Consider the following 56,252-nt stretch of genomic DNA (forward strand, 5'->3'; position numbering starts at 1 on the left):
CGTCGCAAACGATTTGTGCAAGCACCAATCGCTTCCTGCGGGAAATAGAGCGTGTCCTGAGACCCCGCAGAGAAGGTTTGACCGAACTGCATTCGGTCGAACCTTTGCGACGAAGCGTGTAACGCTGCAGGAGCATCGGTTTTCGAAGCGATCGAGGAGGCTCAGGCCGCTCCCCGCGGAAAGCGTCCACCAGGAGCGAATTCATCTGCTTATAAAAATTTCAAAAATATTTCAGATGGATATAAAAATAGCCTCCATCCCTTGCGTAAACGCAAGGGACGAAGGCTATTGATTCGCGGTACCACCCTAATTACACGGAAATGTTCTTCCGTGTCTCTCATTGGTGCCTTAACGCGGCTTTACGGCAGGGATTAGCTGCACTCAGGAGTAGCTTTCTAAAATATCATCGCGAAGATCCTTTCAGCCGGGGGATCTATTTCTGGACGCTTGCTATTTTATACTTTCTCCATCAACGTTTTGAATATTGTATAGCTTGAATTATAGAAAAGTTATTTGGTCCTGTCAACAACAGCCGTCAGGATTCGATAAAATCACGCGGTGTGATGCCTTTCATGCCAATCAATGGATGAATTGCGTGCACATTGTCATTTGTCAGAGAAACTGGTCCATCCGCTTCTGCGACAGCAGTTTGTTGCGCAGATTCAGATTGTACAGCCGTTTGTGAAGATGCAGCCGAGTTAGCAGCAACAGCTTTCTGCTGCGCCGGCTCACTTACGGTTTTATTGTCATCCGCTTCAGGGTCTGACAGCGACAGCCGGTCTTTTAAAGTGGTCATGCGCTTCGTATCGTCCGTGCGTTCGACTCCGTAGCGGAAGACGCCGGGGTCGCCGCAGAGAATCAGGAAATCCTTGCTGCGGGTGATGCCGGTGTAAAGCAGATTGCGGCGCAGCATTTTCATATAGCCGCGCACCACCGGCATGATGACGGTCGGAAACTCGGAGCCCTGCGATTTATGGATCGAACAGCAGTAGGCCAATGTCAGCTGATTCAAATCGCTGCGCTGATAGGTGACTTCAATGCCGTCGAACGACACGACCAGGACGTCCTGCTTTTCGACCGTTTCGCTCGCTTTCATGATGGCGACCACTTCACCCATGTCACCGTTGAAGACATTGCTCTCCGGCTGATTGACAAGCTGCAGCACTTTATCTTTTACGCGGTAGGTAATGTCACCGAAAACAAGTTCTTTCCGTTTGCCGTCCGTATTCGGATTGACCATCTGCTGGATCATTTTGTTCAATGCGTCTATGCCGGCAGGTCCTTTGTACATCGGGGCAAGAACCTGGATATCTTTGATGTGATGGCCTTTTGCAAGCGCGCTTTTCACCACTTTTTCGACAACTTCCGGTATTTGTTCGGCACCGGCTTTGATGAATGAACGGTCAGAAGTCTTAGCGGTGATATCCGCCGGCAGCTGTCCGTTTTTCATCTGATGGGCCAGTTCAATTATGGAAGAACCGGATGTCTGCCTATAAATATGGGTCAATTCAACTGTCGGAATCCGTTTCGAATCGAGAAGGTCACGCAGCACCTGGCCCGGTCCCACCGGCGGCAGCTGATCCTGGTCACCGACGAAAATGATCTGCGCATCATCAGGTACGGCCTTCAGCAATTGATGTGCAAGCCACGTATCGACCATCGACATCTCATCGATGATGATCAATTTGCCTTCGATTTCTTTTTCTGTCTCTTCTTCTTTTTCCTGGCCGTTAAAGCCCAGCAAACGGTGGATCGTCATCGCCGGAAGTTCCGTCGATTCACTCAGGCGTTTTGCTGCACGGCCAGTCGGCGCCGCAAGGATAATCGGAAAAGGTTCTTTTTTCTTGGCATAGTCTTTAGGGTCCAACGACAAGCCATGAAGTTCGGCGTAAACTTCCACGAGTCCACGAACTACTGTCGTCTTCCCGGTTCCGGGTCCGCCTGTTAAAATCATGACCGAGGAATTCAGGCTCGATTCGATTGCCTGGACCTGCGTTTCCGCGTAATTGACGCCAAGCCGTTCTTCCGCTTCACCGAGCGCTTTGCGCACTTCAGACGATGGGAAGCCGTCACGGTTTTCCTGCGAAGCGAGCAAGGTTTCGAGTTTAGTCGCAATGCCCACTTCAGAATAATAGAGAGACGGCAAATAAAGGCGCGTTTCTTCCCCCGCGACTTTGCTTTCTTCGTTCAACTCGATGGCCGCTTGGGAAATCGCTTCAATCGAAATTTCTTCACGCTGCCTCGCTTCAAGCATTTCCTTAACCTGCGGGATAAGGGTTTTGGCATCGATATAGACATGACCTTCTGACAGGGAGGCCTGATTCAATAAATGCAGGATCGACGCTTTGATGCGGTCGGGGTGGCTGCCGGTCAAGCCCAGCTTCGCGCCGAGTTCATCAGCCCGCTGAAAACCGATCCCTTCAATTTCCTCGATCAGGCGGAACGGATTTTTCGTCAGGATGTCGATCGTTTCTTCGCGGTAGGCCTGGAAAATGCGCATGCCGACCTGCGGACCGAATCCCCAGTCATTCAGCTGGATCATGACCCGCTCCAGCCCTAGGTTCATCTGGAGCGTCGAGCGGATGGTGTCCTTTTTCTCATCTGACAAACGCGGGACAACATCCAGTGCTTCCGGATCTTCCAGAATTTTTTTGATGGCATCTTTGCCTAATTTTTTGACGATCGTTTCCGCTGTCTTCCGGCCGATGCCGTTGAACATATCACTCGACAGATAATGGACGATGCCTTGCTCGGTCTCGGGCACTTCTTTCGTGAATGTCTCCACTTGGAACTGGATGCCGTAACGAGGGTGATTTTTCACCGCTCCTGTAAAACGGTATTCTTCTTCCATGGAAAGTTCAGGGAAATATCCTGACACGATGATTTCTTTTTCTGCATAAGAGGTGTTGGTCTGATGGATTTTCACTTTTGCGATGGTGAAAAGATTCTGGGGGTTATGAAAAATTGAAACGACCGGCCGACCAAGCACAAATTGCGTTTCTTCCTGAAATAAATCAATTTGTCCTGTCATGCCGATCGTTCCCCTTTCAAATTCCTATTGAAGATTTGTTTTAATCATATCATACGCGTAGCGCGCCATTTCATTTTCTTCGTCCAGCGTGAATGCCTGCTCGAGATGGTGCATGGCATCTTCTGTGCGGTTGGTTGAAACGGCATATAAAACACCCAGATTATAATGGGCATCCGAATGGTCAGGCTGCAGTTCCAGCACTTTTATGAACTGCGGCTCCGCCAATTCGAATAATTCCATTGATGCCAGCGTCACGCCGTAGCTCATCCGTGCCGCCACATCGTTTTCATCCAGTTCCACTGCACGCTGCAGATAAGGCAGTGCCAATTTTGTCTGGCCCAGCCGCTCCAGGCATTTGCCGATCATGAAATGCGCATCCGCGCCTTCCAATTGATACTGCACCGCTTTTTCATACAGCTTCAATGCTTCATCATAGCGTTCAGCATTGAAATACAGATTAGCCAATCCGTAATAAGCGGTTGCCGATGTTTCATCGAGTGTGATCGCTTTTTGGAAAAAGCGTTCGGCACGCTCAGTTTCTTCCATCGAAGTCAGTACATGACCGAAATTGATATAACCAAGCGGATTTTCCGGTTCTTCTTCAATGGCTTTCGTGAATGCCTGCACCGCTTCCTCGGTTTTGCCATCCTGGATGGCCTGTATGCCGATTTCATTGTAATTCATATGTCTCTCTCCCATTAGCCTACATAGTCAAGGCGTGCGCCTTTTTTAAACACTTTATCAATTGTTCCGCCGCCCAGGCATACATCGCCGTCATAGAAGACGACTGCTTGTCCCGGAGTGATTGCACGGACCGGCTCATCAAAAGTCACGATCGCTTCGCCGTCTTTCAATTGGACTATTACGCCTGTATCTTCCTGGCGGTAGCGGAATTTAGCCGTGCAATGGAAGTTGTCCGCAGGCACCGTGTCAGATGTGAAGCTCAGATTCACCGCGCTCAAGCTGTCGGAATACAAAGCATCATGATGGAAATTCTGTCCGACGTAAAGAATGTTGCGGTCAAGATCCTTGCCGATGACGAACCACGGATCCCCAGCTCCACCGATGCCAAGTCCCTGGCGCTGACCGATTGTGTAATACATCAAACCGTCATGGCTGCCCATTTTGACGCCTTCAAGTGTTTCCATTGAACCTGGCTGTGCAGGCAGATATTGGCCAAGGAATTCTTTAAAATTACGTTCGCCAATAAAGCAGATGCCTGTTGAATCTTTTTTCGTTGCAGTTGCAAGACCCGCTTCCAATGCGATTTCACGCACTTTTTTCTTTTCCATATGGCCGATCGGGAACATCACTTTTGATAATTGCTCCTGATCCAATTGGTTAAGGAAATAAGTCTGGTCTTTATTATTATCCTTGCCGCGCAGCATTTTTGTTTCACCATTCGCAGCGTGTTCCACCTGCGCGTAATGGCCGGTCGCCAAATAATCGGCTCCAAGGCTCAGAGCATGCTCCAAAAACGCCTTGAATTTGATTTCTTTATTGCACATGACGTCCGGGTTCGGCGTGCGTCCTGCTTTGTATTCATCCAGGAAGTACGTGAAAACCTTATCCCAGTATTGTTTTTCAAAGTTGACGGCATAATACGGAATGCCGATCTGGTTGCACACGCGAATAACGTCTTCATAATCTTCTGTCGCTGTGCAGACGCCGTTTTCGTCCGTATCATCCCAGTTTTTCATGAAGATGCCTATGACGTCGTACCCTTGTTCCTTCAATAAATAAGCGGCAACCGAAGAGTCCACCCCTCCGGACATGCCGACAACAACCCGCGTATCTTGCGGTGCTTTTTCTGTCATTTCAATCACCTTTTCACTTTAGCGCCAAGCGCTTGCTGATTTGGGCTGTTTTTTCAGCCGCTTGCCGGACCTGTTCAATGGTCAGTCCGTAACCGAAACTGAAGCGGATGGAATTGCGGATCTCTTCCGCTTCTTCACCATACATCGCCACGAGAACATGTGACGGATCGATCGAACCGGCCGTGCAGGCAGAACCGCTTGATGCGGAAATACCCGACAGATCCAAGTTTACAAGAAAGGATTCGATTTCGATTCCTTCGATGCTCAAATTGAGGATATGCGGCATTTGCTGACTGCCGTTCTCTTTATATGCAACACCCGCATTATCGAGTGCTTTTTTAAATTCATCTTTGTATTGCTCGTACTGCGCTGCTTTTTCTTCTCTTGATTCCATAGAAATGGAAACAGCTTTTGCAAAAGCGCTGATTGCCGGAACATTTTCAGTTCCTGCGCGGCGCTTGCGTTCCTGTTCGCCGCCGTAACTCAGCTGCGCCAGGCTCGTGCCTTTGCGCTGATAAAGGAAACCAACGCCTTTGGGTCCGTTCAGCTTATGGGCCGAAACGGACAATAAATCCACTTTCAGTCTATCGACATCTATCGGCAGAACGCCATATGCCTGGACAGCATCCGTATGGAACACTGTCTCCGTGCCTTCCAGCAATGCACCGATTTCCGCAATCGGCTGCATGCTTCCGACTTCGTTGTTGCCAAGCATCACCGTCACAAGAATTGTATCGTCCCGGAGCGCTTTTTTCACGTCATCTGCTTTTACTAGCCCATTGCTGTCCACCGGCAGATACGTCACTTCATAGCCATCCCGTTCAAGTTTCTGGCAGGCATGGAGTACAGCATGGTGTTCAATCTGCGAAGTGATGATATGTTTGCCTTCATTTTTTAACGCGGTGCCGAAGATCGCCAAATTATCCGCTTCTGTTCCCCCGCTGGTAAAAATGATTTCCGGATCGTCCGCACCTATGCTTTTCGCAAGGACATTGCGGGCTTCGTCCAGTATCTTTCTCGCTTCACGGCCAGTGCCGTGAATGCTTGAAGGGTTGCCGTATACTTCCGCCAGTCTGTTTGAAAATAATTCGACCACTTCCGGATGCATCGGAGAAGTGGCCGCATGGTCAAGATAAATTCGATTCATCGTTTAAACTCCTCTATATATAAAACATATAATTTTCTGTTGTTGATTCCTGCTGGTTAGCCAGGTCTTCGATAGTTGTGGTATCCAGGACATTTTTGACGGCATCCCGGATGCGGATCCATAGTTCACGCTGCGGCTGGGCCTCGTCTTCGATTCCTTCGACGGGCTGTATCGGTCCTTCCAGAACACGGATGACGTCTCCAGCTGATATTTCTTTCGGATGGCGCGACAGCATGTATCCGCCGTAGGCTCCTCTCACACTTTTCACCAAGCCGGCATTGCGGAGCGGTGCAACCAATTGCTCCAAATAGGCTTCGGACAAATCGTGCTCAGCCGCAATTTTACGCAGCGGCAGCGGCCCTTCGCCATATTCTTTGCCAAGTGCGATGATTATCGTCAAGCCGTAGCGGCCTTTTGTTGAAATTTTCATAAATACACCTCTGAGTCAGATTCCATTATTCTTCAAAATAGTATAGCATAAATCACGCATATGGACTTGCAATGACTTTTGAAAGCTGTCGCGATATACTAATGGAACAGATGTACGGAAGGAGTTTTTTCATTGCAGAACGAACCATTGGCTTTTCGCATGCGGCCGCGCACCATCGACGAAGTGGTGGGACAGCAGGATGTCATCGGACCGCATACGGCTCTATACAAAATGATCCAGAACGGCCACGTGCCGTCCATGCTGCTGTACGGCGAACCGGGAATCGGCAAGACGTCGATCGCACATGCCATCGCAGGCACTTCGAATCTGCCGTTCATCGCGTTGAACGCCACAACCTCCGGCAAGAAAGATGTCGAAGACGTTGTCCGTGAAGCCCGTGTTACCGGCAAAGTCCTCCTATTCCTTGATGAAATCCATCGATTCAATAAACTCCAGCAGGATGCCTTATTGCCGCATGTGGAAAGCGGCTCGATCGTCCTGATCGGCGCCACGACGGAAAACCCGTTTCACGACGTCAATCCGGCAATCCGTTCACGCTGCGGCGAAATAAAGCAATTGAAGCGGCTGACCCATGAAGACATCGTCCATTTGCTTGATACGGCACTGAAGGATCCGAAACGGGGACTCGGACGTGAAGAAATTGAGATTTCTCCGGCGCAGGTCGAACGCATTGCCGAAGGAACCAATGGTGATGCCCGCAAAGCGTTGACTATGCTCGAGTCGATTGTCATCGCGTCCGATGAAGTTGACGGGAAATATATCGTCGAGGATCAGATGATCGAACAGATGATCAAGCGTGTCGGAGTATTTGGGGATAAAAAAGGCTCGCATTTCTTCAATCTCCTGTCGGCTCTTCAGAAATCCGTTCGTGGCAGTGATATCAACGCAGCCATGTATTATCTGGCACATCTTCTGGAAAACGGCGATTTGACCGCTGTCACCCGTCGTTTGCTGGTCATGGCCTATGAAGATATCGGACTCGCGAATCCTTCTGTCGGGCCGCATGTGCTTGCCGCCTGCCAGGCAGCTGACCGCTTGGGATTGCCGGAAGCGCGCATCCCGCTGGCACAGGCTGTTGCGGAAATGTGCCTGTCGGAAAAATCCAATTCCGCTTATAAAGCAATCGACGCAGCCACAGCCGCAATCAATAAAGGATTGACCGGCGATATTCCGACGCATCTCCGTGATACTCATTACGCTGGAAGTGCCGAACTCGGCCACGGCGGCTATATCTATCCGCATGACACCCCGATCGGCTCGTTCGGCGGCTGGGCCGATCAGGATTACCTGCCGAAAGAAGTGCAGAAAACGGAATTCTATAAACCGGTCATCGCCGGCGAGGAGAAAAAATTTGCCGGAATTTATGAAAAATTGAAATCGTTCCGAAAGAATAAAAAATAAGAGGATTTTGTATGGCCATTCCTTCGGGAGTGGCCTCTTTATTTGGAATTTCGTATTTTTGTGGGGATTGTCTTTCATTTTGTTAATTACATTGCGTTTTTGAAGGAAGTTTCCAGCTGAATAGCTTTTCGAGAACCGGTTTTACTTGGTTATGCGCGGTTAATTTTTTTTTGCGCGCGGTTAGAATTTTTTACGCACGATTAAAAAATTATATGCGCGTTCCTGAAGACTTATGCGCGTTTAGCGTTTTATTTAATTCTATCAACCTTAAATGTCCATAAAAAAACCGGCTCGTCCGAAATGAGCCGGTTCATCTTAATTATTTCTTACACGGTTGATTGGAATCGATGAAGTAATGTCGTTCACAACCCAGCTCGCGCAAATCAAGCCGACAGTGGATGGCGTGAATGCGTTCGATGAAGGCGGCATCTTGGCTTTGCGGATAGCCGCTTCCGGTTTGCCTACACTTCCTACGATATCCTCCCGCACAATTATCGGACTTTCATCCGAGAATACCACCGGAATCCCTTTACGGATGCCTGCTTCACGCAATTTCTTGCGTATGATTTTCGCCAATGGGTCGGTATGCGTTTTCGAGATATCCGCAATCTTGAAGCGGGTTGGATCGGTTTTATTGGCAGCACCCATACTTGAAATGATTTTAACGCCTCGTTTATAGCATTCCTGCATCAGATGTACTTTATAGATCATCGTATCCGAAGCATCGATGACATAATCCGGGTTATAGCTGAAAAATTCTTCATATGTATCTTCTGTATAGAACATATGCAGATCGATGACTTCGCAGTCTTCGTTGATGTCAGCAATGCGATTCTTCATGACGCCACTCTTCGATTGACCCACTGTAGAAAGGTTGGCGACCAATTGCCGATTTACATTGGTGATGTCGACGTTGTCCTTATCGACCAGGATGATACGGCCAACACCGCTTCTTGCACAGGCTTCAGCTGCGAATGAACCGACTCCGCCGACTCCTAGAATTGCTACAGTCGAATTCTTCAGCATTTCGATCCCTTCTTTGCCGACTGCCAGTTCGTTTCGTGAAAATTGATGTAACATAGTTTTCCTGCCTTTCAATGTTGATGGACTTAGTTGGAATTAACCTAGTAGGAATTATACACAAATAAAAACCCTCCAGCAAATTGCTGAAGGGATGAATAACATTTTTAAGTGAGAATCCCGATCGTGCCGTCCTTGACTTGCATATCGTTTTTGAACCCGCTTCTAGCAGGTGGGTGACCTCTTCACCGCTTATAACTTCCGGTTAAGGCATGTTAGCCACGTTGAAATTCGGTCTCCCGACGACAAAATGTTGGGTCAAAACTGAATTGCCTGTAACGAACACATCAGGATTCTCTACTAAGGTTATATTAGCACACGCTGCAAATTTCTACAACCGTTTTACTCTAGCCCTTTTGAATTATTCTGAACATTCAGTAATAGGCTTAATTCTTCAAGTTGATCTTTTGAAACCGGGCTTGGCGCATTCGTCAACAGATCGCTTGCGCTGGCTGTCTTCGGAAATGCAATGGTGTCGCGAAGGTTCGTACGGCCTGCAAGCAGCATCACCAAACGGTCCAAACCAAAGGCAATCCCGCCATGTGGAGGCGTTCCATACTCAAATGCTTCCATCAGGAATCCGAATTGAGCGCGCGCTTCCTCTTCAGAGAAGCCAAGCACTTCAAACATTTTCTCCTGAATGTCGCGGCGGTAAATACGTGCCGAACCTCCTCCAAGCTCAAAGCCGTTCAATACAAGGTCATATGCTTGGGCACGGACATTTTGCGGCTCAGTGGATAATTTATCGATATCTTCTTCATATGGCATAGTGAACGGATGATGCGCTGCATAATAGCGCCCTTCTTTTTCGTCATACTCGAATAATGGCCAGTCAGTGATCCATAGGAATTTATAGACCGACTCATCGATAAGCCCGAGTTCTTTGCCGAATTTCATTCGCAGAGCGCCAAGTGCGTCAGCTACCACAGCTTTTTTATCAGCTACGAATAAAAGAAGGTCTCCTGCCTCAGCGCCGGCTGCTTCCATCAATCCTTGAGCTGCGTCGCCTTCGAAGAATTTCGCGATCGGCCCTTTAACGCCGTCTTCTTCAACTTTCATCCATGCCAGACCTTTTGCTCCGTAACGGCCGGCAAATTCACCGAGTGCATCAATATCTTTGCGGGAATAGTTGGCTGCCTGGCCTTTGACGTTGATCAATTTTACTTGGCCGCCATTCTCGACTGCACCTGCGAAAACTTTGAATGAAGAGTCTTTTACCAACTCAGAAACGTCGATTAATTCCATTCCGAAGCGGACATCCGGTTTATCTGAACCAAAACGTTCCATCGCTTCAGTATATTCCATACGTTCGAATTTCGGCTCGATGTCGATGCCTTTGACTTCTTTCATCATCTGCACCATCAAACGCTCGTTCATTTCCAGAATCTCTTCCATCGTCTGGAAACTCATTTCCATATCGATTTGTGTGAATTCTGGCTGGCGGTCAGCACGCAGATCTTCATCCCTGAAGCAGCGGGCAATCTGGAAATATTTATCGAATCCGGATACCATCAGCATCTGCTTGAACAATTGCGGTGACTGTGGCAATGCGTAGAATTCACCATCGTGCACACGGCTTGGAACGAGATAGTCACGGGCGCCTTCGGGAGTCGATTTTGTCAGGATCGGCGTTTCAACTTCCAAAAACCCTTCTTCATCCAGGAAACGGCGGATTGATTTGGTCACATCTGAACGCATTTTGAACGTCTCGAACATTTCAGGGCGGCGAAGGTCCAAATAACGGTATTTCAATCTGAGGTCTTCACTGACATCCGTATTGTCTTCGATTGCGAACGGCGGGTTTTTCGCTGCATTTATGATGCTCGCAGAATCCACTTGGATCTCGATCTTGCCCGTCTTCAATGCTGCATTGATCTGTCCGTCAGCCCGTTCAACGACCAATCCTTCGATATGGACAACGAACTCATTGCGCAATTTTTCCCCGACTTCAACGGTTTCCTTTGAAATTTCAGGGTTGAAAACTGCCTGAACGATGCCCGAACGATCGCGTACATCGACAAATATCAAGCCTCCAAGATCGCGTCTTTTCTGCACCCAGCCTTTAATGGAAACGCGCTGTCCGATAGCAGTTTCGTTCACTTCACCACAATAATGCGTTCTAGTCATAACTATTCCTCCAATTGTTTCTTCACATTTTTCTTCTATATAAAGTTATAAAGCTAAAAAAATCGATATTCCGCAAACAGCTCCGCTTTCCTGGTGGCTTGCGCTGAGCTAACTCGTGCTCGTTCCACTTCGCCCGAGTGTATCTCAGCACTTCGCTTGCTCACCTGGGAGTCTTCGCTGTTTGCTCCATATCTTGGTACACCTTATTAAATTAGAAAATTTTAAAGCAGATTTCAGTAAGCTTATCTATTCTCCAAAATCGCTCCCGCAATTTTGTTAAATTCCAGTTCCTGCTGTTCACCGGTTGCCATGGTTTTCAAAGCCACTTTGCCGCTCTCGAGTTCGGTTTCACCGATGACGATGACATATGCCGCCCCTTTACGGTCGGCTGATTTCATCTGGGCTTTGACTTTGCGGCCATTGAAATCCATATCTGCTGAAATGCCATTCCCACGCAAGTCACGAACTAAAGTGAACGCTTTTTGCTTCGTCGACTCATCCATCGCCACCACATATACTTCAAGATCCGCTGACTGTCCGATTTCGACTTTTTCCATTTCCAGCGCCAACAGGAGGCGTTCGATGCTCATCGCAAATCCGATTCCCGGCGATTCAGGTCCGCCTAAATCTTCAACTAAGCCATTATAACGGCCGCCGCCGCAAAGCGTCGTAATTGCGCCGAATCCTTCAGCGTCACTCATGATTTCGAATGCCGTGTGGTTGTAGTAATCCAGCCCGCGCACCAGATTCGGATCGACGACATACTCAATACCGAGCGCTTCAAGATAAGCTTTGACGCCGTCAAAATAAGCTTGGGATTCTTCGTTCAAGTAATCCGCCAAAGATGGCGCTGTCCCCATCAATTCGTGATCGCGGTCCACTTTGCAATCAAGGATGCGCAGCGGATTTTTTGTCAACCGCGACTGGCAATCCCCGCAGAATTCATCGATTCTTGGTTCAAAGTGTTTGATCAGCGCCTCTTTGTGTGCGATGCGGCTTTCTGTGTCCCCCAATGAATTGATGACCAACCGAAGCTGTTTCAAGCCAACGGAACGATAAACTTCCATTGCGAGTGAAATGACTTCTGCATCAATTGCAGGATCTTTCGAGCCGATCGCTTCCACCCCGAATTGGACAAACTGGCGTGTGCGTCCTGCCTGCGGACGCTCGTAGCGGAACATCGGGCCCATATAGGAAAGTTTCACCGGCTGATCCGGCAAGCCGAAAAGTTTATTTTCAACATATGAACGCACAACTGAAGCTGTGCCTTCCGGACGCAATGTCAATGAACGGTCGCCGCGGTCCTGGAATGTATACATTTCCTTTTGGACGATATCTGTCGTATCACCGACACCTCGCTGGAACAATTCTGTGTGTTCAAAAACCGGCGTCCGGATTTCTTTATATTGATAAAGTCTGCAAAGTTCGTTGATTTTTTGTTCCACTTCCTGCCATTTGGCGGATTGTTCCGGCAGCACATCATACGTGCCGCGCGGCAATTGAATATTTTTGCCCATGTCTGTCACTCCTCTTTTTTTCCATACAAAAAAGCTCCCGCCCCTTGCTTGCGCAAGGGACGAGAGCCTGTATACAAGCTTCCGCGGTTCCACCCTAGTTGATGCAGAAATTCCTGCACCCTCTCATTCCCGGATAACGGCCGGTTCCGTTTTCCCCTAGTAAATGCGGCATGAAAATACCTTGCATCTTTCGAAGAAAAGCCTCTAAAGTGTTGTTCACTACACGTCTCTGCAGGGAAGTTTGCAGCCTGGGACTTCCCCTCTCTTATCAGCCAATCATGCGGTTACTTTCTTCGTCATCGGCGTTCAAATCATATAATAAGCTTAATCTTAAATTTTCCTATCCCCCTTGTCAACCTTTTTCACATTTCGTATGATTTATTTGCTAAAATAAATATACCGTCTTAAGAGGAGGTCCTATATGAACCGAAAATCCACAATTGCATACATAATCCTGATTTTATTGATATCACAGGCATTGCCTTTCGCTGATAATTCCACTGCGCTCGCCAACACTTCCGGAATTGAAGTATCGGAGTCATCGGTCAACGTGCGCAGCGGTCCAGGCTTAAGCTACCCTGTCATCGCTTCGATGAATAAGGGAGATGCCGTAGATGAAATTTCAAGAAGCGGCGATTGGATCGAAGTTTCCATTTCCGGCGAAACAGGATGGATCGCTTCCTGGCTGACAAAAAGCTCTGAGCAGGAAACCGCTGCCCAATCCAGCAAAACGGCTGTATCTTCAGTAAACCGCTTGAATGTCCGGGCACAGCCAAATCTTTCCGCCTCAGTCCTGGCGCAGATGAATGCTGGAGAGCAAGCGAATATCATCAACGATTCCGATGGCTGGGTTGAAGTCGAATTCCGCGGCAGCCGCGGATTTGTTTCGAAAGAATACATAAGCATCAATGACACTACGCAAGCGAATCCCGCTCCAGCCGCAAGCGATGTTTCTTCCATCGAAATTGCTGTGGATGTGTTGAATGTTCGCAAGAAAGCGGACCTCAGCTCTTCAAAACAAGGAACCGTCAAAAAAGGTGAAATCTACCCTGTGCTGGAACTCGCAGGTAATTGGGTGAAAATTCAATTGGATGGCAATAAAACCGGATGGGTCTATTCTTTCTATGGCCACCTTTCCAATGAAACCGTCGAGACAAAAACCGACAGCAGCATTGAAACAATAACCGTACAAACGAACGGCACCAATATCCGGACGCAGGCATCCACTTCTTCTGAAGTCGTCGCCCGCGCAAATGCCGGTGAACAATTGGCCGTGCTTGCTAAACAAGGCGACTGGTACCAAGTACAACTTTCCGCCGGCGCAACCGGTTTTATTGCATCGTGGGTAGTAGCAGCCGGCGCGCAGGAAATCAAAGCCGAAAAAGAGGAAGTCGAGCGCAAAAAAGGGACCTTGAACGGCCTTACGATTGTCCTCGACCCGGGTCACGGAGGCAATGACGGCGGCACAGTCGGCGCCCGCAAAACCGAAGAAAAAGGGTTGACCCTGAAAACAGCGGAATTGCTGTCGCAACATTTGCAGGCAGCTGGCGCAGAAGTGCATATGACCCGCCAGTCCGATGTCTATGTCGATCTTCGGAAACGAGTGGCTGAAGGACATAATTCGGCAGCCGACGCCTTTATCAGCATCCATTACGATGCGACTGAAGACAGTACAGTTTCCGGATTCACGTCCTACTATATGCACGATTACCAGAAAGAACTCGCCAGCTATCTGAATGCAAGCCTTGGCAAAAAGCTGACCATCCGCGACCGCGGTGTGCAGCCGGGCAATTACCTGGTGCTCCGTGAGAACCGCCAGGCAGCTGTCCTTGTCGAACTCGGCTTCCTGAGCAATTACAACGAAGAACGCATCATTTCATCCGAACAATTCCGTGAACAGGCTGCACTTGGCCTGTATCAGGGGACCATCAATTATTTCGATGCACAATTGGAGAAATAGAAAAAGCTGTCCATTGCGGGCAGCTTTTTCTTGTTTTGCTTAGAGTCAATTCAATTATAATGGAAAAATTAGGAATTCCAGTTTTTTTAGTTGCGCGATTTGGAGTTTTAGTTGCGGTTAAAAGCTAGTTAGTTGCGGTACGCTTCTGGTTAGTTGCGGTTAAAAGACGAATAGTTGCGGTAGCTTAGAAACGCTAGCAAAAAACCATTCACTTAACTTCTATTCTTATCAATTCAAGAAACAAATTTATTTTTATGTTCGTCTATGATTTTTACGGCAGAAATCATCGATTCATTGGTCAATTTGTTTTTATTTGTGGATTTCAACAGGTTTTCTAAATAGCTGCACAGTTGAATCTGGTGATTCTTAACCTTCGTCTGCACCAAGGCTTCAGATAATGCGACTAACGGTCTCTTATTAACAGCAATCGTTTTACCGTTGTTTTTCACGATATGCCAAGCGTTCGCTTTTTTGACAGCTTTTAAATCGATTTTATTAATTTTCGCTTCCACTTTAGAAGGCGCTTTTGAAACGACATTTAAAACTTTCGATTCTTCTTGCTTGATATACTGTCTGCTCATTGAATGAGCATCCTGTAAGTAATTCCTATTATCAGCATCCTCTTTATAGAACACTTTGATCAGCGGTCTTGCTTCTTTGCTTTTTGAACAATGGTAGATAGAGGATTTCGATTTTCTGGCAATCAATTCTTTATAAAGCTCTCTCAAATACAGAAAATAGTCATTTGTCTCTTGTTTAATGAAGAATTCACTTTGATGAAAATCGAAATGTTGATTAAATTGCAGGCTGCTAATCAGGTGTCTGCAATCCGAATAAACATTAATCAATTCATTTTTATGTATATCGTTTTCTTTAATCATTTCCAAAGCCTTTTCAAAGGCAAAACCTTCAGCAATTTGAGGAGTAGGATTTATATGTTCAGCAGCGAAATGCCGCTTATCCATAAATCCAAATTCATTTATTCTAACGATGCCTGCCCCTATCGTTTTGTCTTTTGCTGAACCGTCGATATAATATTCGATCACCGCAATCCCTGCTTTCCTTCAACCCTTTTTATCTTTTACGAAAAAATTACAATTTGGTTTCTCTTTTACAAAAATAAAATTTTATCCTTTAAAAAAAGCGCTTATTCGCAACTCACGAAGTGTATCTATATTCCATGGCATAAAAAAACAGCGACACTGAATAATCAGCATCGCCATTAAACATTTTATTTCGATTCCACAATCATCGTCACCGGACCATCGTTCACCAGTTCGACGTCCATCATGGCGCCAAATACGCCTTCTTCGACACGCAAGCCTTCATTTCGCAGCACTTCATTGAAATAATTCCATAAAGGCTCCGCTTTTTCAGGACGGGCCGCTTCGACGAAACTCGGCCGGCGCCCTTTGCGGATATCGCCGTATAGTGTGAATTGAGAGATGGACAGGATATCGCCGCCGTTATCAAAAATCGAACGGTTCATCTTGCCATCTTCGTCTTCGAAGAGACGCATTTGTGCTATCTTGCGTGCACAATAATCAGCGTCTTTTTCTGTATCTTCATGCGTGATGCCAACGAGCAGCACATAACCGGAATCGATCGCTCCGGTGATGCTGCCCTCGACAGTCACAGATGCTCTTTTGCTTCGTTGAAGAATAACTCGCATAATGCCTCCTTAATTCGTGACACGTGTTACCGAATAGACATCCGGCAATTGCTTGATCCGCTCCACTACACGGTTCAGGTGTGAAATATGCGGAATCATGATAGACAGGTTAATGGTCGCGATTTTATTATTATCGGCACGGCCGCTGACGGCGACGATTGTCGTTTTCGTTTCGCTGACCATGTGCATGACTTCGTTGATCAATCCCGTGCGGTCATAGGCCTGCACTTCGATGTCGATTTGATAGGATTTGTTTTCAGGCGTCTCGCCGTTTTCCCATTCAACGGGGATGAGACGATCGGTTTCATTGGCCTGGACATTCGGGCAGTCGGCGCGGTGGACTGATACGCCGCGACCTTTCGTAATAAAACCGATGATGGCGTCACCCGGCACCGGGTTGCAGCATTTAGACAAACGGATCATCATGTTGTCGATGCCGCGGACGATTACACCGGATTCTGTCTGTTTACGCGGCTGGTTCGACTTCATCTCGACAGTGATTTTCTCGAGTGCTTCTTCCTGCTCACGTTTCTTGCGTTCTTTTTCTGCGAGTCGGTTGACGACTTGCTGAGCGGTGATTCCTGTGAAACCGACAGCTGCATACATATCATCTTCACCGGCGAAATTGAACTTCTCGCAGACACGCTTGATGTTCTCATTCGTAAGAATGTCTTTCGGCACGAATTCCTGCGCTTTGATTTCGCGCTCGATCATTTCCTTGCCTTTTTGGACATTATCTTCACGCAATTGCTTTTTGAAGAATTGCTTGATTTTATTTTTCGTCTGCGTCGACTTGGCAATTTTCAGCCAGTCGCGGCTTGGTCCGAAGGATTGCTTGGATGTCAGGATTTCTACGATATCCCCGGTGTTCAATTGGGTATCCAGCGGCACCATTTTGCCGTTCACTTTAGCGCCGATGGTTTTATTGCCAATTTCAGAATGCACGCGGTAGGCAAAATCGATCGGGCAGGAGCCCGCGGGCATTTCAATAACATCGCCTTTTGGCGAGAATACATAGACCATATCGGAAAACAGGTCGAATTTAAGCGACTCCATGAATTCTTCGGCATTGTCCGATTCGTTCTGGAAATCGAGGATTTCGCGGAACCACGACAAACGCGAGTCGACGGAACTCAATGGCTTATCTGACGTTTTGCCTTCTTTATAAGCCCAGTGAGCCGCCACCCCGTATTCAGCGATGCGGTGCATTTCTTCCGTACGGATCTGCACTTCAAGCGGATCGCCTTGTGGTCCGATCACAGTCGTATGAAGCGATTGATAAAGATTCTGTTTCGGCATGGCGATATAATCCTTGAAACGGCCCGGCATCGGTTTCCATGTGGAATGGATGATCCCAAGCACCGCGTAGCAGTCCTTAATGCTTTCAACGGTAATGCGAACTGCCAATAAATCATAGATTTCGTTGAATTGCTTATTCTGGATGGCCATTTTTTTATAGATGCTGTAAATATGTTTCGGCCGGCCGAAAAGATCCGCTTTGATATCCACTTCATCAAGCTGGACGCGGATTTCATTCATGACATTGTTCAGGTATTCTTCCCGCTCCGTACGTTTCTTTTTCATCAGATTGACGATGCGGTAATATTGCTGCGGGTTGAGGTATCGGAGAGCCGTGTCTTCGAGTTCCCATTTGATCGTGTTGATCCCCAAGCGATGTGCAATCGGAGCGAAAATCTCAAGCGTTTCGTTGGCCTTTATACGCTGTTTCTCAACCGTCTGGTATTTCAAAGTACGAAGATTATGGAGGCGGTCAGCGAGTTTGATCAGGATTACACGGATATCCTGTGCCATCGCCACGAACATTTTGCGATGATTTTCCGCCTGCTGCTCTTCTTTCGACATATATTTGATTTTGCTTAGTTTCGTTACGCCATCGACAAGCAAAGCGACTTCTTCGTCAAAATCACGGACGATGTCAGCCCGGCTGACCTCTGTATCTTCAACGACGTCATGCAAAAAGCCCGCTGCTACCGTAGCGGGATCCATTTCCAGTTCCGCAAGAATGCCTGCGACCTGGACCGGGTGGACAATATAAGGTTCCCCAGATTTGCGGAATTGTCCCATATGGGCATCATATGCCACCTGATATGCTCTTCGGATCATTTCAACATTTTCTTTGTTCATATACGAAGCAACAATATCAAATACATCTTCAGCTGTCTTTACTTGGTCTTTCGCCATAATTGCCCACCTTGCTCCTCTTTTTTCGAAAAGTATATCTATATATTATAGAAAACAATTGGGCTAATTGTAAAGCTTGGTCAACCGGGAAAAGTTATTATCTCCCTGCTTTTCTCAGGAACTGGAAAATCTGGTTGCATTAAATAGAGATTCTCCCAAAAGATTATGTTTCCGCCCTCAAAATATTGTTTATTTGCACCGTCGAATCGTCTTTCCCTAGGTCCAACAACTCGGACGCAGAATCATAAGAATGAACATTTTGCACCAATACATTCCGGACATTTTTTTCACCGGATGCAATCGTCAAATCCGTCTTCGCGCTTCTGAATCCCTGGATGCGGCCGTTTGCAAGTGCAACATTGGCGGCACGGAATTGAACGGATGCAGCAGTTTCGTTTCTGTAATCATAATTCGGATTTCCGGCGAATAAAAAACGGTTCACCGCCACATTTCGATAGCCCGATATCACCAATGCGCGAGGAGAGGAATTTTTATATAGCTCGGTGTGTACGGGATGAATGGCCACCAGTTTCTGAGCCGTTATCGAGTAGGCAGATTTCGACTCCTCGTCATCCTCATGGTGATGGCCGATATGGCGGAAATTGAACGCCCTGTTATCATTCACCGACAGATGTCCTGAAATATGCACGCCGGCCGCAGCCGAAGAAGTTGCATGGGCTTTAATCTCGACGCCGCCAAAACAGCGGGTGCTTGAATTATTGGCAAGCCAGACATTTCGCGAACCATCATCAATTTCAAACCCGTTGGAATTGGAAAACCCTTCTTTATGGGAACGGCCGCCTGGATCGCGGAAATGGCTGTTTGAAATGAAGATGTAATCGCTGTGATGCGTCGTCACCCCGTCGTCCCCGAAACCGTAACCCGTAACCTGGTCGAGCCAGATGAAACGGCTGCCGCCTTTTGCCCGGGTACCGTCCCCTGCGTAACTATAGAACGAAGAAGAAATGTCAAAACAATGAAGCCCCGGGTTGATGGCCTCAACATTTTTCACCCAGCCATTCTGTACATTTGCGTACGTCAAACAGCTCGAGAAATTATTGCCGGTCGCTGATTTTTGCCCAGGCTTCAAGCGTTCGATATTCCAGTCGAGTGTCAGTCCCTCCACAGAAATATTGCGATTGCCGCTGATCGGATTTTTATTGGCGAGAAGCGTTCTGCGTCTCGGCGCATCATCGTGCAGACGGATAACCGTCCTGCCTTTGCCGACGCCGACCAGCAGTGTCCATGACGGCAGCTTCAATCCTTTTACTAGATAGACGCCTTCCGGCACAAATACCTTTTTGCCTCCATTGCCGAACGCTAGTTTGAACGCAGCGGTCGAATCCGTCTTGCCGTCTCCCCGCGCGCCGAATTGCGTCACTGATATGTAATTTCCGGTCACTTTTTGCAGGCGGTCGTATTGGCGGTCCAGTTCCGTTTTCCAATAAGGACAGATTTGGTTTCCTTCTATTTGAAAGCCGATTTCTTTATTGTCGTCGATTGTGAAATCTGTTGAAATCAGTGACCAGAATTTTTCCTGAAGCTTTCTTTTCTGAGTAGTTGTCTGCGGCTTTATCGGCTGATAGATCTGGTTGAATAGTTGCTGTGTTTCTTCTGTGATTTTTTCCAGCGGCTGGTCTGTTTCCATCAGCATGTCGATCAGCCGCGCATTATTGGCTGGATAATGATTGTCATCCCATTTCAGCATAGTGGCACCTCTTTAGTGTTCGGTTTTTCTATCCATACCCGCTTGCGGAATAAAAAATTCATGTAGAGGTTTTGTAAGTTTATTTTAAATAAATCCCTCAACTTCCACTCGGAAATATTTAACATAAATAAACTCACATCTTTTATTTTTATAAATCCACTTATCAAAACATCAGATTATTAGTAAGTTGAGCATAAAGCATGTTTTTCCGCACACAACATTTGTTCTGCGCACACAAATCTCGTTCTGCGCACATAAATCTCATTCTCCGCACATAAATTCCACTCCAGGCTGACTTGGATAAACTTATGAAATAATAAAGAAAATATTTCCAGTAAAAATGGTCTAATTTCTATACCCTTAATAAAAAACAGCCCCAAACGCATCACGCGTTCAGGGCTGTCTCCAGTTTTCATTAGTATTGCAATAAGGTACAGACTTCGTAGCCTTCGAGTTTGTCGCGACCGTCGAGATACGTCAATTCGATCAGGAATGCACAGCCGGCAACGATTCCGCCAAGCTGTTCGACAAGGTTGATCGTCGCTTCGATCGTTCCGCCTGTCGCCAGGAGGTCATCCGTGATCAGGACGCGCTGTCCTGGCTTGATGGCATCTTTGTGCATCGTCAGAACATCTTTGCCGTATTCAAGGCCATATTCCGCACGAATCACTTCACGCGGCAATTTGCCTTCTTTGCGGACAGGGGCGAAGCCGAGTCCAAGCGCATAAGCGACTGGGCAGCCGATGATGAAACCGCGGGCTTCCGGCCCGACGATGATATCTGCTTCCACTTGTTTCGCATACTCGACGATCTGGTCAGTTGCGTATTTATAGGCGTCGCCATTGTCCATCAAAGAAGTGATATCTTTGAAACGGATCCCCGGTTTCGGCCAGTCTTCTACAATTGTAATATACTCTTTTAAATCCATACCTGTTCCTCCTTGGCAGACACTTTCGCGTCGAACCACTCTTTTAAGTCTCGATAAGATGCATACAGAAGCTTTTGTTCCAGGGCGATCTGCTGTTCACGCTTCTTATAGCTCGGCGCTTCGGCCAAGTCGCGTTTGCCTGGAGATTCTGCGATCTCAGTAAGTCCATTGTTAAGTGTAACAAAACCGAGTTCAAAAAACACCTGCAACATGAAAAATAACGAATCACGTGTCCATCCTTTATGTTTCGCAAGCTCATCACAATGCTTTTTGAAGTCGAAAGTTCCACGTTTTTTAATAAAAGCAAACAGCCATTTAAACTGATCGCGTGTTGGAATCTGTTCGAAATACTGCGATTCCTTCGCATAGAAATGCGCGTAGATCCGCTTCGGAGTCAGCCTTTTCAAGACTTCTTCCAATTGCTCTTCCGACTCGGGCAGGTCCAGCAGCACGAGATGATGCTTCTCACCTGCCAGCTGTCCTATCGAATCGACCGAGTGGATCGGATGCGGTATCAAAGTTTTGAAAACCGCCACAGTTTCCGTATTGAATGCCAGATAGACCTGATCTTTTTCAGGAATCAGCTTCGACCAGCGGGATACCTGACGGATGCCGCGGATATCAAACAGCTGCCACTGGTCGGTCCGGATATCTTCGATCAGCATCTGCGCTTTTTTGCGGCCGTTCCATTCATTGATCTGCAGGTCACCAATCACATCGATCAGCACATCCGGCGTCAGTTGATCGCCGATTTCACCAATCCCGAAACCAACAGCGTCAAGTGTGGAACCGCCTGAAGCAAGCTCCACTTTCAAATGGTTCTGCGCTGCTCCGATTTTGCGGATGGATGCCACTTTAACGCCTTGGATGTAAAACTTCGGTTTGGCAAAGCCCATGCCGAATGGCGCGAGATAACGCATGGATTCGATTGTATCGGTGTCGACTTCCTCCAGCTGAACCGGAATATCGATATCGACCACCGGCACCAGGTCTTCACTTGTCAGACAAGCTTCCGCCTGTTTGTTCAAGCGTTTGCGGAGCTCTGCCACATTAGCGGCTTCGAGCGTCATGCCCGCTGCCATCGGGTGTCCCCCGAATGCAGGCAGGATATCACGGTTCTCCGCCAATTCGTTGTAAAGGTGGAAACCTTCGATGCTGCGCGCCGAACCTTTCGCTTTGCCCGTCTCCGGATCCAATGAAAGAACGATGGTCGGACGGTAATATTTCTCAACCAGTTTAGACGCTACAATTCCGACGACTCCCGGATTCCAGCCTTCCTGTTCGACGATGATGACATGCGGGGGACCGTCCGGATAATGCGACTCCACTTGGGCTGTCGCTTCATCCGCAATTTGCTTGACGATGGCCTGTCGTTCTTTATTCAAGACATCCAGTCCGTCCGCCAGCGAACGGGCCTGCGCCGCATCTTCCGTCAGCAGCATATCCACTGCCGGGTCGGCGTCCTGCAGACGGCCGATTGCGTTGATGCGCGGACCGAACATGAAGCCGATCGTTTCTTCATTGATTTCTTCCTGCTTCACGCCGGCAACTTCCGCCAACGCTTCGATCGCCGGCCGCGGCGTGTCGCGCAATGCCTGCAACCCTTCTTTGACGAAAATCCGGTTCTCCCCGTGCATCGGCACAAGGTCGGCGATGGTGCCGATCGCTACGAGCTCAAGCAAGTGGTCCGGCATTTCTTCGTACAAGGCGTGCGCCATTTTAAATGCCACACCTACTCCCGCCAATTCACCGAACGGGTAGCTGCCTTCCGGATGACGCGGGTGGACGATTGCCAATGCATTCGGCATCGCCTCTCCGATGTCGTGGTGGTCGCTGATGATTACATCCATCCCGAGTCCGACCGCAAAATCCACTTGTTCGATGCCGGAAATTCCGTTATCGACCGTGACGATCAATTTCGCGCCTTTGTCATATGCCTGCTGGAACAATTCTTTATTGGGGCCGTAGCCATGTTTAAAACGGTTTGGGATCATGAATGAAACATCCGCTCCCAAATCCTGCAAAACGGTCATCATGACAGCGGTGCTCGTTACACCATCCGCGTCATAATCTCCGTAGACGATTATTTTTTCCTGATTATCGACAGCTCGGCGGATCCGCTCCACTGCGATGTCCATGTCTTTCATCAAATAAGGATTATGTATGGCCGAAACGTCCGTCGCCATAAACGCTCGCGCTTCTTCCGCCGTACGTATTCCCCGGGTCACGAGGATTTTCGCCAGCACGGAAGAAAGGGATAATTCCTGTTGGATGTCCCGTACTGCCTGCGCATCGGGCTCCGTCAAACGCCATCTTTTTTTGGATTCTATCATATCAGTCACTTCCTCACTGATTCATTATACAAGAAAAAACTGCAGACAAAAACCTTTCGGCGCAATTGCCGAAAGGTTTCTTGTTTAATATGTGTCGCGTTGTTTTTCTTCGTAATTATCCACCCGGTCATCACGCGTCACTTCGTCGCTCGTGACAACCTGTGCTTCCGGATTGACGCCGGCTTTCTGGTACTCGGCGATTTCATTTTGCTGCGTAGCGATCAAGGATTCCTTGACAGCCATTTCTTTTTGCAGAGCTTTTACTTTGCGCTGCAGGGAATAGCTGCGTGCAATTGCTACAACCCCACTTAACAGGAAGCCAAGCAATGCCGAAGCCAGGATGACAAGGATCAACGGAAACTCTGCTTCCCCGAAGATATAATTGACTGGAACAGCGTCGACATTGACGACTGCAAAAGCTGCGATGATAACTGCGAAAATGAGTGCGATCAATAATAGCCATTGTATTTTCAAACCGTCCAACTCCTTTCTGAAATAAAAAAATGGAACAGGGTCATTTTTACTATACCCTGTTCCATTTCCTTTATAAACTTATCAGACGACAGGCTCATCAGAACCCCATTTGTTTTCCTGCTCTTTCTTCTCTACATCGATCGGGCCTTTCTTGTTCAGTTCCTTCTTCTTAAGCACAAGCCACAACTGGGCTGCGATGAAGATGGATGAATAAGTACCCGCAATCAGACCGATCAACAGAGCGATCGAGAAGTTCGTGATGGAAGGTGCGCCGAAAATCAGAAGCGCGATAACCACCAGCACTACGGTCATGACAGTATTGACTGAACGGACGAGTGTCTGGCGCAAGGAAACGTTGACGACGTTCTCCAATTGCTCGACGGTCTCGATTTTCTTCATGCGTTTCAAGTTTTCACGGATCCGGTCAAACGTAACGATGGTATCGTTGATCGAGTAACCGACTATCGTCAGTACTGCCGCGATGAAAGTGATATCCACTTCAAGGCGAAGCAGGCTGAATACCGCCACGATGAAGAATGTATCATGAATCAATGCAACGATGGACGCAACACCCATGCGCCACTCGAAGCGGAATGCGACATAGATGATGATGCCGAGCGCGGCAATCGCCAAGGCATACAAAGCATTTTGCGCAAGCTCGATGGAGACCTGGTTCGAAACAGTGGAGACGTTTGGATCCTGGCCATATTCTTCATTGGCCGCCTGAGTTAATTCATCGATTTGATCCTGGGTGAAATCATCCTGATAACGGGCAACGCCGATATTGGATTCGTCTCCGGAAATGACCACATCATCTGATGGATAACCCGTCTCTTCAAGGAACTCTTCAACTTCCTGTTGGCTGAGTGCTGAATCAGCAGTTACTTCAACTCGTGTGCCTCCAGAAAAATCAATCCCGAGATTCAATTGGAAGATGCCGAGCACGATGGCTCCCGCTGCAATCAATGCCAGTGAAGCGGCAAAGAATTTATTGCGGTTGCCGGCAAAGTCGATACGGTCGAAAGGTGTCGATAGATCAGTAATTTCTTTTTCTTCGGAAAGATTGTGAATCTTATCAGCTTTCAAACCGAACCAGCCGAATTTGCTGTCGAGGAATCCGCTGTGGACCCAAAGGCCAAGCAATAGACGTGATCCCCAAACCGCTGTGATAAAGCTGGCAAGAATTGAAATGATCAATAAGGTCGCAAATCCTTTTACGGAACTGGTACCGAAATAGAACAGGACACCTGCAGCAAGCAAAGTCGTTACGTTGGCATCAATGATAGCCGAGAACGATGAACGTGCGCCGATGCGGAATGAATCCCTGACAGATTTACCAGTCCGCATCTCTTCACGGATCCGCTCATATGTGATGATATTGGCATCAACCGCCATACCGACACCGAGCATGATTGCTGCAATACCCGGCAGTGTCAGCACTCCGCCGATCCATACAAAGATCAACAGGATCAAGTAGACGTATACCGATAAGGTGATGAAAGCGATCACTCCTGGGAAACGATAGAACACAAGCATGAACAACAGGACAAGGCCGATACCGATTGCAGCGGCAAATGTCGTTTTATCCAGAGCTTCTTCCCCGAATTGTGCGCCAACTGAAGTCGAGTAGATTTCAGTTAACTTGACTGGCAGTGCGCCAGCATTCAGGATGCCTGCAAGATTTTGTGTTTCTTCTACAGTGAATGAACCTTCGATTTGAACACTGGGTGAGTTAATGCGCTGGCGCACGCTTGGAGCAGAAACAAACTTCGGATCTGCTTTCATGCGTTCTTCCTCATAGGAATCGACGCCTTCTTCAAAGTCCAGCCAAATGACCAGAACGTTTTCACCTGGCGGACGCTGTGAAATTTCGCCCGTAATTTCTGCGAATTGGCCTGGATCTTTCAATTCAAGCGATACGATCGGCTGGCCGTTTTCACCGAACGTTCCAGTAGCTCCGCCTTCTTTTAAATCCGATCCGTCCAGCACGACATTATCATCCGCATCACGGAAAGTCAGGTTCGCTTCCGTGGATAATAATTCACGTGCCTGGGACTGGTCTTCAATGCCAGCCAGCTGGACCCGGATCCGGTCTTCGCCTTCAATCTGGATGACCGGTTCGCTGACACCGAGAACGTTGATCCGGTTCATCAGAGCGTCAGTTGTGTCAGACAGGATTTCATTGGTGATTTCAGGGCCGCCCTCCAAAGGCTGGACTTCGTAGAGAACTTCAAAACCGCCTTGGAGATCCAATCCCAATTTAATGTCTTTAGCTATCGGTAAGCTGGTGGTGCCAATCATTCCTATCAGTACAATGACCAGTAAGAAAAAGGCTATTATACGACCTCTTGCTTTCATATGTATAGTTCCTCCTCATTATCTAAAACGCAGCAACTTCATTATGAAACACGCGTCAAAGCGTGTCAAATTCATTTTGGTTTTTTCTGGGTGGGCCGAAGCAGCTGTTCCAGATCATCGGAATTTTCTCCTGAAAACCAGTTGTCTCCCTTGAAGCCTTCGATCTGATGATACGCCACAAATTCCGAAGCCCGCATTTCCATGATTTCATTGACCATTTCATGCAGCGGCATATCGCCGATATCTTTCTTGCGCCATTTCTTCTTAATCAGGTATTGCCAAATATCTTCCGGTGTAAATGTATCGTAATTGGAAAACTGGAATTCCTCACATTTACTTTCTAAGAATGGCAATACGACATCATATTGCTCGGTATATTTCGGCATGGTTTTTCCCTCTTTAACTTATATAATTTTAATTAATAGTCCTTAGCAACCGATATTCCGCAAAACAGCTCCGCTTTCCTGGGGCTTGCGCTGAGCTAGCTAAAACCTGTGCTCCTGCATCGCTGCGCTGCTTCGTCGCAAAGAGTTGCCCTCGCAGGCTTCGTTCAACTCTTCGCTGTTTTGCTCCATATCTAGAAGTGACCCGAGCGAAGGCGCGTCGCCGGACTGGCCGGAGTAATAAGACGAGTGGTCTTCTCGGCTTATTACGGGAGGCTTGTCCTAAGCGCCGAAGCGGTTTATAAATACTATTTCATTATTTCAACTTATATTTTTATTTATTTGAACAATCCGTGAATTATCTCTAAAAAAAATCGCCTTCAGTTCGAAGGCGAAGATTTCTTAGACTGTCGTTTTTGCCTGATCCACAACGCGGGCGATTGCCTGGCGTTCGAATTGCATACGAGTACCGTCTGCAACTGTGATGTAGATCGTCGCATCATCCACAGCATCGATCGTGCCGTGAAGTCCCCCGATCGTAACGATACGATCGCCACGTCTCAATTCAGACTGCATGTTGGCCGTAGCCTTCTGGCGCTTCTGCGCTGGGCGGATAATAAAGAACCACATCAAAACGAACATTAGAAGTAAAGGTGATAAAGCAACTAAAGTTTCCATTATTCATATTCCCCCTTTCACTCTCTATCTGTGTCTTAGAAATTCTTTGCGTTTGGTTTATTGAAGCCGTAAGCCTCAAAAAATTCTTCGCGGAAATCTCCCAGGCGGTCCTCACGAATCGCTTGGCGCACCTGTTCCATTAAGTTTAACAGAAATTGCAGATTATGATAACTGGTAAGTCGAATTCCAAACGTTTCATCTGCGCGAATTAAATGATGGACATAAGCCCGGGTGTAATTTTTGCACGTATAGCAATCGCATTTTTCATCGATCGGATTGAAATCACGCTTGAACGCTGCGTTTTTGATATTCAAACGGCCTGTGCTCGTCATCAATGTACCGTTTCGGGCAATGCGTGTCGGCAAGACACAATCGAACATATCGATGCCGCGGATTGCTCCGTCGATCAATGAATCAGGCGAACCGACGCCCATCAGGTAACGCGGTTTGTTCGTCGGCATCAAAGGCGTCGTAAATTCAAGTGCACGGTTCATGACATCTTTCGGTTCACCGACAGAAAGTCCGCCGATTGCGTATCCAGGGAAATCGAGTGACACCAGATCCTGGGCGCTTTGTTTACGAAGATCTTCGTACTCGCCGCCTTGGATAATGCCGAAAAGACCTTGCACATCTTTGCGCGCATGCGCTTCCAGGCAGCGTTCTGCCCAGCGCGATGTACGCTCTACAGATGATTTCATGTATTCATGGCTCGCCGGGTATGGCGGGCATTCATCGAAAGCCATCATGATGTCCGAACCCAGGTCGTTCTGGATTTCCATCGCTTTTTCCGGGCTCAAAAATAATTTATCGCCGTTCATATGGTTGCGGAAATGGACGCCTTCTTCTTTGATATTGCGGAACTCGCTTAAAGAAAATACCTGGAAGCCGCCGGAATCCGTCAGAATTGGACGGTCCCAGTTCATGAATTTATGAAGTCCGCCCGCTTCCTTGATGACGTCGTTTCCGGGACGCAGCCATAGATGGTAGGTGTTACTGAGGATAATCCCAGCATTCATCGCTTTCAATTCTTCCGGTGACATTGTTTTAACGGTCGCTTGTGTACCTACCGGCATGAAAGCGGGTGTTTCGAATGAGCCGTGCGGCGTATGGACGATGCCAAGTCGCGCGCCGGTCTGTTTACAGGTTTTGATATGTTCATAACGGACTGCTTCAGTCATGATGATTCTCCTTTTTCTGTGGTTCAATGAACATGGCGTCTCCAAAACTGAAGAATCTGTAACGTTCATTTACTGCTTCGTTGTATGCGTTCAAAATATTGTCCCGGTTCGATAAAGCACTGACAAGCATCACCAGCGTCGATTTCGGCAAATGGAAATTCGTGATGAGACCGTCGATCGCCTTGAATTCATAGCCGGGGAAGATGAAAATATCCGTCCAGCCGCTGTCTTCCTGGAGCTCGCCGCCGAATTTATTGGCTACGGATTCCAGCGTACGGGTCGATGTGGTACCGACCGAAATGACGCGGCCGCCATGTGCTTTCGTGTTATTGATGAGATCCGCCGTCTCTTTGGTGATCCGGTAGAATTCAGCGTGCATTTCGTGGTCTTCGATCGATTCGACCGATACCGGACGGAATGTTCCAAGGCCGACATGCAAGGTAATAAAGGCGATATTGACGCCTTTTGCTTCGATTTCCTTCAATAATTCATCGGTAAAATGAAGCCCTGCAGTCGGTGCCGCAGCACTTCCACGCTCTTTCGCGAATACCGTCTGGTAACGGTCCTGATCTTCCAGTTTTTCGCGAATATATGGAGGCAATGGCATTTCACCAAGCTGATCGAGGATTTCATAAAAAATCCCGTCATAGATCATTTTGAAATGGCGGCCGCCGTGGTCAAGAATTCCGGTGCATTCCGCGCGCAGCAATCCTTCACCGAAACTGACAACCGTGCCGACTTTCACTTTCTTCGCCGGTTTCACAAGCGTTTCCCATACGTCATCTTCGATTTGTTTCAATAGAAGAACTTCGATATTCGCGCCTGTATCTTCCTTGACGCCCATCAGGCGCGCAGGCAGCACGCGCGTGTCGTTCAAAACAAGCGTGTCGCCTTCGTGCAGATAATCGATGATGTCGCGGAAATGCTTATGTTCGGTCTTGCCGCTTTCTTTATTCATGACCAAAAGCCGGCTTGACGTACGGTCAAGAAGCGGCGTTTGAGCAATCAATTCTTCAGGAAGCTCAAAGTCAAAATCATTTACATTAAGTGTATTGGGTTGTTGAGTAGTTTTCGTCATTCAGGCATCTCCAATTTAAAGTGTTCGTAGGCTGCAGCTGTAACAGTCCGGCCTCTCGGTGTCCGCTGGATAAATCCGATCTGCAATAAATACGGTTCGTAGACATCTTCAATCGTCGTCGACTCTTCTCCAATGCTTGCCGCAATCGTATCCAGTCCGACCGGACCGCCGCGGAAACGGGAAATCATCCCGGTGATCAGTTTATGGTCGATGTGGTCGAGGCCAAGCGGATCGACCTGCAGCATTTCGAGAGCCTGATTCGCCATATCCATGGTAATCGAGCCGGTGCCGCGCACCATCGCATAGTCGCGGACGCGCTTCAATAGACGGTTTGCAATACGCGGGGTTCCGCGTGAGCGGCGCGCAATTTCTACAGCTGCATTCGGATCGATATCCACTTCAAACAATTTCGAACTGCGGACAACGATTTCAGTCAATGCTTCCGTGTCGTAATAATCAAGTCGAGCCAGCACACCGAACCGGTCACGAAGCGGCGCAGATAAAGCACCCGCTCGCGTCGTCGCACCGATTAGTGTGAAAGGCGGCAAGTCGAGGCGCACAGAACGCGCTGTCGGGCCTTTGCCCACGACAATATCGAGGCAGAAATCTTCCATCGCCGGATACAGCACTTCTTCGATCGAGCGGTTCAGACGATGAATCTCATCGATGAACAAGACATCTCCCGGCTCCAGCGAAGAAACGATCGCCGCCAAATCACCGGGACGTTCGATCGCCGGGCCGCTCGTCATCTTGACGCCGACCTGCATTTCGTTGGCGATGACCGCTGCGAGCGTCGTCTTACCAAGACCCGGAGGCCCATAGAGCAGCACATGGTCCAGGCTCTCCTCGCGCATTTTAGCCGCTTCGATGAATATTTCAAGATTATGCTTCACTTTCTGCTGCCCGATATACTGGGACAGATACTGCGGACGCAACGACTGCTCAAAACGCTCATCAAATTCGGAAATCTCGCTTCCTATCACCCGTTCTTCCATGGTCTGCACCTCCTTATTATTTGTTATTTGTAAAATAAAACTGCTATAAAATACCGCTTCGGCGCTATGGACAGTGCAAAGATTATGCTCCTGCGCACTGCTCGTCGCAAAGGCTGCGCCATCTTCGTATGGCTAACCTTGCCTCCCGCAATAAGCCGAGAAGACCACTCGTCTTATTGCTCCGGCCAGTCCGGAGCCGCGCCTTTGCTGGGGTCCACTTCTGGATTTCAGGTGAAGCAGCAAAGACTCTCTTAAGTTTCAGCGTAACGTTGAGCACCCACTCGGGTAAAGTGAAAAGAGCACGAGTTAGCTCAGTGCGAGCCCCCGGCAAGCGAAGCTGTTTTGCGAAATATCGGATTAAAAAATTATAATTTATTTTATATCAATTCTGCTTCAACAAAAGCTGCAATGCCTTCTTCATATAAGCTTCCGTGTTCAGGTTGAGATCCTTAAGCTTCGGTTTGACTTTATTGATTTCGCGTTCAGAATAGCCAAGAGCGCCAAGCGCCAGCATCGCTTCCTCAAGTTCATTGTCTTCAACCGACAGCAAACCGCCCGTCTCTTCATTGTCCTCAAATGGATCGCCGAAGAATTCCGCCAGCTTGCCTTTCAAATCGAGGATCATCTGGCGCGCCGTCTTCTTGCCGACGCCCGGGAATTTGACGAGATACGACTCATCTTCCCGTTCGATCGCTTCGATGACGTGCTGCGGCTGACCGCTAGCCAAAATCGCCAACGCGCCTTTTGGTCCGATGCCCGACACCGATATCAGCTTGCGGAAAAGTTCGCGCTGCTCCAGCGTCGGAAAACCGAATAATAATTGGGCGTCTTCGCGGACGTGGTGGTGCAGGAATACCTGCAGCTCATCCGAACCGAACGAATACGGATTCGGCGCAAAGATCTGCCAGCCGATTCCTGCCTGTTCAATCACTAAATATTCAGGCGTCACTCGCGTAACCCGCCCTTTTATGTAATCGTACATATCATTTCTCCCCTTCAATTCAACTCTATGATTATAGCATATCCGAGCCCTTTAGACGAAATAAACCCGCCCAAAGTCGCCCCGTGTTAAAATGGGTTTATGACGAATTAAAGCGAGGGATCTCAATGAAGAAAATTATGGGAGAACAGCGCCGGCAATTGCTGCTGGACAAATTGAAAGAGACAGCCGATCCGCTGAAAGGCGGCGAGCTTGCTTCACTTATGGGCGTGTCACGGCAGGTCATTGTCGGCGACATGACATTGTTGAAAGCGAAAGGCGAACCGATTATCGCCACCAGCCAGGGCTATCTGTACATGCGCGAAACTGCAGATGACGATCTGTACCGCGTACTGGCGTGTTTCCATAAACCCGAAGATACGCAGGATGAATTATATGTGCTCGTCGATGCGGGCGTCACTGTCAAAGATGTGACGATTGAACATCCTGTCTACGGCGAACTGACAGCCGGCATCCACGTGTCGTCACGCCGTGAAGTCGACATGTTCATGCAGCGTGTGCGGGAAACCGGTGCCAGCTATTTACTGGAGCTGACAGGCGGGTTGCATCTGCATACCATCACCGCTCCGAATGTCGCGATTCTGGAACAGGCAATGAATGATATGCGTGCAGCAGGCTATTTATTGGAGGAAAGTGAATAAAATTGAGTGTTTTTCCCGTGAATCGCTTTCAGATTCACGGGATTTTCTTTTTTCTGCAGGTTTTATTGCCTGGAAGCTGGAATTAATCCGGCCGTGAAGCTGATTTTGGGTTTTATGATCGGCTACGGATGATTTGTGATCGGCTACCACTTGTTTGTGATCGGCTATGGAAAATTTATGATCGGCTACGACAGAAATGTGATCGGCAAGCGATTCACCCTTTATCCCAGACCTCAAGCGGAAGTTTTCGCCATGCGAAAACTTCCAAGTCTTTAAAGGGAGCCTTCGCGGACGCGAAGGCTTTTCATTTCAAAGCCCTGTGAACGTAAAAAAGCTCCGCAGCCATGTTGGCAGCAGAGCTTTCCTCTTTTATTCGTAGGTGTAATACGAACCGAGCGTTTTCACCGTGCAGCCGAGAGCCGCGAGTTCCATGAAGGCGCCTTGCATCATCGGCGACATTTCGTCATCCACCACATCGGCGATGAAGAAATAATTCCCGAGTCCGGTCTTCAGCGGCCGCGACTCGATTTTACTCAAGTTGAGCTGGCGCCAGGCGAAGACGGACAGCACCTGATGAAGGACTCCTGAACGGTCGTCTTTTGGCGGCGAAATCATCAACGTTGTTTTCACTTTGTCGTTATGAGCCGGATTGTCCAATTGATGGTTCGTCTTCGACAATACGAAGAATCGTGTGTGATTGAAATGGAAATCATGGATTTCCCGGTGGACAATGGTCAGGCCATATTTCTGGGCCGAGAATTCATTGCCAATCGCTGCAATGTTGCGCTCCGGCAGCTCGCTGACCATTTTGGCCGCTGCCGAAGTCGAACTGTATTGTTCAAGCGGTGTGTTTTTAAAGGTATAGTAAAGGAATTTATGGCATTGCGCCAAAGCATGCGGATGCGAATAAATCGCTTCGAAGGAATCCGATTTTGCATTATCCGGATGAACCATCAAATGCTGCTCGATCGGCGACAGCACTTCAGCCGTCACATACAGCTGCACTTCATGGAACAGATAATCGATCGTCAGCGGAACTGAGCCTTCCAGCGCATTCTCCAGCGGCACGACCGCATATTCCACTTCATTGTCCGCTACGGCTTCGATGCATTCCGGAATCGTTGTGTAAGCGATCAATTCGCTGTCCGGAAATGCCTTCAATGCCGCCAAATGGGTGAACGAAGCGTCCGGACCCAAAAAAGAAATTCGTTTTTTCGTCTGCTGCTCAGCCATCAAACCACTCCTAAATTATAATGATCCGCTTGAAACCACATCCGCCGACTCCACAAAATCGAGTTTTTTCAGCTGATGCAAAAAGCTGTCGAGATCCTGCTCCATCGCCGTTACATCCAGAGAAAGTGTCACATTGGCGCGTCCCTGGATTGGAATCGTCTGATGGATCGTCAAAATATTGCAGCCAGCCTGGGCCACCGCCTCGAGCAAAGTCGCAAGCGTGCCGGTCCGGTCCTCCAATTGAAGGAAAATCGTCAGGATGCGTTCTTTGACGATGGAATGGAAAGGAAAAACAGCGTCCCGGTATTTATAGAAAGCGGATCGGGATAAGCCGGTCTTCTCCACGGCATCGAGTATAGAGATGTTATCACGCTGCAGCATCTTCTTGACCTCGAGCGTTTTTTGCATCGCTTCGGTCAGAACATCCTCGCGCACCAAATAATACCGCTGTTCCGAAATATCCTTCATCCTTGTCCCCTCCAGATTTATTCAGTAAATTCGAATTCAAATTCAAGCAGGCGAACTGTGTCGCCGTCTTCAGCACCGCGCTCACGCAATGCGTCATCAATGCCCATGCCGCGCATCTGGCGGGCAAAACGGCGGATTGAATCTTCACGCGAGAAGTCGGTCATCTTGAACAAACGCTCGATCGCATAGCCGCTCAATACATAAGCGCCGTCCGGATCGCGGGTGATGTTGAAACCATCGCCTTCCGATTCGTGGCGGTAAAGAACAGAGCTTTCCGATTCGTCGGCTTCTTCGTCGATCATCGGGAATTCAGGCGTTACTTCAAGAAGATCCGCAATGGCGAATAAAAGATTGTTCAAGCCCTGGCGGCTTAACGCCGATATCGGGAAAATCCGGGCATCTTCCGGCAATTTCTTACGGAATTCCTCCAGATTTTCTTCTGCATCCGGCATATCCATCTTATTCGCAACAATCAGCTGCGGACGTTCCGTCAAACGCATATTGTATTGTTCCAATTCTTTATTGATTGTCAAATAATCTTCATACGGATCGCGGCCTTCCATGCCGGACATATCGATGACGTGGACAATGACGCGCGTCCGTTCGATATGGCGCAGGAATTGATGGCCAAGGCCGATCCCTTCGTGCGCGCCTTCGATCAGTCCAGGCAAATCGGCCATAACGAAGCTGCGCTGATCTTCCGTTTCAACCATTCCGAGGTTCGGTACGATTGTCGTGAAATGATATTCAGCGATTTTCGGTTTAGCAGCCGATACGACTGATAATAAAGTCGATTTCCCGACACTAGGGAATCCGACAAGCCCTGCATCCGCAAGCACTTTCAACTCCAAAATGACGTTGCGCTCAAATCCTGGCTCACCTTTTTCCGAAAGTTCAGGTGCCGGATTGGCAGGTGTCGCAAAGCGCGAGTTGCCGCGTCCTCCGCGTCCGCCTTTTGCGATGATTGCCGTCTGGCCGTGTTCAACCAGGTCAGCGATCGTTTCACCCGTATCAGCATCTTTCACCACTGTGCCAGGCGGGACTTCGATAACCAAGTCTTCCGCTTTCGCGCCGTGTTTGTTGGCACTCATGCCATGTGTTCCGCGGTCAGCTTTGAATATCCGTTTGTAGCGGAAATCCATCAGCGTGCGCAAACCTTCCTGTACGATAAAGACGACGTTCGCGCCTTTACCACCGTCACCGCCGGCTGGTCCGCCGTTCGGTACATATTTCTCGCGGCGGAATGCTACCATGCCATCCCCGCCGTCGCCACCTCTTACATAAACTTTTACGTGATCGACAAACATATTATCCCTCCATCTTTGCGCTGACAATAATTTTTGTATTGTCCGCTGCAATGTCTTTCTTTATCAATAAACCCGGCACTTCCGGAAGCTCTAATGCATCCGGCAAGTTTCCGTCCAATTCCAATCCGATTTCAAATGCGGATTGATGTTCTTTCAACGTCGTTCGGCAAATGATGTCCGATGCAAGTTCCGCCTGTTCTTTCAGGCTGGTGAAAAACTGTTCCAGCCAGTCGGCGAATGCTGCATCTTTTGTGGCCATCCCTGCTTCCGCAAGGCATTCCAAATGGAAACGAAATTCCGGAAAACGCCATTCCGCCGTCAGCAGCCAATTTTCGGTTGCCGGCATCTTAAGCGCTGTCAGCCTGTTCAGCTGCACAGCCGCTTCGGCACGCGATCGAATAATCGATTTCACGTCCTGCCCACGTCCAAGATCAAGTTTCATCTGAATCAATTGAAGCTCATTCAAGAAATCGTGGCGCGCATGCCGAAGCGCTTGTGCCACCGTAATCGAGTTATCCATTACACTCACGTCCTAAACTTTCTTCTTTTTTCAGTATACCAATTTTATCTGCAGATTTCTTAGGAAAAGCGTAGGCGTCAGTTTAGCTCTGAATCTTATTCATTGAAAAAGAAAAAGGGCTGCGAAAGCAGCCCTTTTCGTTTTTATTAAGCTTCTTGTGCAACTACTGGGTATACGCTCACTTTTTTCTTGTCGCGGCCGTAACGCTCAAAGCGTACAACGCCGTCGATTTTAGCGAAAAGTGTATCGTCTCCGCCACGTCCAACGTTTTCTCCTGGATAAATTTTAGTACCGCGTTGACGGTATAAAATTGAACCACCAGTAACTTCTTGGCCGTCTGCACGTTTAGCGCCAAGGCGTTTAGATTCTGAGTCACGTCCGTTTCTCGTTGAACCTACACCTTTTTTGGATGCGAAAAACTGAAGATCTAATCTTAACATTCTGTCCCACCTCCTAAGCTGTGAAGGTTATTTTAATATATTCTTCATAGTCTTGTTCAATCGTTTTTAACGAAACAATCATGCTGCGAAGGAGCAATTGCACCTTTTCATCTGTTTTCCCGTCAAGGTCATCCGCGAAACCGACTTTTAAATAGCCGCTTTCCGACTGCGTGATTTCCGGTTCAATTCCGGTAAGTTCCATAATGGCGTTCACTGCTCCAAATGAAACAGCTGATGCGCCGGCACATACCAGGTCTTGCCCATGTTCAGCGAAGTCTGCATGTCCTGACATCTCAAATGACGAAATGCGACCTGACGTCTCTTTAATTTTAACTTTGATCATCCTTACAGGTTGATCGCGTCAACAGTCAATTTTGTGTATGGTTGACGGTGACCTTGCTTTTTACGGTAGTTCTTTTTAGCTTTGTATTTGAAGACAGTGATTTTTTTCTGTTTGCCGTGTTTTTCAACTTTAGCTGTAACAGTAGCTCCTTCAACAAAAGGAACACCCACTTTAGTGTCATCTCCACCTACAAATAGAACTTTGTCAAATGTGATCGTGTCACCAGCTTCTCCGTTCAATTTCTCAACGTAGATCTCCTGACCCGATTCAACTTTGATCTGTTTACCACCAGTTTCAATAATTGCGTACATATCCTTGCACCTCCTCTTAGACTAAGACTCGCCTATCCAGGTGATCCACATTGCTGCGAATGCTTGCTGACCCGGTTCGAGCGGTTGTAGCACAGGTGCGCTACAAACATAACATTAAAATAATATCACGCCGGAGCTAGTGGCGTCAATAGATATTGTAGGATTGGGTGGGAATTGGTTGAGAATTTATTGGTTAAGTAAGGAATTGGATTGGTTTGGGTGGAAATGAGTCTGGTTTGAGCGGTAATGAGTTAGATATATGTTCAAATGGACTTGTCGACCAGTGAATTGGTTGAAATCTATGGTTGAGTTTTTGAAAAGGTGTCTTTTCCAGGAAATATTATACATATTTATTTCTGGGGTGCGGAAAAAGCAGTCTGAGGTGCGGAAATCTTCATTTGAGGTGCGGTCTTTGCTGTTTGAGGTGCGGTTATTTCCTTTTGAGGTGCGGTCACGAATAAATCTCGCTAAAATGTTCAATTAATAAGCTCTTATTTTCAATAATAAAGCGTGTTCCTCTTTTATTACTTTTAATAGTAGAATTTTCCAGCAAGCGATACAGAACATATTTATCTTTTATCCCCAGCCATTTATATGCATATTCAGTCGTCAGCTCACTCCCAAACAAAATCGCATATTCCTGCAGTGCAAACTCATGTGCATCCGAAGATATAACTCCACAATAACCGCAGCGCCATTTTCGTTCACGCCACTCACAGTTTGCCCGACCACACCCCAAACACCTGACCCCCACCTCCAAACACTCCCTCGTCAGCTTATGCTTCTCCAAAAGATCAGGACCATTGAATTGCCCGCGGCTGCGCCGCACTAAGCCCTCAAGACCTTCTATGTTGTGCGCGGTGCGAACGTCCACCATCTTCTCGATATGGAACGGTAGGTAATCAAGCGCAATGACCGGATAAAGTTTCGGCGGCACGGCAACTCTTCCCGAGCGGCTCGACAGCACGATGGTGCCGTGAACTTTGCAGCCAAAGAATTTTTCGGAGGCTTTGACTGCGCGGTGGAGCTGGGATTCGGGATTGCGCATGCCTTCGAAGCGGCCGTCGATGATCCGGTGGAACTGAAAGTTGACCGAATCGAAATGGAACTCGCCGACCATGTTCTTCACTTCGAGCGCACAGACAAAATTTGCGTGCAGCACGAGAACATCCACTTGGGCGAAGCCATCCATATAAGGAAGCCACACGCCGCGGAAAATCTTTGCCTTCTCCACGAGATCCAATTCCCGCTCCAGCAATTCCACTGTCCGCTTCTCGCCTGCCGCTCCCGCCAGAGACCTTTTCACTTCGCCAAACATCTTCACTTTTGCCGGATGACCCACCGGCAACCGATCATATAACACCATCCCTTTCAACATATGAACGTCCAACCCGCACCCCTTTTCATATTTCGAACTCAACCTTATCAATTGCGCTTTGTTATTGAAATTTAATTCCATTAATAAAACACAAAAACCCCCACAAAATTCTGTGAGGGTCGCATGATGAAAAATTTTATTTCGCAAAAATAGCCTTAATCTTCGAAAACACACCTGTGCTCTGTTTATCCATCGTCATGAGCGGAACGGACTCGCCGAGCAGGCGGCGGGCGATGTTGCGGTAGCCCATGGCGGCCGGGTTGGCCGGGTTCATGACGACGGGTTCGCCGCGGTTCGAGCTGGAGATGACGCTTTCGTCATCGGCTACGATGCCGAGGAGGTCTATGGACAGGTGGGTCGTGATTTCGTTGATGTCGAGCGCTTCGCCGGCTTTCATGAGATGCTGGCGGATGCGGTTGATGATGAGTTTTGGCGGCTCGATGTTTTCTTCGAGCTCGAGCAGGCCGATGATGCGGTCGGCGTCGCGCACGGCTGAAATTTCAGGGGTGGTGACGACGATGGCGCGGTCAGCACCGGCGACGGCGTTTTTATAGCCTTGCTCGATGCCGGCTGGGCAGTCGATGATGACGAAATCGTAGTCTTTTTTGAGTTCGGTCACGAGTTCCTTCATCTGCTCCGGATTGATGGCGTTCTTGTCAGTCGTCTGGGCGGCTGGCAATAAATACAGCATATCTTCAAAGCGCTTGTCTTTGACGAGAGCCTGGTGCACTTTGCAGCGGCCTTCGAGAACATCGACAATGTCATAGATGATGCGGTTTTCAAGACCTAAGATAACATCAAGATTGCGCAGGCCGATATCGGTATCGATCAGGCAAACCTTTTTCCCTTGAAGAGCCAATGCAGTGCCGAGATTGGCGGTTGTCGTCGTTTTACCGACGCCCCCCTTGCCTGATGTTATGACGATTGCTTCTCCCACACTAGCTTCCTCCTTTAAACGTTGAAATTTGCGGTCGGATGTACCGCAATTCCTGCAGACGGTCGATAACGATGTTCTGGCCGTTGCTATGTAAATATGCGCATTCCATTTCGGGCTGTTCGGACAGCACCGACAATTCGTCGGTCATCGTCTCGATGGAATCGTCGATCATCAAATGAGTCGCCTCAAGCCAGGACGCGGCAATGACAGCCTCTCGGTTGCCGTTCGCGCCTGCATGGGCGATTCCTTTCAGACGGCCCAGCACGTAGATATTGCCGCCGGCCACAACACGGCCGTTCGGATTGACATCGCCGACTACGACGAGGTCCCCTTCAGCTTTCACTACCTGCCCGGAACGCACGATGCCGACATAAGTCTCGGACTGGCGTTCCTGGATCCGTTTATTGCTTTCTTCGACGGAAATCACTTCGCTGCGCATCTTCGACACCCGCAGATGCGAGTTGTTCTGGATGGTCGCGACGACTTCCTTATATTGGGCTTCGGTGCAATAGCGATAGCCCAGATGGAGCTGCACTTCGGCGCTGCCATCAAGCGCAGGGTCCGAAACCTTGGCCTTCAGTTCGTTCAGCATGTCCGTGTAGTCGCACTGATCATCGAGCTGCAGCACAAGGCCTTCTTTCGTTCCTCTTATATAGACAAGATTCTTCAAAAATACGTCACCTGCGCTTTCAAATTAAATACCTGAGTATAAACTTCTTTCCATTGAGAAAGCATCAAAATCAAATGGTTCCCGCTTTTCATTCAAATTAGACTTTACTGTTTTCACGTTCGATCAACCGCGCGACGATCACTGATTTGAATGCCCAGCCAAGCATGACCAGGAATAAGGAATTGGCGATCATTGTCGGCAAAAGACGTGAAGTCAGAAAGACATCGACCGGCATTGAAGCAAGGGCGATAAATGAAAAGAATAAATACAGCACAAATTCGAAAAGTGCTGTCAGGACCAGTGTCAGGAGAGTGGCAACGATCAGATTACGATGCACTGACTTGACGATGTAACCCGCGATCAGACACATCATCGGGTACAAAAATGAATATAGTCCAATAATATCAATGAAAAAGACATCGTACAAGAGGCCGAAAAATAAACCGTAGAACATTGCATGTTTGGCATCATAATAGACCGTTACGAAAATCAGGAACATCAATAAAAAACGAGGCACAATATAATAATAAACCCCGTCAAGCTGCAACGGGGAAAATAATCCAAAGACGGGTTCGAGGAAAAACAGGACGAGTGCTATCAACGGAAGGAGATAACGGATCATGATCCTTCTTCCTCCGTTGGGACGCCCTCATCTTCACCTTTTGTTTCAGGCATTTCACGATCGGCGATCATGACATGGTTCAGCAATGTAAAGTCGGCTGACGGTTTGACATACGCAAGTTTCGTCAGGCCGAATTCATCGATGGTGATTTCTGTAATCTCACCGATGATCAGACCTTTGGGGAAAATCCCACCGAGTCCGCTTGAAACCACCTGCTGGCCGACTTCAAGTTCGATTTGCGCATCAATACGCTTCAATAAGAGTTCGCGGCGTTCAGCGTCATAGCCCTCGATCAAACCGAAGACGCCTTCTTCCCCGCCGATGACCATTGAAGAAACCCGGTAATTGGGGTTTTGTGTTGAGATCAATTCGACAGTGGATGTCGTCGCAGTCACCAATGTGACTTTACCGATCAGCCCCTGTGCCGTCATGACTGCCATGTTTTCCATGACACCATCCGATTCGCCTTTATTCAAAATAACTTTTTCTTCCCATTGATCCGGGTTCCGCGCAATGACGGTTGCCTGGATCGGGTTATAATCCCGCAAGTCGGCTTCCTTGCCGACGATTTCCTTCAATTGATCGTTCTCGGAACGCAGGTCGGTCACTTCCGCTTTCACTGCCGCGAATTCTTCCAGACGGCCTTTCAAATGCTGATTTTCCTTATATGTATTCAAAAGTGAATCAACGTTATCGAATATGCCGGTGACAAAATGCGCCGGGCCGGAAAACAGTGACTGTCCGGCACCTACTGTGTCTTTGATGATCTGTTCCGGAAAGGATACATTGTCGCGATCCCGCAAGGAATAGGAAATTAATGCTACGAGCAGAATAACCCCGAGCATCAACAGAATTAGCCGCTTGTTCGAAAAGAACCTAGACATGGCAGCAATCCTCCTTACTTATTTAGTTGATTGCATGCGACGGATTTGATCGATATTATCAAGTGCTTTGCCTGTGCCGATCGCCACGCAATCCAGCGGGTTTTCTGCAATCAGGACTGGCATTTGAGTTTCGTCCGAAATGACTTTATCCAGATTTTTCAGGAGAGCGCCGCCTCCGGTAAGAACGATTCCGCGTTCCATGACGTCAGCCGATAATTCCGGCGGAGTCGTTTCAAGCGTTTTCGTCACGCCTTCAATGATTGAAAGAACGGATTCCTTCAACGCTTCAGCGATTTCTTCAGAAGAAATTTCAATCGTTTTTGGCAAGCCTGTCAACAAATCGCGGCCGCGTATGTCCATTTTCACCGCTTTTTCTTCTGGTGTAGTGACACGCGCTGCGCCGATTTCCATCTTGATGGCTTCAGCTGTACGTTCCCCGATAGTCAGGTTATACGTTTTACGGATATATTGCGTGATTGCCTGGTCCATCGCATCCCCGGCAACACGGATGGATTCGCTCGTTACGATGCCGCCAAGTGAAATGACCGCAACTTCCGTTGTTCCTCCACCAATATCGACGACCATGGAGCCCATTGGTTCCCAAACCGGAAGACTTGCGCCGATTGCAGCTGCGAACGGCTCTTCGATCGTGAACGCTTCACGTGCGCCAGCTTGACGCGACGCGTCGATGATTGCGCGCTGTTCTACGGATGTGATGCCGAAAGGAACACAGATCATGACGTTCGGTTTTTTCATCGATCCGCCGACTTTCTTCATCGCTTCCTTCATATAATATTGAATCATTGCAGTTGTTGTATCGTAATCAGCGATGACGCCATCACGCATCGGACGGATTGCCACGATGGATCCCGGTGTACGGCCGATCATATTGCGCGCGTCGTTGCCGACAGCGACGATTTCGCCGGTTTGCGTATTTTTTGCGACAACGGATGGTTCTCTCAGAACAATCCCTTTATTTTTAATAAATACTAATGTGTTAGCAGTTCCTAAGTCGATTCCTACATCTTTTGATCCCATTCCAAACACGTCAAATCTTCCCTTCTTTATATGCCAAAAAGCCATAGAGTTTACACAATACTACTCATTATAGCTGAAAAGTAAAGAAAGTAACAGTGCTACATATATCCCTTTTCATTTAATGAAATGAACTGATGGTCCCCGATAATGATATGGTCCAATAGCTCAATGCCGACAATGCTTCCGGCTTCCATCAGCCGCTTGGTCACCGCGATATCTTCAGGCGACGGCGCGGGATTGCCGGATGGATGGTTATGCGCGCAGACAATGGACGCCGCCGATCGGCGCACTGCTTCCCTGAAAATTTCGCGCGGATGGACGATGCTGGCGTTCAAACTTCCGACAAATATTGTCTGTCTATGCAAAACCTGGTTCTTTATATTCAAAAATAGAACGACAAAATGTTCCTGTTTGAGTGAAGTCATATCCGCCATGAGAAATGAGGCGGCATCTTTAGGGGAACGGATGGTGAATTTCGCATCCGTCTGTTTGGAGGACAGGCGCCGGCCAAGTTCGACAGCGGCCAATAACTGGACCGCCTTCGCCTGGCCGATGCCGTTGATGGATGTGAGTTCTTCAATGCTGGCGTCTTTAAGCTGCTGGATCTGTTCAAAATGATTCAGCACCCGGTTCGCCAGATGCAGGACGGACTCCTGCCTTGTACCGGTGCGCAGCATGATGGCGATCAATTCCTGGTTCGACAGGCTCGTCGCCCCCTGATTGACCAGCCGTTCGCGCGGCCGGTCTGCTGTATGGACATCGCGGATCATCAAAGACTGTTCCTTCAGCATTCGACACGGCTCCCCGACAGGCTGATGTAACCGGCGTCTGAAAGTTTCCGCGCCAAACGGGCAACCGGCAATCCGACCACCGTATTGTAATCTCCGTTGATCTTTTCAACAAATAAACCCGACAGCGTCTGGATGCCGTAAGCTCCAGCTTTGTCGTAAGGATCGTCCGTATTCGTGTAGGCTTCGATCCAGCTGTCCGGCAGATCGAAAAAAGTCACTTCCGTTGTCTCGTGGAATTGCATTTCACTGTTTCCGGATTTGATCGCTACGGCTGTAATCACTTCATGGCTGCGGCCGGAAAGTTTGCGCAACGTTTCCATCGCCTGCTTCTTGTCTTCTGGCTTCAATAGGATTTCACCGTCGCACACGACGATCGTATCCGAACCGATGACCACAGCCTCAGGATTTTTTTTCGCGACATCCGCCGCTTTCACTTCCGCACAATTGATGACATAGTTCAGCGCATTCTGGAATTGTTCCGGTTTAGGCTCTTCCTTTTTGCTTGGAATCACACGGAAATCGAATCCGAGCATCTCGAGCAGTTCGCGTCTTCTCGGCGACTGCGATGCCAGGACAACCGGTTGCTGGGCTTTGAAATACATAAAAACGCCTCCTTTTTCTTTCCTTAAGAATACCACCACCCCGACGGCCACTTCAAATTGCGAAAAATGGATTTTGCCTGCTATGGACGATCCAAATATGAAATTTGCGGCAGGCAAATTAAATATCCGGCGGCATCATTGAAAACAGCCATTAGATTTAGCAATTATGAAGATTGAACCCCCCTTTCAAGCTCCAGTAAATTTTCCATTTCAACCACGTTGTCAAAACAATAAAACATTATCCAATTTTGCCATTATTACTACTTCTTCAAAAGCCTTTATTCCTTCAATCCAAACCTATACAATGGTAACGGATTTTAATTTCTGAAATTTCCTATTTTGAAATAATGAATAGGAACTTCAAAATTTGAAAAGAGGTAGATTAAATGGAAAAAAAGCGAAAAGGATTCTTCCAGAAGTTCCTGGATGGAATCGAATTTGCAGGCAATAAACTGCCGCATCCGGTGACGCTGTTCGCCTTGCTTGCCCTGCTAGTGCTTGTGCTGTCAGCCATCATTTCAAGCTTCGGCATCTCGGTCGAACATCCCGGACAGGAAGGCGAAATGGTCGAAGTGAAAAACCTGCTGAATGCGGAAGGCATCCAGTATATCTTCACCAGCATGGTTGATAACTTCATCGGATTCGCACCGCTCGGCGTCGTGCTGGCGACTATGCTAGGAATCGGAATCGCGGAACGCACAGGACTGATCAGCGCGATGCTGCGCGGATTTGTGTTGTCCGTTCCCCGCTTCCTGATTACAGCTGGACTTGTGTTCGCCGGTATTATGTCGAGTGTGGCATCTGACGCAGGATACGTTGTCTTACCTCCACTTGGCGCAGTAATATTCGCTGCGCTCGGCCGCCATCCGCTTGCGGGTCTTGCAGCTGCGTTTGCCGGTGTATCCGGCGGTTTCAGTGCGAACCTGCTGCTGTCGGCGACTGACCCGATGCTCGGGGAGCTGACAATTGCTGCCGCTGCGATCATCGATCCAGCGTATGCGGAAGGCATGAATATCGCGATGAACTATTACTTCATCATCGCTTCTGTTTTCGTCCTGACACTAGCCGGTGCATTCGTCACCGAAAAAATCATCGAACCGCGCCTCGGAGAATACAAAGGCGAGTACCGGGAAGAATTGACCGGCCTCAGCGCCGAAGAAAAGAAAGGCATGCTGTGGGCTGCGATTTCATTCCTTATCGCTGCAGCCGCATTTGCCATGCTGATCGTTCCGGAAAACGGAGCGCTTCGAGCTGAAGACGGCGGCATCGTCCAATCACCGTTTATGTCGTCGCTTGTTCCGATCATCACCATCCTGTTCTTCATCCCTGGCTTGTTCTACGGAATCGCTACCAAGAATATCAAGAACGATAAAGATGTCGCGAGCCATTTGACTGACACGATGGCGTCGATGGGGATGTTCATCGTCCTGGCGTTCACTGCCGGACAATTCGTCGCCTACTTCGCCGAATCGAATATGGGAATGGTCATCGGCGTTTACGGGGCAGAATTCCTGCAAGGCGCAAACTTGACAGGCATCCCGCTGATTCTCAGCTTCATCTTCATCACGGGTGTCATCAACCTGTTCATCGGTTCAGCGTCGGCAAAATGGGCTATGATGGCGCCAGTATTTGTGCCGATCATGATGCAGCTCGGCTATTCGCCTGAACTCACACAGATGGCATACCGCATCGCCGACTCATCAACGAACATCATTTCGCCGCTGATGACGTATTTCGCGATCATCATCGCGTTTGCGCAGAAATACGACAAGAAGATGGGCATCGGGACATTGATTTCGGTCATGTTCCCGTACTCGATCATCTTCCTGATTGTCTGGTCGATCATGCTGATCGTCTGGATGATGCTCGGTTTGGATCTCGGACCTGGTTCACCGTTGCATTATAATAATTAAGGAAATAAATAAAGCCAACTCAGATTTTTCTGGGTTGGTTTTTTTGTGGGGTTTTATAGACGATATTCCGCAAAACTGCTTCGCTTTCCTGGCTGCTTGCGCCGAGCTAACTCGTACTCGTTTCACTTCGCCCGAGTGGATCTCGTCACTTCGCTTGGTCGCCTGGGAGTCTTCGCTGTTTTGCTACATATCTCAGATTGCCTTCAATAAGCAGACAGCTATACAAAGTTCAAAAAATTATGGATAATTTTTCATGTCTATTATCTTTCTCGTGCGGGTATGTCAGTTACAAGAGCAAAAAAGAGTCATTTAGACAAATATATATCACGAGCAAAACTAACCCTGCTCCACGAAAAGAGGTGCACGAGATGGCAATCCCCGATAACAGGGCTCCCTTAAAAAAATACATTTGGCTGCTGATCATATTAAATGGGCTTGATGGAATATTAACTTACTTCGGTTTGACACGCGGACTCGTCACCGAAGCCAATCCCTTATTAAGTTCGTTTGCCCCCTTTACAATTCTCAGCATTAAACTTTTCCTGTCCGTCTGTCTGTTCGGCTTGCTGTTCACGACTTTCGCCGGCATCCGCAAAACGTTCTGGCGCTATACATTCATTTTCGCCAATGTGCTCTACTCCATGATTCTTGTCCTTCATTTATACTGGCTCCCTTTCCTGTTCATCTGAAAAAACTCCACATAAAAAATCCCTGAAGATTTCTCTTCAGGGATTTTTTTAAAGCCATAAATTCATATACCAATTCAACAACGGTTCCCCGTAAAAATAAACAATGACAGCTCCCGCCGCGATAGACGGGCCGAACGGTATCGGTGTTTTGCGCCCTTGCTTGGTCACACGCAGCACGATGATGCCGACAATCGCTCCGATCAATGAAGCAAAGAACAGCGTCATCAATGTACCGCCAGTACCGAGCACCAGCCCGATGACGAAGAACAGTTTGATGTCGCCGCCGCCCATTCCGCCTTTCGATACAATCGAAATCAGCAAGAGGATCAGGAATCCTGTTGCCGCACCAAGCAAACTGTCCCACCACGGATCCAGAGGGATGAAGAACCGCAGCACGAGCAGCGCGATACCGAATGGCAAAAGGACTTTATCCGGGATGAGCATATAAGCGATATCCGAAACCGTGATGATGACAAGCATCGATACAAACAGAATCGCGATGATCAGTTCCGGCGTAAAACCGAAATGCCAAAAAGAAAATGCGAACAGCGCGGCTGTTACAGCTTCCATAAATGGATAAACCCAGTGGATTTTCTCGCCGCATGAACGGCATTTGCCTTTCAAAAATAGATAGGAGAAAACCGGAACAAGATCCATTGCGGTGAGTCTTCGATCACATTTTGTGCAATGGGATGGCGGAAACGCGATTGATTCTTTTCTAGGAACGCGAAGGCCGACAACATTGAAAAAAGAACCGAAAACCAGCCCAAAAATTGAAAAGAACGCAGTATAAGCAATTGTCATGGTTAACCTCATTTTCTGCTAGGATTGAAACGTTAAGCGTAAATTAATAAGAAAAAGAGAAATCACGATGATTTCTCCTCTTACGGTCTTGCAGGAATGGTTAGAACCGTTCCGACTGAAATGATGGCATTCGGAAGATTGTTCGCTTCCTTGATCCATTCTTCCCCTTTTTCAGTGCCATAGTATTTCATGGAAATCGAACTTAATGTATCGCCTTGGCCGACTTTATGATAGCTCGAAGTCTGCGTGCCAGCTACATTGCTGTTTGTGTCTTCTGTCGTCTCATCAGCTTCAGAATCTGAAGCATCTGTAACCAATGAAGTACCATCATTCTGAGGCATCGGATTGACTTTATTGGCCGGTGCCGGTGCATCCACTTTAGGAGCAGTATCGGATAAAGCGATCAGATCCGGACGATAGAAAGCTGAAAACTGAAGCGAAACGCTTAACGGCTCATCTTCTGTCACCTGCTCCGTCTGTTCCGGAGCAGCAGCGAAATTAATCGCGTCCACAATCATAATCCGTTTCATCGATTCAATTTCCTTGATGAAAGCTGTGATGCTTTCGTAATCATAAGCTTCCAGTTCAATAGATGTAAGCACTTCCTGAATATTTTCGACTCCTTCAACCGGTGCCAGAAGGTCAACCGGTCCTTCAGTGAAACTCACTGATTTGATAAGTGTTCCGGACATCAATTCCGCTTGTTCAACCTGCAATAGAATCAGATCTGTCAATGGTTCTACAGCCACTTTCTGCTGTAATTCCGATGCGCTGATCCGTTCAGTTTGCGGCATTTGTTTCAATTGATTCTCTAAAGCCATCAGCACTTCACGTTCGGATGACAAGGTCTGTTCGGTCTGCAGCCGGGCTTCTTTTGCCGGTGAATAAAAGCCGAAGTAAGTATAAGCAAGTACCACCATCAGCAATAGGCTGGCTAAAACGACCATTGCTGTGTCTTTTTGTTCTTTCGTGAAATTCATTGAACATCACCCTCCGTCTCTTCCGGAGCGGTTTCAGTTTCCGGTGCCGTTTCTACAGGAGCTTCTTCAGTCGCTTCTTGGATAATGGTCCCATCTTCCGCTACAGCGGTTCCTTCAGCAGGTATGCGGCCATCAACAAAAAGCAAAGTGTATGTAGCGAGATATCTTGGATTCTGTACAAGTGCATCATCATCATTCGCAGCTGTTTCTTCCTCCGTAAGACCCAATTCCTGGTTTGCGACTGAATCCAATGTCGCAGAAGCCAGCACCTCTGAAGTCTTAAGCTGTGTCAGATAATATGCAGCCTCTCTTGCCGTGTCAAATTGAAGGGTCAGAGTCGCAGTGTTGGGTCCTGTATAGGAAAAGGAATCAAAAAAGCCTCTTTCCGGCAATACAGTGACAAGCTCTGCAATGAGCGGCACTGTGTCGAATTGATAACTCTCAGCCCATGTAACAGTTTCAAGCAATTGCTGTTCTTCATTCATTCCCTGGCTCGCTTCGATCTCCTGGCGTATTAAAGCCTGTTCAGCAGTAACCTCTGCAGATTGAGCCAAAAGCTCCTGATGCGAACTTTCTTCTCCCTGCGTCATAGAGAAAAGCACTGCCCACAGAATCAGCGTCAATAGGACAATACTGCCCGCAACGATCAGATGAATTGGGCGGTCCCTTTCTTTTTGAGGCAATAAATTTATATCAATCAGCATATTTACACCTCTTTCAACGCAAGGCCGATTGCCCGGTTAAAGCGCGCATTAATTGATTTTGATTCATCAGAAGGAATATCCCCAAGAACGACCGGCTGGAAAGGCACCGAAAAACGGCTTTCCATTCTTGCCCGAAGTTCTTCAGTTTTTTCTGTGTCCCTATTACAGATGATTTTTGTGATACCAGACAGTCCGCCGTTCAAGTTATAACGGTAAAAATTAGCCAGCTTCTCAGCTTCTTCTTCAATCACTTCAGCAAGCGAAAGCGGTTCGACCGAAATTGTATTGCCTGCATCAAACTCCACTGAACGCATAAAAAGCGGAAAATGGTTATGGAAAATCGAAACAGTCATTTTTTTGCTACGGATATCAAGCATCATAATATGTTCATCTTCCATAAAATTATGTTCGAGATGAGCAAGCCGATATAGCGCCAGCGGAGTTATGTCCGCAACTACCGGCTTCAATTTCACATCATCAAATGCATATTCATATGATTTTATGATCGATTCTTTGGAAGCGATGATGATTGCTTCCGGCTGTTCCAGGTCCTCGCGGTAAGGCACCACATCGAATACCGGATCTTCAAAAGGAAGATAAACCGTCGATCCCATTTCAATGAAGAAATGACCCTTCAGTTCATCAGCTTTTACATCTTCGGGGTAAGTCACTTTGCGGATGATAACAAATTCGTCAGGGGCGAGGAATCGGACTGACTTCTTGGAGAGACCCCACTGATTGACAGCCTCATCGAGTATCGATCGAAGCGTTTTTTCATCGGTGATTTTGCCATCTTCAATGACGCCTGCCGGAAGAAGAATCTCTTCCGCGGCGCTCAATTGAATTGGAGAAACCGACTTCAATTCCACATAGCGGATTGCATCTTCTTCTATTGTAATTGTCGCTACGCGTGCTTTTCTCGATAAGAACGATAAGGCCATTTTTTCAGCTCCTAAAAAATTATTTGTTAATTTGATTAATCAATTGTGTAGCCGCCATCACCACTGCCTTTATTAGTATCTGCATTAATATCTGCTACCGAAGCTTCATCAAAAGCCACGTTTTTACTCGAAGCATATTCAATATTTGCGTGAGTTATTTCAACAACACCATCAGTTTTAGTTACTACGTTCGTTGCTACTAATGTTGTGTTTAAAGTACCTGCATTATCTAAATATCCAGAAGCCAATTCTGAAATAGTAACACTTGTTTTTTCAGGATTTTCGGCAAAGTAAATATTAGCAGCGCTTAAAGCATTCAAAGCATCAGACTTAACAGCGCTATAACGGCTGTTCTCAATAATATTCCCGATCGCCGGAATCGCGATTGCTGCGATAATTGCAAGGATAACGATAACTGCCAAAAGCTCGATCAGCGTCAAACCTTTCTGCTCTTTTAACTTGTTTTGGATAAACTTTTTCATTTCTTTTCCCCCTATATTTTCATTTAAAATAGTACTTTATAAGCACAACTTCATTATAGCAACACCCGTGGATAAAGCAACGGTTTTTTTACAAAAATAAGAAAAAATTTCTTATAAAACCGTACGTTTTTCTACATATTGTCGATATTTTCAAACATCCCGAACATCGGCATCATGATTGAAAGGACTATAGTCCCGACTAAAACAGCCAGGAAAACAATCATCAAAGGTTCGATCAGCGCTTTTAACCGGTCAGTCTCTGCTTCCACTTCTTTTTCGTAGAATTCGGCTACTTTTGACAGCATATGATCGAGTGAGCCTGTCTGTTCACCGATTGAAATCATGTGAGGAATCAACGGCGGGAATGCCCAGTGGTTTTTCATCGGCTCTGTGAGAGAACCACCTTTTTCCAGTGAATCACGCGAAGCCAGGACCACTTTTGAAATAACCGCGTTCCCAACAACTTTTTCCACCATTGTCAAAGCCTGAAGAATCGGAACCGAACTGGAGAATAAAGAACTTAAGGTGCGGGTCATTCTGGCCAGCGCAGATTTTTTCAGCATTTTGCCGAAAATCGGAATGCGCAGCATCAAGGCATCAAGCAAATACTTTCCTTGTTCATTTTTATACATCAGCCAAAAAGCACCGATAACCGCTAAGGTTCCCGCAATCAAAAGATACCAGTATCCCATGATGAAATCACTGGCGCCCATGACAAATACCGTGAGTGCCGGCAATTCTCCGCCGCTGCTTTCAAACATATCCACAAACATTGGAACGATGGAAGACAACAGGAAAATTACAACGCCGATTGCGAGTACACCTACAACTGCAGGATATGTCATAGCGGATATGACTTTTTGCTTCGTTTGATAGGCTTTTTCATAATGGGTCGCCAAACGGTCCAACGACTCGTCAATATTACCTGACAATTCGCCTGCTTTTATCAGGTTCAAAGTCAATGGCTCGAATATTTTCGGATATTTAGCTAAAGAATCAGACAAGGAATTCCCTTTTCTCAATTCGTCATCCACTTCAGTCAGAGCATTCTGCAAAGGTTTTGACTCAACTTGCTGCGCCAGTATTTTAACAGCATCCACAATCGTAACACCCGCCCGCATCAAGGTTGAGAATTGGCGCAGGAACATGATGAACTGATCCTGCTTGACCGGATTGCCGATGACGATGTCTTTCTGCAGAGCAGTGGTTTCGATTTCCCGGATATCGATTACGCGAATGCCGTCATCACGGAGGCGAAGAATCGCGTCACGCCGGTTCTTGGCCACCATTACGCCGGAACGGATTTTTTTCTGGTCACGGCCTTCATATTTGAAACGCGCCATCTATTCTCCCCCTTCCATGAACGGTTGCGCGGTTTGACGGCTGATTTTCCCTTTTGCCAAAAGTTCCTGTACGGAAGAAACCATCATATGCATACCGTTCGAGCGGTTTGTCAAAATGACGTTCGGAATCTGGTGCACTTTCTCAGTTCGGATGAGATTTGAAACCGCCGGATTATTTATCAGGATCTCTGTGGCTGCCGCACGGCCTTTGCCGTCAGCCGTCGGCAGCAAACGCTGGGAAACGACGGCTTTCAGAATACCGGCAAGCTGAGTCCGGACTTGAGCCTGTTGTCCCGAAGGAAACACATCAATTATCCTTTCAATAGTAGAAGCCGCACTCGAAGTATGAAGTGTCGCCATTACAAGGTGGCCGGTTTCAGCAGCAGTAATGGCGGTTGAAATCGTTTCCAGGTCCCGCATTTCTCCGACCAGAATGACATCCGGGTCCTGGCGAAGAGCTGCTCGCAAGCCATTTGCAAATGAATCTGTATCGAATCCCACTTCCCGCTGATCGATAATGGAAGAGCCATGACGATGCAGATATTCAATGGGGTCTTCGAGTGTGATGATATGTTTTGTCATATTTTCATTGATATGGCGGATCATCGCCGCAAGCGTCGTCGACTTCCCTGAACCGGTCGGGCCTGTCACTAATATCAGGCCTTGCGGGGTTTCAGCCAATCCGGCTAATATCTTCGGCATGTTCAAATCATCGATTGTCGGGATTTCGGTTGGTATCGTACGGAATGCATGCGAAATTGAACCGCGCTGGTGAAATGAATTGACACGGAATCTCGCCACACCGGAAAGTGAATAGGAATAATCCATTTCACCTTTATCAAGAAATTGCTGCCATAAGATATCAGGCATCAAAGCTTGCGCGATTTCTTTCGTCATATCAGGAGTCAGATTAGTATCTCCATAGCGTTTCAGCGTTCCATGCATCCTGAAAACTGGCGGTATGCCAGTTGTCATATGAATGTCTGAAACATTTAAATTTTTAGCCTCTGTCAAAACTTTATTTATATAAGTAGTTGGCATATAATCACTCCGCTATGGTGGCGACACGCAGAATTTCTTCTGTAGTCGTCAGCTTGTCTTGAACTTTTTTAAGCCCGTCATCTATAAGGAAGATTGTTTGATTCCGCACTGCGATCTTACGTATTTCCGCGGCGGAACCACCTCGGTTTATGACTTCTTTAATGGCTTCATCCACTACCAAAACTTCATGTATCGCCATACGGCCACGATATCCGGTCATATTGCATTGTGAACAGCCTTTCCCTCTTGCAATTGCTTCTATTTTCAAACCGCGTTTTGCAAAAATTTCCTTTTCGCTTTGTGTCGGCTCATCGATTTGACGGCAATCCCGGCAAACTTTTCTAACCAGACGCTGGGCCACTACCGCATTTAATGAAGCGGTGACAAGAAACGGTTCCACTCCCATATCCATCAAACGTGTTACCGAAGCAATCGAGTCATTCGTATGTATCGTACTGAGCACTAAATGCCCTGTTAAAGAAGCACGAATAGAAATATCGGCTGTTTCTTTATCACGTATTTCCCCGACCATTACAATGTCCGGATCCTGACGAAGTATGGAACGAAGACCAGCCGCAAAACTTAATCCAACATTTGTATTCACTTGAATCTGATTGATGCCTTCGAGCTGGTACTCCACCGGATCTTCAACCGTTATTATATTGACAGCTTCGTCATTCAATTTGTTCAACGCTGCATATAATGTCGAAGATTTACCTGAACCAGTCGGACCAGAAATAAGAACGATGCCATTAGGCTTTTCAATTTCCCGCATGAATCTCTTCATATTCAAATCACTAAAGCCAAGTTTAGAAATATCGGTAAGGTTATTTCCAAGATCAAGTATCCGCATTACGATTTTTTCACCGTAAACGGTCGGCAAAGATGATACCCGCAAATCGATTGGCCGGAAATCGACGGTTGTCTTAATACGGCCATCCTGAGGAATCCTGCTTTCTGTAATATCCAGATTCGCCAGAATTTTAATGCGGGCGGTCACCATCTGCTGCATCATTTTCGGCAGTGTCCGTTCTGTACGCAAAGTCCCATCTATACGGTAGCGGACCAGAATCCGTCCTTCATGCGGATCAAAGTGAACATCACTCGCTTTCAAAGCAACTGCGCTCGAAAGGATCTGATTAACAAGACGGACGATTGGCGCATCATTATCAACCAACTCTTCTTTTTGCTCTTGAGACACTTCAGGAATCTCGCCCAATAAGTCGTCGTAGGATTCTTCATCGTAGTATTTAGAGATGGTTTTCATAATATCGTCGCGGGAAGCAATCGCCGGTTCAATCTGGAAACCTGTCGTCAATCGAAGATCATCAATTGTGATAAAGTCCATTGGATCGGTCATAGCTATGAAAAGTTTGTCGCCTTCGACTTTTAAAGGCACAAGCAGATTTCTTTTTGCGAATTCTTTAGGCACCACATTGAATAATTTAGGATCAAATGGATAACGGAAAAGTGTTACATGCGGAATATTCAATTGAACTTCCAATGTCTCGATCAATTGCTGTTCAGTGATTAACGCCCGCGATAATAGCGCATCCCCGAGTTTCTGATCAGATTTTTTCTCTTTTAATGTCAATTGCAGATCTTCTTCAGTCAATAAACCTTGTTCAATTAAAATATCGCCTAATCTTTTTCTTATGACAGCCAAGCTTATTCCCCCTTGCCCATTTAAGGGTTTGTCAAATTGCCGCCTTTATCGTAGACAGGCATTTCTGTATCTTTAATATTTCTATTAGGATCTTCACTTACAATATTTCCTTTTTCGTCATAAATAATTGGATTGCCATCCAGATCATAACCAGGATTATCAGGATCTTCGACAATTAATACCGGTTTTCCGTCTCCAGAATCTGGATCTGCCGGATCATTAGTAGTTGAATCCGGATTATTCGGGTCGATTCTTCCAGGAACAGTACCATTTGCAGGCGTTTCTGACACAGGTTTGGCAAGCGGATAAATTTCTACCCGGTGAACCGGAGGGTAAAAATCTGTCGAAACCGGCTCAACAGAGACTTCTTCACCATTTGACAGGATAGCGCGTGACACCTCAACACGCACGCCTTCACTGCCTTCTTCCTTAACCGATTTTCCCGCAGTGACAAATGCACTGTACTGTTTGATCAGACGGGGCTTCACTTTTGTTTCTCCGCCAATTTGAACCACATAGTCATTAACTAACGGCATGGCACTTAATGAGCCTGTAATCGTAGTATTATTTTTTTCGATATTTAAAGTGTAAGAGCTGTTATTTGTGTTTGTTATAACCAAGTCAATCCCCAGCTTGCGGTTAATTGCTGCCTCTTGGCCTAATGGGACAGAAACGGGCTGCACTGAACCGATACTCCGCTCCACAACTGCCAAATTTGTTTTCAAAGCAGTTGAGTATATAAGAGAAGCGATTTCAGTCAACTCTGCATCGGTAATTTCAGTTACATTCTGTTCATTGATGAAATCCAAAAACGAAAAGTTTTCACCTGGCGCAAGCTGCAAGCCATTTAAAGCTTCAATCACATTGTCTGTCCCATTATTTACAAGCTTATGCGAAAACGCTGATTCTGAAATAACGACTTTCTGCACGGATAAAGAATCATCACTTATATTTACGTATGTTTCTGATTGTCCGCCAGCTAACGCTAAAGCCAGTTTTTCATTTATCACTTTAATATCGGACTTAGAAAAATCAGCCACAGAAAAATGAGACTGTAAAAACGATTGTGTTGCCTCCTCCTGAAGTTCGAATACAAATGTATTTTGGACACCGGTTTCAGCCTGCCCTACCGTTTCCTCCAAAAGTATCTGAACAGTTTCCAAAGGATATTCTGCAGAAGCATCCTGGTACGTAACAGTCAATTTGGCATTTTGTCTCCAGGTATCAAAATTTTGAGAAACGAGGGAAACAGCGCTCGCCACTTCCATATCCGAGACTTCAGCAGTTCCGATATATGTATTTTCACCAAATTCATCTTTCGGGAATAAGAGGTGATCGACAGCAAACGCTCCAGCGTTCGCTACGCCGAAAAATAATAATGCACTTGTAGCAACAGCCAGAAAAGTCATACCGAAAATTTTGTTATCCAAATTTACGCTCCCCCTCATCCATTTCAATCGACTCTATAGTAAAGGCTTTTGCCAAATCGGAGTCTTTGGACTTTTTCAATGATGATTCGACTGCCATTCGGGACTTTCTTTCGCTCGATTGTTTCATTTTTTCGTTTTGATTCTTTTCAACAACCTTCATATATATTAATGAAAGAAGGAGTGCTACACCTACAATCACTAAAACTGGAATGTAGAGCGGATTATTCATCTGGAGCGCTGCGGCGGCAAGTGCGGCGAAAAGGCCACCCCCAACTACCAGCATCTTCCTGCCCATCGGCACCGATTTGAAGAAAAAATAACTGACTCCCAGCGCTATAGCTCCCAGCATTATCAATATCAATAAACGAATCACTTTAACTCCCCCTTGTCGCTTCTATTTTATATCTCTGCCTTAATCCTTTTTACCTACGTCAACATTATCGACTAAAAGCGGTGAATGTGAATAGGACTATTTTCATCAAAATAAATAATTATTATTTAGTTCTTTGTAAACTTCTTCAGTTAGTCCATTAGTGAATGGTAATATTGGAGCACC

Annotated in this window: 52 protein-coding genes, 1 other RNA gene and 3 other annotated features; of the genes, 5 read left to right on the forward strand and 48 right to left on the reverse strand. The window is 47.4% G+C overall.

Annotated features, from left to right (window positions below):
- Positions 1-271 precede the first annotated feature (271 nt).
- Positions 272-482 (reverse strand) — a binding site (T-box leader).
- A gap of 53 nt (positions 483-535) precedes the next feature.
- The 5 genes from recD2 to cymR are packed head-to-tail and all read right to left on the reverse strand — an operon-like array spanning position 536 to position 6,425.
- The gene (gene recD2 / locus CXF70_RS17785) at positions 536-3,031 is read right to left on the reverse strand and encodes an SF1B family DNA helicase RecD2 (protein ID WP_101803741.1); all 2,496 of its coding nucleotides are present in this window, start codon (positions 3,029-3,031) and stop codon (positions 536-538) included.
- Positions 3,032-3,055: 24 nt separating this feature from the next.
- Positions 3,056-3,715 carry a tetratricopeptide repeat protein gene (locus tag CXF70_RS17790; protein WP_199172855.1) on the reverse strand — a complete coding sequence of 220 codons (660 nt, stop codon included), beginning with the start codon at positions 3,713-3,715 and terminating at the stop codon, positions 3,056-3,058.
- A 14-nt stretch (positions 3,716-3,729) separates the two neighbouring features.
- On the reverse strand, positions 3,730-4,848 hold the full coding sequence (gene mnmA, locus CXF70_RS17795) for a tRNA 2-thiouridine(34) synthase MnmA (RefSeq protein WP_101803743.1): 1,119 nt from the start codon (positions 4,846-4,848) through the stop codon (positions 3,730-3,732).
- A 13-nt stretch (positions 4,849-4,861) separates the two neighbouring features.
- Positions 4,862-5,995, reverse strand: coding sequence for a cysteine desulfurase family protein (locus tag CXF70_RS17800; protein ID WP_101803744.1), 1,134 nt, complete (start codon positions 5,993-5,995; stop codon positions 4,862-4,864).
- Positions 5,996-6,008: 13 nt separating this feature from the next.
- Positions 6,009-6,425 carry a cysteine metabolism transcriptional regulator CymR gene (gene cymR, locus CXF70_RS17805; RefSeq protein ID WP_101803745.1) on the reverse strand — a complete coding sequence of 139 codons (417 nt, stop codon included), beginning with the start codon at positions 6,423-6,425 and terminating at the stop codon, positions 6,009-6,011.
- Positions 6,426-6,557: 132 nt separating this feature from the next.
- Between cymR and CXF70_RS17810 the strand changes: the two genes are divergently transcribed.
- Complete coding sequence (locus tag CXF70_RS17810) at positions 6,558-7,847, forward strand: replication-associated recombination protein A (RefSeq protein WP_101803746.1); 1,290 nt, start codon at positions 6,558-6,560, stop codon at positions 7,845-7,847.
- Between the two features lie 315 nt (positions 7,848-8,162).
- Here CXF70_RS17810 and CXF70_RS17815 read toward each other — a convergent pair whose 3' ends face one another.
- From CXF70_RS17815 to hisS, 4 genes are all read right to left on the reverse strand, one after another.
- Complete coding sequence (locus tag CXF70_RS17815) at positions 8,163-8,927, reverse strand: tRNA threonylcarbamoyladenosine dehydratase (protein ID WP_084246231.1); 765 nt, start codon at positions 8,925-8,927, stop codon at positions 8,163-8,165.
- A gap of 113 nt (positions 8,928-9,040) precedes the next feature.
- Positions 9,041-9,224: non-coding RNA, 6S RNA (ssrS, locus tag CXF70_RS17820), on the reverse strand.
- A 45-nt stretch (positions 9,225-9,269) separates the two neighbouring features.
- Positions 9,270-11,054 carry an aspartate--tRNA ligase gene (gene aspS, locus CXF70_RS17825; protein WP_101803747.1) on the reverse strand — a complete coding sequence of 595 codons (1,785 nt, stop codon included), beginning with the start codon at positions 11,052-11,054 and terminating at the stop codon, positions 9,270-9,272.
- 242 nt (positions 11,055-11,296) lie between these two features.
- Positions 11,297-12,571, reverse strand: coding sequence for a histidine--tRNA ligase (gene hisS / locus CXF70_RS17830; protein ID WP_084246235.1), 1,275 nt, complete (start codon positions 12,569-12,571; stop codon positions 11,297-11,299).
- A 52-nt stretch (positions 12,572-12,623) separates the two neighbouring features.
- Positions 12,624-12,880 (reverse strand) — a binding site (T-box leader).
- A gap of 112 nt (positions 12,881-12,992) precedes the next feature.
- Here hisS and CXF70_RS17835 point away from each other — a divergent pair.
- Positions 12,993-14,531 carry an N-acetylmuramoyl-L-alanine amidase family protein gene (locus CXF70_RS17835; protein ID WP_101803748.1) on the forward strand — a complete coding sequence of 513 codons (1,539 nt, stop codon included), beginning with the start codon at positions 12,993-12,995 and terminating at the stop codon, positions 14,529-14,531.
- 233 nt (positions 14,532-14,764) lie between these two features.
- Here CXF70_RS17835 and CXF70_RS17840 read toward each other — a convergent pair whose 3' ends face one another.
- The 14 genes from CXF70_RS17840 to ruvA all read right to left on the reverse strand — a co-directional run bounded on the left by CXF70_RS17840 (position 14,765) and on the right by ruvA (position 31,500).
- A complete protein-coding gene (locus CXF70_RS17840) occupies positions 14,765-15,577 on the reverse strand; it encodes a ribonuclease H family protein (protein ID WP_101803749.1) in 813 nt (270 codons plus the stop codon).
- A 185-nt stretch (positions 15,578-15,762) separates the two neighbouring features.
- Positions 15,763-16,203, reverse strand: a complete 441-nt coding sequence (dtd, locus tag CXF70_RS17845; protein ID WP_101803750.1) for a D-aminoacyl-tRNA deacylase — start codon at positions 16,201-16,203, stop codon at positions 15,763-15,765.
- A 9-nt stretch (positions 16,204-16,212) separates the two neighbouring features.
- Positions 16,213-18,405 carry a RelA/SpoT family protein gene (locus CXF70_RS17850; RefSeq protein ID WP_101803751.1) on the reverse strand — a complete coding sequence of 731 codons (2,193 nt, stop codon included), beginning with the start codon at positions 18,403-18,405 and terminating at the stop codon, positions 16,213-16,215.
- A gap of 163 nt (positions 18,406-18,568) precedes the next feature.
- A complete protein-coding gene (locus CXF70_RS17855) occupies positions 18,569-20,113 on the reverse strand; it encodes a glycosyl hydrolase family 28-related protein (protein ID WP_101803752.1) in 1,545 nt (514 codons plus the stop codon).
- A gap of 415 nt (positions 20,114-20,528) precedes the next feature.
- Positions 20,529-21,041: an adenine phosphoribosyltransferase gene (locus CXF70_RS17860; RefSeq protein ID WP_084246247.1), complete on the reverse strand. Its 513-nt coding sequence runs from the start codon at positions 21,039-21,041 to the stop codon at positions 20,529-20,531.
- Positions 21,032-23,374, reverse strand: coding sequence for a single-stranded-DNA-specific exonuclease RecJ (gene recJ / locus CXF70_RS17865; protein ID WP_101803753.1), 2,343 nt, complete (start codon positions 23,372-23,374; stop codon positions 21,032-21,034). Before recJ ends, CXF70_RS17860 begins: the two co-directional genes overlap by 10 nt.
- 84 nt (positions 23,375-23,458) lie before the next feature.
- Positions 23,459-23,848 (reverse strand): LapA family protein, encoded by a 390-nt coding sequence (locus CXF70_RS17870; RefSeq protein ID WP_101803754.1) that lies wholly within the window; start codon positions 23,846-23,848, stop codon positions 23,459-23,461.
- An 81-nt stretch (positions 23,849-23,929) separates the two neighbouring features.
- Complete coding sequence (gene secDF, locus CXF70_RS17875; RefSeq protein ID WP_101803755.1) at positions 23,930-26,206, reverse strand: protein translocase subunit SecDF; 2,277 nt, start codon at positions 26,204-26,206, stop codon at positions 23,930-23,932.
- Between the two features lie 71 nt (positions 26,207-26,277).
- Positions 26,278-26,592: a post-transcriptional regulator gene (locus CXF70_RS17880; protein ID WP_101803756.1), complete on the reverse strand. Its 315-nt coding sequence runs from the start codon at positions 26,590-26,592 to the stop codon at positions 26,278-26,280.
- A gap of 399 nt (positions 26,593-26,991) precedes the next feature.
- A complete protein-coding gene (gene yajC / locus CXF70_RS17885) occupies positions 26,992-27,267 on the reverse strand; it encodes a preprotein translocase subunit YajC (RefSeq protein ID WP_084246252.1) in 276 nt (91 codons plus the stop codon).
- 35 nt (positions 27,268-27,302) lie between these two features.
- Positions 27,303-28,445 carry a tRNA guanosine(34) transglycosylase Tgt gene (gene tgt, locus CXF70_RS17890; RefSeq protein WP_084246253.1) on the reverse strand — a complete coding sequence of 381 codons (1,143 nt, stop codon included), beginning with the start codon at positions 28,443-28,445 and terminating at the stop codon, positions 27,303-27,305.
- A complete protein-coding gene (gene queA / locus CXF70_RS17895; RefSeq protein ID WP_101803757.1) occupies positions 28,438-29,523 on the reverse strand; it encodes a tRNA preQ1(34) S-adenosylmethionine ribosyltransferase-isomerase QueA in 1,086 nt (361 codons plus the stop codon). Before queA ends, tgt begins: the two co-directional genes overlap by 8 nt.
- Positions 29,520-30,518, reverse strand: a complete 999-nt coding sequence (gene ruvB / locus CXF70_RS17900) for a Holliday junction branch migration DNA helicase RuvB (RefSeq protein WP_101803758.1) — start codon at positions 30,516-30,518, stop codon at positions 29,520-29,522. The genes queA and ruvB overlap by 4 nt, the downstream gene beginning before the upstream one ends.
- 382 nt (positions 30,519-30,900) lie before the next feature.
- Positions 30,901-31,500 (reverse strand): Holliday junction branch migration protein RuvA, encoded by a 600-nt coding sequence (gene ruvA, locus CXF70_RS17905; protein WP_101803759.1) that lies wholly within the window; start codon positions 31,498-31,500, stop codon positions 30,901-30,903.
- Positions 31,501-31,625: 125 nt separating this feature from the next.
- Between ruvA and CXF70_RS17910 the strand changes: the two genes are divergently transcribed.
- Positions 31,626-32,159 carry a transcription repressor NadR gene (locus tag CXF70_RS17910; protein WP_101803760.1) on the forward strand — a complete coding sequence of 178 codons (534 nt, stop codon included), beginning with the start codon at positions 31,626-31,628 and terminating at the stop codon, positions 32,157-32,159.
- A gap of 369 nt (positions 32,160-32,528) precedes the next feature.
- Here the strand turns inward: CXF70_RS17910 and pheA are convergent, their stop codons facing one another.
- The 15 genes from pheA to CXF70_RS17985 form a co-directional block, all read right to left on the reverse strand.
- On the reverse strand, positions 32,529-33,392 hold the full coding sequence (gene pheA, locus CXF70_RS17915; RefSeq protein ID WP_084246261.1) for a prephenate dehydratase: 864 nt from the start codon (positions 33,390-33,392) through the stop codon (positions 32,529-32,531).
- Positions 33,393-33,407: 15 nt separating this feature from the next.
- Complete coding sequence (locus tag CXF70_RS17920; RefSeq protein WP_084246263.1) at positions 33,408-33,860, reverse strand: ACT domain-containing protein; 453 nt, start codon at positions 33,858-33,860, stop codon at positions 33,408-33,410.
- A 17-nt stretch (positions 33,861-33,877) separates the two neighbouring features.
- A complete protein-coding gene (obgE, locus tag CXF70_RS17925; protein WP_084246265.1) occupies positions 33,878-35,167 on the reverse strand; it encodes a GTPase ObgE in 1,290 nt (429 codons plus the stop codon).
- 1 nt (position 35,168) lies between these two features.
- Complete coding sequence (locus CXF70_RS17930) at positions 35,169-35,687, reverse strand: Spo0B domain-containing protein (RefSeq protein ID WP_101803761.1); 519 nt, start codon at positions 35,685-35,687, stop codon at positions 35,169-35,171.
- A gap of 146 nt (positions 35,688-35,833) precedes the next feature.
- Complete coding sequence (gene rpmA, locus CXF70_RS17935; RefSeq protein WP_084246269.1) at positions 35,834-36,127, reverse strand: 50S ribosomal protein L27; 294 nt, start codon at positions 36,125-36,127, stop codon at positions 35,834-35,836.
- A gap of 13 nt (positions 36,128-36,140) precedes the next feature.
- Positions 36,141-36,470: a ribosomal-processing cysteine protease Prp gene (locus tag CXF70_RS17940; protein WP_084246271.1), complete on the reverse strand. Its 330-nt coding sequence runs from the start codon at positions 36,468-36,470 to the stop codon at positions 36,141-36,143.
- 2 nt (positions 36,471-36,472) lie between these two features.
- Entirely contained in the window at positions 36,473-36,781 is a 309-nt protein-coding gene (rplU, locus tag CXF70_RS17945; RefSeq protein ID WP_101803762.1) for a 50S ribosomal protein L21, read from the reverse strand.
- 14 nt (positions 36,782-36,795) lie between these two features.
- Positions 36,796-36,877: a sequence feature (ribosomal protein L21 leader region), on the reverse strand.
- A gap of 355 nt (positions 36,878-37,232) precedes the next feature.
- Positions 37,233-38,171, reverse strand: a complete 939-nt coding sequence (locus tag CXF70_RS17950) for a nuclease-related domain-containing protein (RefSeq protein ID WP_101803763.1) — start codon at positions 38,169-38,171, stop codon at positions 37,233-37,235.
- Between the two features lie 124 nt (positions 38,172-38,295).
- Positions 38,296-39,096, reverse strand: a complete 801-nt coding sequence (minD, locus tag CXF70_RS17955; RefSeq protein WP_101803764.1) for a septum site-determining protein MinD — start codon at positions 39,094-39,096, stop codon at positions 38,296-38,298.
- 1 nt (position 39,097) lies between these two features.
- Positions 39,098-39,766 (reverse strand): septum site-determining protein MinC, encoded by a 669-nt coding sequence (gene minC, locus CXF70_RS17960; RefSeq protein WP_233208680.1) that lies wholly within the window; start codon positions 39,764-39,766, stop codon positions 39,098-39,100.
- 97 nt (positions 39,767-39,863) lie between these two features.
- Positions 39,864-40,388, reverse strand: coding sequence for a rod shape-determining protein MreD (gene mreD / locus CXF70_RS17965; protein ID WP_084246279.1), 525 nt, complete (start codon positions 40,386-40,388; stop codon positions 39,864-39,866).
- A complete protein-coding gene (gene mreC / locus CXF70_RS17970) occupies positions 40,385-41,272 on the reverse strand; it encodes a rod shape-determining protein MreC (RefSeq protein ID WP_101803765.1) in 888 nt (295 codons plus the stop codon). Before mreC ends, mreD begins: the two co-directional genes overlap by 4 nt.
- An 18-nt stretch (positions 41,273-41,290) precedes the next feature.
- On the reverse strand, positions 41,291-42,319 hold the full coding sequence (locus tag CXF70_RS17975) for a rod shape-determining protein (RefSeq protein WP_101803766.1): 1,029 nt from the start codon (positions 42,317-42,319) through the stop codon (positions 41,291-41,293).
- Positions 42,320-42,408: 89 nt separating this feature from the next.
- Positions 42,409-43,101, reverse strand: a complete 693-nt coding sequence (gene radC, locus CXF70_RS17980; RefSeq protein WP_084246285.1) for a RadC family protein — start codon at positions 43,099-43,101, stop codon at positions 42,409-42,411.
- Complete coding sequence (locus tag CXF70_RS17985; RefSeq protein ID WP_101803767.1) at positions 43,095-43,703, reverse strand: Maf family protein; 609 nt, start codon at positions 43,701-43,703, stop codon at positions 43,095-43,097. The genes radC and CXF70_RS17985 overlap by 7 nt, the downstream gene beginning before the upstream one ends.
- Positions 43,704-44,089: 386 nt before the next feature.
- Here CXF70_RS17985 and CXF70_RS17990 point away from each other — a divergent pair, with 386 nt between their 5' ends.
- Positions 44,090-45,616 (forward strand): AbgT family transporter, encoded by a 1,527-nt coding sequence (locus CXF70_RS17990; RefSeq protein ID WP_101803768.1) that lies wholly within the window; start codon positions 44,090-44,092, stop codon positions 45,614-45,616.
- Between the two features lie 368 nt (positions 45,617-45,984).
- A complete protein-coding gene (locus tag CXF70_RS17995) occupies positions 45,985-46,305 on the forward strand; it encodes a DUF5658 family protein (RefSeq protein WP_101803769.1) in 321 nt (106 codons plus the stop codon).
- A 48-nt stretch (positions 46,306-46,353) separates the two neighbouring features.
- On the opposite strand, the gene CXF70_RS18000 is transcribed toward CXF70_RS17995, so the two are convergent.
- From CXF70_RS18000 to CXF70_RS18045, 10 genes are all read right to left on the reverse strand, one after another.
- Positions 46,354-47,109 carry a prepilin peptidase gene (locus tag CXF70_RS18000; RefSeq protein WP_101803770.1) on the reverse strand — a complete coding sequence of 252 codons (756 nt, stop codon included), beginning with the start codon at positions 47,107-47,109 and terminating at the stop codon, positions 46,354-46,356.
- An 80-nt stretch (positions 47,110-47,189) separates the two neighbouring features.
- Positions 47,190-48,089 carry a LysM peptidoglycan-binding domain-containing protein gene (locus tag CXF70_RS18005; protein WP_101803771.1) on the reverse strand — a complete coding sequence of 300 codons (900 nt, stop codon included), beginning with the start codon at positions 48,087-48,089 and terminating at the stop codon, positions 47,190-47,192.
- Positions 48,086-48,793, reverse strand: coding sequence for a PilN domain-containing protein (locus tag CXF70_RS18010; RefSeq protein ID WP_101803772.1), 708 nt, complete (start codon positions 48,791-48,793; stop codon positions 48,086-48,088). Before CXF70_RS18010 ends, CXF70_RS18005 begins: the two co-directional genes overlap by 4 nt.
- A 2-nt stretch (positions 48,794-48,795) precedes the next feature.
- Complete coding sequence (gene pilM, locus CXF70_RS18015; RefSeq protein WP_101803773.1) at positions 48,796-49,734, reverse strand: type IV pilus biogenesis protein PilM; 939 nt, start codon at positions 49,732-49,734, stop codon at positions 48,796-48,798.
- 35 nt (positions 49,735-49,769) lie between these two features.
- Positions 49,770-50,216 carry a prepilin-type N-terminal cleavage/methylation domain-containing protein gene (locus CXF70_RS18020; protein WP_101803774.1) on the reverse strand — a complete coding sequence of 149 codons (447 nt, stop codon included), beginning with the start codon at positions 50,214-50,216 and terminating at the stop codon, positions 49,770-49,772.
- Positions 50,217-50,347: 131 nt separating this feature from the next.
- Positions 50,348-51,559 carry a type II secretion system F family protein gene (locus CXF70_RS18025; protein ID WP_101803775.1) on the reverse strand — a complete coding sequence of 404 codons (1,212 nt, stop codon included), beginning with the start codon at positions 51,557-51,559 and terminating at the stop codon, positions 50,348-50,350.
- A complete protein-coding gene (locus CXF70_RS18030) occupies positions 51,560-52,600 on the reverse strand; it encodes a type IV pilus twitching motility protein PilT (protein WP_101803776.1) in 1,041 nt (346 codons plus the stop codon).
- A 4-nt stretch (positions 52,601-52,604) separates the two neighbouring features.
- Positions 52,605-54,266 carry a GspE/PulE family protein gene (locus tag CXF70_RS18035; RefSeq protein WP_101803777.1) on the reverse strand — a complete coding sequence of 554 codons (1,662 nt, stop codon included), beginning with the start codon at positions 54,264-54,266 and terminating at the stop codon, positions 52,605-52,607.
- A 20-nt stretch (positions 54,267-54,286) separates the two neighbouring features.
- Positions 54,287-55,534: a VanW family protein gene (locus CXF70_RS18040; protein ID WP_158241216.1), complete on the reverse strand. Its 1,248-nt coding sequence runs from the start codon at positions 55,532-55,534 to the stop codon at positions 54,287-54,289.
- 154 nt (positions 55,535-55,688) lie between these two features.
- On the reverse strand, positions 55,689-56,069 hold the full coding sequence (locus CXF70_RS18045; RefSeq protein ID WP_101803779.1) for a hypothetical protein: 381 nt from the start codon (positions 56,067-56,069) through the stop codon (positions 55,689-55,691).
- Positions 56,070-56,252 lie beyond the last annotated feature (183 nt).

It is taken from the genome of Planomicrobium sp. MB-3u-38, assembly GCF_002836425.1.
GTDB classification, from domain to species: domain Bacteria; phylum Bacillota; class Bacilli; order Bacillales_A; family Planococcaceae; genus Planococcus; species Planococcus okeanokoites.

What these genes read in the sequence shown, in the direction of transcription:
- ruvB (WP_101803758.1), bottom strand. Translation starts at nt 30,518, where the DNA reads ATGGAAGAACGGGTGATAGGAAGCGAGATTTCCGAATTTGATGAGCGT.
- CXF70_RS17790 (WP_199172855.1), bottom strand. Translation starts at nt 3,715, where the DNA reads ATGAATTACAATGAAATCGGCATACAGGCCATCCAGGATGGCAAAACC.
- CXF70_RS18020 (WP_101803774.1), bottom strand. Translation starts at nt 50,216, where the DNA reads ATGAAAAAGTTTATCCAAAACAAGTTAAAAGAGCAGAAAGGTTTGACG.
- rplU (WP_101803762.1), bottom strand. Translation starts at nt 36,781, where the DNA reads ATGTACGCAATTATTGAAACTGGTGGTAAACAGATCAAAGTTGAATCG.
- CXF70_RS17880 (WP_101803756.1), bottom strand. Translation starts at nt 26,592, where the DNA reads ATGCCGAAATATACCGAGCAATATGATGTCGTATTGCCATTCTTAGAA.
- rpmA (WP_084246269.1), bottom strand. Translation starts at nt 36,127, where the DNA reads ATGTTAAGATTAGATCTTCAGTTTTTCGCATCCAAAAAAGGTGTAGGT.
- CXF70_RS18010 (WP_101803772.1), bottom strand. Translation starts at nt 48,793, where the DNA reads ATGCTGATTGATATAAATTTATTGCCTCAAAAAGAAAGGGACCGCCCA.
- recJ (WP_101803753.1), bottom strand. Translation starts at nt 23,374, where the DNA reads ATGATAGAATCCAAAAAAAGATGGCGTTTGACGGAGCCCGATGCGCAG.
- CXF70_RS17930 (WP_101803761.1), bottom strand. Translation starts at nt 35,687, where the DNA reads ATGGATAACTCGATTACGGTGGCACAAGCGCTTCGGCATGCGCGCCAC.
- recD2 (WP_101803741.1), bottom strand. Translation starts at nt 3,031, where the DNA reads ATGACAGGACAAATTGATTTATTTCAGGAAGAAACGCAATTTGTGCTT.
- CXF70_RS17920 (WP_084246263.1), bottom strand. Translation starts at nt 33,860, where the DNA reads ATGAAGGATATTTCGGAACAGCGGTATTATTTGGTGCGCGAGGATGTT.
- CXF70_RS17850 (WP_101803751.1), bottom strand. Translation starts at nt 18,405, where the DNA reads ATGGCGAAAGACCAAGTAAAGACAGCTGAAGATGTATTTGATATTGTT.
- CXF70_RS17860 (WP_084246247.1), bottom strand. Translation starts at nt 21,041, where the DNA reads ATGGATTTAAAAGAGTATATTACAATTGTAGAAGACTGGCCGAAACCG.
- CXF70_RS17815 (WP_084246231.1), bottom strand. Translation starts at nt 8,927, where the DNA reads ATGTTACATCAATTTTCACGAAACGAACTGGCAGTCGGCAAAGAAGGG.
- CXF70_RS18025 (WP_101803775.1), bottom strand. Translation starts at nt 51,559, where the DNA reads ATGGCGCGTTTCAAATATGAAGGCCGTGACCAGAAAAAAATCCGTTCC.
- CXF70_RS17835 (WP_101803748.1), top strand. Translation starts at nt 12,993, where the DNA reads ATGAACCGAAAATCCACAATTGCATACATAATCCTGATTTTATTGATA.
- CXF70_RS17910 (WP_101803760.1), top strand. Translation starts at nt 31,626, where the DNA reads ATGAAGAAAATTATGGGAGAACAGCGCCGGCAATTGCTGCTGGACAAA.
- mnmA (WP_101803743.1), bottom strand. Translation starts at nt 4,848, where the DNA reads ATGACAGAAAAAGCACCGCAAGATACGCGGGTTGTTGTCGGCATGTCC.
- CXF70_RS17800 (WP_101803744.1), bottom strand. Translation starts at nt 5,995, where the DNA reads ATGAATCGAATTTATCTTGACCATGCGGCCACTTCTCCGATGCATCCG.
- CXF70_RS17940 (WP_084246271.1), bottom strand. Translation starts at nt 36,470, where the DNA reads ATGATCAAAGTTAAAATTAAAGAGACGTCAGGTCGCATTTCGTCATTT.
- CXF70_RS18040 (WP_158241216.1), bottom strand. Translation starts at nt 55,534, where the DNA reads ATGGAAGTGGCGAGCGCTGTTTCCCTCGTTTCTCAAAATTTTGATACC.
- cymR (WP_101803745.1), bottom strand. Translation starts at nt 6,425, where the DNA reads ATGAAAATTTCAACAAAAGGCCGCTACGGCTTGACGATAATCATCGCA.
- mreC (WP_101803765.1), bottom strand. Translation starts at nt 41,272, where the DNA reads ATGTCTAGGTTCTTTTCGAACAAGCGGCTAATTCTGTTGATGCTCGGG.
- CXF70_RS18030 (WP_101803776.1), bottom strand. Translation starts at nt 52,600, where the DNA reads ATGCCAACTACTTATATAAATAAAGTTTTGACAGAGGCTAAAAATTTA.
- CXF70_RS17985 (WP_101803767.1), bottom strand. Translation starts at nt 43,703, where the DNA reads ATGTATTTCAAAGCCCAGCAACCGGTTGTCCTGGCATCGCAGTCGCCG.
- pheA (WP_084246261.1), bottom strand. Translation starts at nt 33,392, where the DNA reads ATGGCTGAGCAGCAGACGAAAAAACGAATTTCTTTTTTGGGTCCGGAC.
- secDF (WP_101803755.1), bottom strand. Translation starts at nt 26,206, where the DNA reads ATGAAAGCAAGAGGTCGTATAATAGCCTTTTTCTTACTGGTCATTGTA.
- aspS (WP_101803747.1), bottom strand. Translation starts at nt 11,054, where the DNA reads ATGACTAGAACGCATTATTGTGGTGAAGTGAACGAAACTGCTATCGGA.
- CXF70_RS17990 (WP_101803768.1), top strand. Translation starts at nt 44,090, where the DNA reads ATGGAAAAAAAGCGAAAAGGATTCTTCCAGAAGTTCCTGGATGGAATC.
- hisS (WP_084246235.1), bottom strand. Translation starts at nt 12,571, where the DNA reads ATGGGCAAAAATATTCAATTGCCGCGCGGCACGTATGATGTGCTGCCG.
- dtd (WP_101803750.1), bottom strand. Translation starts at nt 16,203, where the DNA reads ATGCGAGTTATTCTTCAACGAAGCAAAAGAGCATCTGTGACTGTCGAG.
- pilM (WP_101803773.1), bottom strand. Translation starts at nt 49,734, where the DNA reads ATGGCCTTATCGTTCTTATCGAGAAAAGCACGCGTAGCGACAATTACA.
- mreD (WP_084246279.1), bottom strand. Translation starts at nt 40,388, where the DNA reads ATGATCCGTTATCTCCTTCCGTTGATAGCACTCGTCCTGTTTTTCCTC.
- CXF70_RS17995 (WP_101803769.1), top strand. Translation starts at nt 45,985, where the DNA reads ATGGCAATCCCCGATAACAGGGCTCCCTTAAAAAAATACATTTGGCTG.
- CXF70_RS18000 (WP_101803770.1), bottom strand. Translation starts at nt 47,109, where the DNA reads ATGACAATTGCTTATACTGCGTTCTTTTCAATTTTTGGGCTGGTTTTC.
- ruvA (WP_101803759.1), bottom strand. Translation starts at nt 31,500, where the DNA reads ATGTACGATTACATAAAAGGGCGGGTTACGCGAGTGACGCCTGAATAT.
- radC (WP_084246285.1), bottom strand. Translation starts at nt 43,101, where the DNA reads ATGCTGAAGGAACAGTCTTTGATGATCCGCGATGTCCATACAGCAGAC.
- CXF70_RS17855 (WP_101803752.1), bottom strand. Translation starts at nt 20,113, where the DNA reads ATGCTGAAATGGGATGACAATCATTATCCAGCCAATAATGCGCGGCTG.
- obgE (WP_084246265.1), bottom strand. Translation starts at nt 35,167, where the DNA reads ATGTTTGTCGATCACGTAAAAGTTTATGTAAGAGGTGGCGACGGCGGG.
- tgt (WP_084246253.1), bottom strand. Translation starts at nt 28,445, where the DNA reads ATGACTGAAGCAGTCCGTTATGAACATATCAAAACCTGTAAACAGACC.
- CXF70_RS18005 (WP_101803771.1), bottom strand. Translation starts at nt 48,089, where the DNA reads ATGAATTTCACGAAAGAACAAAAAGACACAGCAATGGTCGTTTTAGCC.
- yajC (WP_084246252.1), bottom strand. Translation starts at nt 27,267, where the DNA reads ATGGAAACTTTAGTTGCTTTATCACCTTTACTTCTAATGTTCGTTTTG.
- queA (WP_101803757.1), bottom strand. Translation starts at nt 29,523, where the DNA reads ATGACGAAAACTACTCAACAACCCAATACACTTAATGTAAATGATTTT.